Origin of the sequence: Tsukamurella sp. 1534, from assembly GCF_000312385.1 — a bacterium.
In the GTDB taxonomy this organism is placed as follows: Bacteria; Actinomycetota; Actinomycetes; order Mycobacteriales; family Mycobacteriaceae; genus Tsukamurella.
On record NZ_HE997628.1, the window covers coordinates 305,885 to 357,360 of the forward strand.

A 51,476-nucleotide genomic window follows, 5' to 3' on the forward strand; every position below is an offset into this window, starting at 1 on the left:
GCCCTGGACGCGTACCTGGATTTCGCGCACAACACCCTCGGGGATCACCTCACCGTGGTGATGGAGCCCGAGCACTGGCTGGGCGCCGATCTCACGATGTGATGTGGCGCCGCCCCCTCAAAACCGCGTCCGGCCGCTGAAGAAGTGGCCGCCGGTGCACCGGATCGCCACGTCCCACACGATGCCCAGCGGAACCCCGGGCGTGGTGACCCGGTGCGTCTGGTTCGGGCCCAGGCGGAACGGCACCGCTCCGGTGTAGGTCGCGCCGCCGGCGGGTTTGAACCGGTAGGTGCAGTCGCCCGCGTCGCGGGGGCCGGGATTGGTGACGAGTGCGGAGTTGGTGCCGAGCGACTGTTCCCATACGACGGTCAGCCGCAGCAGCCGTACAGCCGCCGGGCCGGAACGGAGGTCGTCGGGATCGAGCGGCGCGGGGCCGGCCGGCGGTAACGCCGATGAGACGCCCGCGCCGGCGAGACAGGCGACGGCGAGGGTGGGCGCGATCAACGCCGCGGCGCAGGTGCGAGAAGTGCGCAGAGTCATGAGGTCGTCCTTTCGACGAGGAGGTGGACGACATCGAGTGTTCTGCCGGTGCTCGCCCGGCACGCGAGTGGTCGACTACTCGAAAATCCTGTGACCACGGGCGATCTCATAGGTAGTCAGAGAATCTGACTGAGGTTCCTCGGATCTCGGCTGCGTGCGGCCACGCCGGAGAATGCGAAACCGGCCGCCGGGATGTCCCGACGGCCGGTCTCTGTCAATCTTGCTCAGTACTTGCCGAACGCCAGCGCCACGTTGTGGCCGCCGAACCCGAAGGAGTTGTTCAGCGCGTAGTTGATCTCGCCCTTGCGGGCCTCGCCGTGCACCACGTCGAGCTCGATCTCCGGATCCTGGTTCTCCAGGTTCAGGGTGGGCGGGATGATCCCGTCCCGGATCGAGAGCACCGTGAGCGCGGCCTCGAGGGCGCCGACGGCACCGATCGAGTGGCCGAGCGCGCCCTTGGGGGCGTAGATCGCGGCATCCGTGCCGACGACCGCATTGATGGCCTTGGCCTCCGCGGTGTCGCCGATCGGGGTCGCCGTGGCATGCGCGTTGATGTGGTCGATGTCCGAGCGGGACAGGCCCGCCGTTTCCATCGCCCGCTTCATCGCGCGCGCCGCGCCGCCGCCCTCCACGTCCGGCGACACCATGTGGTAGCCGTCGGACGTGATGCCGGCGCCGAGGAGCCGGGCGAGCGGCTTCGCGCCGCGCGCCAGTGCGTGCTCCTCGGTCTCGATCACCATCAGCGCCTGCGCCTCGCCGAACACGAAGCCGTCGCGGTCCTTATCGAACGGGCGCGACGCGGCCTGCGGATCGTCGTTGCGGGTCGACAGCGCGCGCATCATCGCGAACGACGCGATGGGCGGCGAGTCGATCCGACCCTCCACGCCACCACAGACCGCGATATCGGCGTCGCCGAGGACGATCTGCCGCCACGCGTGTGCGATGGCCTCGTTGCCGGTGGAGCACGCCGAGACCGGCGCGATCGCGCCGGCCCGGGCACCGATCTCCAGCGCCGAGACGGCGCACGCACCGTTCGGCATGGACATCTGCACCGCGAACGGCGAGACCTTGCGCACGCCGGAATCGCGGAGCGCGTCCACGGCCTGCACCATCGTCTCGCCGCCACCGAGGCCGGTGCCGACGACCGCCGCGAGGCGGGCCGGATCGACGTCGGGGCGACCGGCGTTGTCCCACAGCCGCTTGGTCATCACGTGGGCGACCTGCTCGACGTAGGACATGCGCCGCTTCGACACATGCTGCTTGCTGATGTCGCCGGCGTGGGCGCGGTCGGGGCGCTCCGGCACGTCGTCCGACGGGTCCGACAGCAGCTGGCCGCCGAACCGCACGGGCAGATCGGGGATCTGCACGCCGATGAAATCTCCCTCGAGCGGGCGAATGCCGCTCTTACCGTCGAGCAGTCCCTGCCATGTGGAGTCGGTGTCGACTCCGATCGACGTGGTCAGCTCGATGGCTGTGACGACGACGCTGGGGAACTGTCCGCCGAGCGTCGAGAAATTCCTCAGCGAAGCCACGTGCTACTGGTTCTTCTCGGCCTCGTACTTGCTCTTCAGCTCCGCGGCGAGCTCGGTGTTCTCGGCCTCGAGCTTCTGGATGTACGCGACGGCGTCGCCGACGGTCTTCAGGCCGGCGAGGTCCTCGTCCGGCACCTTGACGCCGTACTTGTCCTCGAGCTGCACAGCGATCTCAACCATCGACAGCGAGTCGATGTCCAGGTCGTCGATGAACGCCTTGTCGAGGGTCACCTCGGAAGGCTCGATACCGGTGACCTCCTCGATGATCTCGGCGATGGCGGCGACGATTTCGTCCTGGCTGGTGGCCACAGTGGGTCCCTTTCTTTGTTGTTCGACGGTGCCGGACGGCCCCGTCGTCAAGGTCGGTGTCAGTCGGAGGGTGCGATCAGCGCGCGGAGGCGAGCAGCTCGGCCAGATCGGCCGGGGCCTTGATCGCGGCCTGCGGAACGCCCTTGAGCTCGCGCTTGGCGATGCCCACCAGGGTGCCCGCGGGCGGCAGCTCCACGACCATCGAGACGTCGGCCGCGCGCATCGTGGCGGTGCACAGGTCCCAACGGACCGGGCGGGTGACCTGCGCGACGATCTGCGACAGGGCGGCCTCGCCGGAGGTGACGGCCTTACCGTCGCGGTTCGACAGCAGCGTGAGCTGCGGATCCCGAGGGGTGATGTCCTTCGCGGCGGCCGCGACGGCCTCCTGCGCGGGGGCCATGAACTCGGTGTGGAAGGCGCCGGCCACGGCGAGGGGGCGCAGGCGCGCCTTCTCCGGGGCGTTGTCGGCGAGCTTCTGCAGGTTCTCGACGGCGCCGGCGGCGACGATCTGGCCGGTGGCGTTCATGTTCGCCGGAACCAGGTCGTAGTCGGCGAGCCGCTCCAGGACCTCGGCCTCGTCGCCGCCGAGCACGGCGGTCATCGAGGTGGGGACCAGGGCGCAGGCAGCGGCCATGGCGCGGCCGCGGATCGCGGCGAGCCGCACGGCCTCGTCGGCGGTGATGACGCCCGCCACCGCGGCGGCGGCGAGCTCTCCCACGGAGTGCCCGGCGACGACGGTGTCGGCCGGCTGTGCGCCCATCTGCTCGAACGCGAGCAGTGCGGCGGCGACCACGAGGGGCTGGGTCACGGCGGTGTCGGTGATCTCGTCGGCCTCGGCGATGGTGCCGAGGCGGACCAGGTCGAGATCGGCGATCTCGGACCAAGCGCGCAGGCGGTCCACGGCAGCCGGCTGGTCGAGCCATGCCGTCAGCATGCCGGGCTTCTGGGAACCCTGTCCGGGGGCGAGCAGTGCAATCACGTGTTCTAGGAAACACCCCCGGAACCTGAAAAGAAGGTGTCGCAGCCTGAGAACCTTGTTCATCTAATTTGTGGGGTCTCCACAAATGTGCTGCTCAGCGAGGCCTGTCTGTTACCAGAGTGTTATTTGTGACTGGGCTAGTTCAGTGTGATGTCTGTGATCCGCGTCATAGCGGGCGGGGTGAAGCGGTCCGGATTGGCGGCCGCGAGACGCCCGATCGTGGCCGCCACACGCAGTACGAAGGCGTCCCGCGGGGCCTGCGGATCGCGGCCCGTGATCTCGGCGATCTTCTTCAGGCGGTACCGCACGGTGTTGGGGTGGACGAACAGGACCTCGCGCGCGCAGGTCTCGACGGCGCCGCCGGAGTCCAAGTAGGCGTCGAGGGTGTCCGACAAGGCGGAACCGGCCTCTTCGAGGGGTTTGACCAGCAGCTGGTACAGCGTGCGGCCGGCGTGCGTGTCGCCGATCAGAGCGCGCTCGGGCAGCAGTTCCCAGCTGTGCACCGGGCGCGGGGCCCCGGGCCAGCCGGCCACGGCGTTCACGCCGGCGATCGCCTCGACCGCCGAAGCGTGCGCGTCCTCCAGCGTGGGGGTCGTATGACCGATCACCACGGGACCGTCGGCGAAATGCGGCATGAGGGCGTCCGCGAACGCGTCCCCGGACATCACGGCACCACTGACGATGACCACCAATTTGGTGCCCTGCACAACGGCGAGGGCCGAGCGGCCGTGCCCGCGGGCGGTGTCGTGCACCGATCCGGCCACCGACACGTTCTGATCGGGCGGGGGATTGCCGATGATGACGGTGGCCGACGCGACCGGGTCCCAGTTCAGGGCCGCCGCTCGGGAGAGCAGGTTGGCGCCGGTGTCGCCGCGGACCACCGCGTCGACCACCAGCGCCTCCATCCGGGAGTCCCACGCGCCGCGGGCCTCCGCCGCCGACGCGTAGATCGACGCCGCGCCGAACCCGATCTCCCGGCCGTACCGCAGCACCGCCTCGGTGAGCGCGATGAGCTGGTCCTCGTTGCGGGCGAGCAGCGGCAGCCACTTCTCGAAGAACTCCATGGCCACACGGACCATCTCGACGGTCTGCAGGAGGGACACCTTGCGGGCCAGGTCCTGCGGGACCGACTGGAACGCGGCCACCGTGTACGCCACGTCGCCGCCGTGGTCGATCCACTCGGCGAAGTTCACCACCGCCGTCTGCACGACCAACTGGATGGACGCGCGCTGGCTGGCCTCGAGCTCCGCGAAGTAGGGGAGCTGTTCCTCCATGGACCGCACGGCCTCCGTGGCGACCCTGCCCGAATACTGCCGGATCCGGGTCAGGATCGCCTCGGGAAGCACGTCGCGGGGCTCGGGGCGCTTCCTGGTGAAGCCTCCCTTGCCCGGCCTCCCGGGAAGGGGGAACGAGCCCGTATCGGCGGTCATGGGTTCCTAGGCTACGCCGGGGTCCGAAACCTGCTTCGGGGCGGCGAGCACGTCGTCGATCCGGTACCGCTTCGCGGCGTCCGCGGCCACGGAGAAATCGATCGCGCCCTCGCGGGCGAGGCCCAGGAGAACGCCCACGACGATGGACTCCGCGTCCACGTTGAAGTAGCGACGAGCCGCCGGACGGGTGTCCGAGAACCCGAAACCGTCGGTGCCCAGGGTGACGTAGGTGCCCGGCACCCATGCCCGGATCAGGTCCTGCGTGCCGCGCATGAAGTCGGACGCCGCCACCGTCGGGCCCTCGGTCCCGGACAGCACCTTCGTCACGTGCGGCGTGCCCGCGGGGGCGGCCGGATCACGCAGGGCGGCCTTCTCCACGGCGATGCCGTCGCGCTGCAGCTCCACCCAGCTCGTCACCGAGAACACCGAAGCCGAGACGCCCCAGTCCTGCGCGAGCAGCTCCTGCGCGCGCAGCGCGTCGGGCATGGTGACGCCCGAGGCCAGGATGTTCGCCTTCAGGTCGTGGCCGCTCTCGGCGGGCTTGAACAGGTAGAGGCCCTTGAGCAGGCCGTCCACGTCAAGGCCCTCGGGCTCGGCCGGCTGGTGGATCGGCTCGTTGTAGACGGTGATGTAGTAGTAGATGTTCTCGGGGTTCTCCCCGTACATCCGCCGCAGGCCGTCGATCACGATGTGCGCGAGCTCGTAGCCGAACGCCGGGTCGTACGCCGCGACCGCGGGGTTGGTCGACGCGAGCACGTGGCTGTGCCCGTCCGCGTGCTGCAGGCCCTCGCCGGTGAGCGTGGTGCGGCCGGCGGTGGCGCCCAGCACGAAACCGCGGGCCATCTGGTCGGCGGCCGCCCACAGCCCGTCGCCGGTGCGCTGGAAGCCGAACATCGAGTAGAAGATGTACAGCGGGATCATCGGCTCGTCGTGCGTGGCGTACGACGTGCCCACCGCGGTGAACGACGCGGTCGACCCGGCCTCGTTGATGCCCTCGTGCAGGATGACGCCCTGCGAGTTCTCCTTGTACGCGAGCATCAGCTGCGCGTCGACCGCGGTGTACGTCTGGCCGAGGCGGTTGTAGATCTTCAGCGTGGGGAACCAGCTGTCCATGCCGAACGTGCGCGCCTCGTCGGGGATGATCGGCACGATCCGGGAACCGACCGCCGGATCACGCAGCAGCTCCTTGAAGATCCGGACCACCGCCTGCGTGGTGGCGACCTCCTGCTTGCCCGAGCCCTTGCGCATCACGTTCAGCGCCTCGATGCCGGGCGTCGCGAGGGCCTTCGCCTGCGTGCGCCGTGACGGAAGGAAGCCGCCGAGCTGCTTGCGGCGATCCAGCATGTACTGGATCTCCTTCGACTCCGGGCCGGGGTTGTAGTACGGCGGGAGGTACGGATCCTTCTCGAGCTCCGCATCCGAGATCGGGATGCGCAACTGGTCGCGGAACTGCTTGAGGTCGTCCAGCGTGAGCTTCTTCATCTGGTGCGTGGCGTTGCGGCCCTCGAAGTTGTGGCCCAGGCCGAAGCCCTTGACGGTGTGCGCCAGGATCACCGTCGGCTGGCCCTTGTGCTCCATCGCCGACTTGTAGGCCGCGTACAGCTTGCGGTAGTCGTGGCCGCCGCGGCGCAGGCCCCAGATCTGCGCATCGGTCATGTCCTGGACCAGCTCCTTGGTCCGCGGGTCGCGGCCGAAGAAGTGTTCGCGGACGAACGCGCCGTCGTTCGCCTTGAAGGTCTGGTAATCGCCGTCGGGCGTGTTGTTCATGATGTTGACGAGGGCGCCGTCGCGGTCCTTGTGCAGCAGTTCGTCCCACTCGCGGCCCCAGATCACCTTGATCACGTTCCAGCCCGCGCCGCGGAAGAACGACTCCAGCTCCTGGATGATCTTGCCGTTGCCGCGTACGGGGCCGTCGAGGCGCTGCAGGTTGCAGTTGACCACGAAGGTGAGGTTGTCCAGGCCCTCGGTGGCGGCGATCTGGATCTGGCCGCGCGATTCGGGCTCGTCCATCTCGCCGTCGCCCAGGAACGCCCAGACGTGCTGATCCGAGGTGTCCTTGATGCCGCGGTCGTTCAGGTAGTGGTTGAACCGCGCCTGGAAGATCGCGTTCATGGGGCCGAGGCCCATCGACACCGTCGGGAACTCCCAGAAGTTCGACAGCAGCCGGGGGTGCGGGTAGGAGGGGAGGCCCTTGCCCTTGTCCTCGTGCGACTGCTCCTGCCGGAAACCGTCCAGGCGCTCCGCGGGGATGCGGCCTTCGAGGAAGGCACGCGCGTAGATGCCGGGGGAGGCGTGGCCCTGGATGAAGATCTGGTCGCCGCCGCCGGGGTGGTCCTTGCCGCGGAAGAAGTGGTTGAAACCCACCTCGTACAGCGACGCCGCGCCCGCGTAGGTGGAGATGTGGCCGCCCACGCCGACGCCGGGGCGCTGCGCGCGGTGCACCATGATGGCCGCGTTCCAGCGGATGTAGGCGCGGTAGCGGCGCTCGATCTCCTCGTCGCCGGGGAACCAGGGCTCGAGATCGGTGGGGATGGTGTTCACGTAGTCCGTCGAGGTGAGCGACGGGATGGAGACGCGCTGCTCGCTCGCGCGCTCCAGCAGGCGGAGCATCAGGTACCGCGCCCGGGCCGGCCCGTGCGTGGCGATCAGATCGTCGAGCGACTCGAGCCATTCACCGGTCTCGTCCGGATCGATGTCCGGGAGATACGACGCCACTCCTTCCCGGATCACGCGGACCCGATCGGGGCGTCCGTCGGTCGACGGTGCCGGGGCGGATCCCGTTGCAGCCTCGGTGAAGGCGTTCGAGTCGGTCACTAGTGCTCCTATGGGTCGCGAGCGCGTGGTTCAGGAGTGCGGTGTGTCGCACGTCCCATCCTGCCGCAATCGGAAGTTACTCAACAGTCCGTCACCGGGAGGCGATTTCACGTCAGCACTTGCGCAACATCGCCGTACCGGGTCTGCTGTAGGGGACCAGTGCCGTAAGTTCGACACCGCGGCTGCGCCGCGAGTTCGTAACCGAACGCACATGAAGAACGACGGTGAAGCGCCGTCGTCGGCTTTGGAGGAGGCTCTCACCGGTGTCCGTGAATGGGTCCTATGCCCAGAAGATGGGCCTGCAGCCCGGCAACATCGTGCAGGAGATCGGCTGGGACGACGACACCGATGACGAACTGCGTCTGGCGATCGAGGAGATCACCGGCGCGGAGATGCTCGACGAGGACACCGATGAGGTGGTCGACGCCGTGGTGCTGTGGTGGCGCGACGACGACGGGGACCTGGTCGACACCCTGATGGACGTCATCACCCCGCTGTCGGACGACGGATACGTCTGGGTGCTCACCCCGAAGACGGGGCGTCCCGGGTACGTGCAACCGAGCGAGATCGCGGAATCGGCGCCGACGGCGGGACTCACGCAGACCTCGTCGACGAACCTCGGCGAATGGATCGGTTCCCGCCTGGTGCAGCCGAAGTCCGGCCGCGTGGGCAAGCGGTGACGCAGCCCCACACAGACGGTCCGCTGCCCGCCGGCAGCATCGCGCCCGATTTCACCCTCCGGGACCAGAACAACCGCCCGCTCACGCTGTCCTCGTACCGCGGCGAGAAGAACGTCCTGCTCGTGTTCTTCCCGCTCGCGTTCACGGGGACGTGCGAGAGCGAACTCGGCGGAATCCGGGACTCGCTCCCGGCTTTCGAGAACGACGACGCCGCCGTGGTCGCGATCTCCGTCGGGCCGCCGCCCACCCACAAGGTGTGGTCCGGTTCGCAGGGCTACCTGTTCCCGATCGTGTCCGACTTCTGGCCGCACGGAACGGTTTCGCGGGAGTACGGCGTGCTCAACGAGAAGAACGGGTACCCGAACCGCGGCACGTTCGTCGTGGACCGCGACGGCGTGATCCGGTTCTCGGAGATGAACGAGCCGGGCGTCCCGCGCGATCAGTCGCTTTGGGAAGACGCGCTGGCTGCGCTAGCCTCATCCGGTCGGCGCGTGTAGCTCAGTTGGTTAGAGTCCCGGTCTTACACACCGGTTGTCGGGGGTTCGAGTCCCTCCGCGCGCACCACCCCCGGGTCCGGGCCTGATCAGACGGCCCGCGGCGCTCCCGGACCACGCACCGGAGGCACGTTCGGGCCCACCGCGTTCGTGACGAAGAACCGGTTGTTGCCGTCGACCGTGACGCGGTAGATGAGCGGAGGGATTCCCTCGGCGCTCACCGTGCTCCTGCCGGAGCGCTTCATGACGCGCACCTCGCAGTCCACGACGTAGATCCCGTTCCGCTCGCTGACGCGCTTGGGGCCGTAGCTGGAGCCGACGGAGTCCTGGTCCGCGTGCTGCGCGATCTGCGCGGCGTACGCGCACGCCACGGACTTGGCCAGGTCCGCGTCCGTCTTCGGCGCGGCGGAGGCGAGCGCGGGGAGCGTGACCGCGAGGGCGGCGGCGCCGAAGGCGCCGAGGGCGATCCTGCGGGTGGTAGATCCGAAATCAGTCATGCCGCAGATTAACATGACCAACATGAATGTGTTCGGTATCGCAAGGCCGGATCCGCGTCAGGCGCCCGACCGGTAGGCCTCCAGCAGCCGGAGCCACACCTCGCTGACCGTCGGGTACGCCGGCACCGCGTGCCAGAGGCGCTCGATCGGTACCTCGCCGACCACCGCCGTGGTGGCGGCGTGCAGCAGCTCGGCGACGGCGGAACCCACGAAGGTGGCGCCCACGATCACGCGACGGTCCTCGTCCACCACCATTCGCGCGCGCCCCGCGTACCCGTCCGCGAACAGTGCCGCGCCGGCGACTCCGCCCAGGTCGTAATCCACGACGCGCGCCGTCATACCCGCATCGCGCGCGGCGGATTCCGTGAGGCCGACGGCGGCGACCTCCGGGTCGCTGAACACCACCTGCGGCACCGCCGCGTGATCCGCGGTCGCGACGTGCGCGCCCCACGCGCCGTCCGCGAGCGCCGCCCCGGCGGCCCGCGCCACGATCGCGTCACCCGCGGCCCGCGCCTGGTACTTGCCCTGGTGGGTGAGGAGTGCGCGATGGTTCACATCGCCCACCGCGTAGAGCCAGTCGAACCCCTCGACGCGCAGCGTGTCATCGACGGTGAGCCAGGAACCGGGCACGAGCCCCACGGAGTCGAGGCCGATATCGGCCGTCCGCGGCGACCGTCCGGTGGCGGCGAGCACTTCGTCCGCGACGACGGTGATCCCCTCCGAGGTCTGGATCTCCACTCCGGCGCCGGTGCGCGCGACCCGCGTGGGTGCGGCGCCCAGCATCAGCTCCACGCCCAGCCCGCGGAGCCCCTCGCCGACGAGCTCGCCGGCGAACGGCTCCAGCCCGCGAAGCAATCCGCTGCGCGCGATCACGGTGACCTTCGATCCGAGATCCGCGTACGCCGTGGCCATTTCGACCGCGACCACGCCCCCGCCGATCACGGCCAGCCGGCCCGGAACCGACTGCGAACCGGTGGCTTCGCGGCTGGTCCACGGGCGCGAGGCGCGCAGCCCGTCGACGTCCGGGACCGCTGCCTCGGTACCGACGGCGACGACGACCGCCTGCCGGGCGGTCAAGCTGCGCTCGGCCCCGTCGGGCGCCGTGGCTGTGACGCGCTTCGGCCCTGAGATCCGGCCGTGCCCGCGGACCACTGTGATGCCCGCGTGTTCCGCCCATGCGACCTGGGAGTCGTCCTTCCAGTCGTGTGTGAACGAGTTGCGCCGGGCGAGAACGGCTTCCACGTCGATCCGCCCGGTCACGGCCTCCGCGGCGCCCGCGACCCTGTGTGCCTCGCGGACCGCCTGCCCCGAGCGCAGCAGCGCCTTCGAGGGCATGCACGCCCAATAGGAGCATTCGCCGCCCACCAGTTCGCTCTCCACGAGTGCCGCGCTCAGGCCGCCCTGGACCGCCCTGTCCGCGACGTTCTCGCCGACCGGCCCGGCCCCGAGGACGATCACGTCGTACTCAGCATCCGCCATGTGCCACCTCCGTCGTTCACGGTACGTGCGATGCCGCCTCCCTGCGGGGGACCGGTCAGGAAGCGAGGAGCGCGGGAACCGTCCTCGGCCATAGCGTTGCCGTCATGACGCCCCCTCTCCTCGCCCCGCCCCTCGGCGGCACCGTCTGGGAGATCGCGTCCTCGGCCACGAGGGACACAGGCGCCCCGCTGCGCACCGTCGACGAGGTGGTGCAGTTCCTCGGCGTGGACGCCGCCGCCACCAGGACCCTGGACCTGACCGCTGCGGCGAAATCCCGGTCACGAACACCCGGTTCTGCGGTGGTTCGTGACCGGGCTTCGTCACCCGGTCACGTCCCGGTAGCGTCGGCCTCCGTGAAACGTTCCACTGAGCTCGCGCTCGGAGTGCTCGCCGACGAGGTGTTCGGCGACCCGCGCCGCTACCACCCCGTCGCGGGGTTCGGCACCGTCGCAACGGCTCTGGAGCGCCGGATGTACGCACCGTCGAAGACCAGGGGTGCCGCGTACACCCTGCTCCTCGTGAGCGGTGCGGCCGCCGCCGGCTACGCGCTGCGGAAGGTGCCCGGCGCCACCGCGATCGGCACCTGGGCCGTGGTCGGGGGAGCGGGTCTGCGGGGCGTGGGCGCGGACCTCGGCCGGCACCTGGGCGACGGTGACCTCGAGGCCGCGCGTGGGCTGCTGCCGTCGCTGTGCGGGCGCGACCCGGCCGTGCTGGACGCGGCCGGGCTGGCCCGCGCCGCCACCGAATCCGTCGCCGAGAACACCTCGGACGCGGCGGTGGCGCCGCTGTTCTGGGGCGCGGCGCTGGGCCTCCCCGGGCTGTTCGCGTACCGCGCCGCGAACACCCTCGACGCCATGGTCGGCTACCGCAACGAGCGGTACGCCGACTTCGGCTGGGCCTCGGCCCGGCTCGACGACGTTCTCAACGCGATCCCCGCGAGGCTCGCCGGGGTGGTCACCGTCGCGGCGGCGCCGGCGGTCGGGGGCGCACCGTCGGACGCGATCCGCGCCTGGCGGAACGATGCGGCGGAACACCCGAGCCCCAACGCGGGGGTCGCGGAGGCGACGGCCGCGGGCGCGCTCGGCCTGCGGCTGGGCGGGCGCACGCAGTACGCGCACGGCGTGGAGTCGCGGCCCGTCCTGGGTGACGGACGCGCCCCCGAGCCGGCCGATCTCGCGCGGGCGGCGCGGCTCTCGCTCGTCGTGGAACTCGGCGCGCTGGCCGTGACTATCCTCGGCGCCCGTACCGGTCGGCGAGCCTGGCGGCGCGTGCGGCCTCGGGGCTGACCTGTTCCTGCGGTGCACCGTCGGCGTCGCCCGGGCCGGCGCCCTGCGCAGCATCCCCGGCCTCGAACACCGCGCGGTCCTCGCGGCGCCGGCGCACCTCGGACCACACGAAGTAGCCGATGGCGAGCGGCGCCATGATCCCGAACGCCAGCCACTGCAGCCCGTACGAGAGGTACGGGCCGGCGTCGAGCATCGGCAGCGGCACCGGATCCAGCACTCCGGGCTGCCCCTCCGCGAGGTCCAGGTAGCCGGGCGCCAGGGACACGCCCAGCGCCGGGCCCACCGCGGCGGGGTCGATCGCGTACACCTGCAGGTAGCCGTTCTCCACGCGCGGTGCCCTGTCCGGCGACGTGGGTTCGGGGGCGCGCAACCGGGCGTCGACGGTGACCGTGCCCGACGGCGGCGGCGCGAAGTCCGGCACCACGCCGCCCGTCGGCGTGCGGACGAAACCCCGGTCCACGAGGTAGGTGGCGCCGTCGTCCGCCGCGAACGGGACGAGCACCTCGTAGGCGGGGTTCCCGTCCTGGTTCCGCAGCCGCGCGAGTACCTGCTTGTCCGTGAGGAAGCTGCCGGTCAGCGTGACCTTGCGCCACTCCGCGTCCCGTGGCACGTCGGTGCGGCCGCCGAGCAACTGCGCCGCGGGCACCGGGTCGGCGTTCACGGAATCGGCGATCTGCTGGTTGCGGTGGCTGGTGGACGTGTTCTTGCCCAGCTGCCACGGCGCGAGCACCGACCAGCAGAGCGCGGTGAACGCCAGGGCCGCGACCGCGAGGGCGATCCACCGCGGCTGGAGTGCGACCTTGAGCCAGTTAGGCATGCGCCCGCGTCCAGTCGATCAGCCCGGGCATCGCGCGCTCGACCTGCCCGAGGGTCACGCGGAACTCGTCGAGATCCCCGTAGTAGGGGTCGGGCACGCTCTCGTGGTCCGCGTCCGGATCGAAACTGCGCAGCAGCCGCAGCCTCGCGTCCGGGACGCCGCGGCGCAGCAGCGGCGCGACGTGCGAGCGGTGCAACGCCACCACGAGATCGGCCGACAGGTGATCCGCGGTGACCTCGGCGGCGCTGTGCTCGCTGGGATAGCCCGCCGCCTCGAGCACCGCCCGGGCGCGGTCGTCGGCCGGCGCGCCCTCGTGCCAGCCGTCGGTCCCGGCGCTGCTCACCCGCACCCGGTCGGCGAGGCCCGCATCGGCGATCGCGCTCTCGTAGACGATCCGGGCGATCGGCGAGCGGCAGATGTTGCCGGTGCACACGAACGTGACATGCAGCGGGGTCTTCACACCCCCATCCTGCCCGAAGCCGGACACGCGCCGGGCATACCCTGGTCCCATGCTGCTGTCCGACGTGATCGACGTGCTCGACGAGGCCTACCCGCCGCGGCTCGCGGAGGGCTGGGACAGCGTGGGCCTGGTCTGCGGCGACCCGGCCGCCGACGTCACCCGCGTTCTCGCCTGCGTCGACGTGACCGCCGCCGTGGTCGACGCCGCGATCGAGCAGGGCGCGCAGCTCGTGGTCGCGCACCACCCGCTGCTGTTGCGCGGCGTGGACACCGTGGCCGCGAACACCCCCAAGGGGGCGCTGGTGCACCGCCTCATCACGCACGGCGTCGCGCTGTTCACCGCCCACACCAACGCGGACCGGGCGCGGGGCGGCGTCAACGACGCGCTGGCCGCCGCCCTCGGGCTCACGGTGACCGGCCCCGTCGAACACCTCGCGCCCGCGCGTCCCCTGGACCGGTGGGGCGTCATGGTTCCGCCCGGGCGGGCCGACGGTGTGCTCGCCGCGCTGTTCGCGGCCGGCGCAGGGACGGTCGGGGAGTACTCGGAGTGCGCCTGGCGGGTCGACGGTGCCGGCCAGTTCCGGCCCGGTGCCGCGTCGAACCCCGCCGTGGGCGCCCGCGGCGAGCTCGAGCGGCTTCCCGAGACCCGAGTCGAGCTGGTCGCCGACCGGGCCGCCCGCGGCGCCGTCGAGCGCGCCCTGCAGGAGGCCCACCCGTACGAGGAACCCGCCTACGACGTGATCGAACTGGCGGGCGGCGACCGGGAGTGGGGCCTCGGCCGCGTCGGCGTGTTGCCCGCGCCGTTGACCCTGGCCGCGTTCACCGCTCGGGTGTCCGAGGCGCTGCGGGTGACCGCCCGCGGCGCCGGCGACCCCGACGCCGAGATCCGTACCGTGGCCGTGTGCGGGGGAGCGGGCGATTCGCTGCTCGGCACCGTCGCCCGGCTCGGCGTGGACGCCTACGTGACCGGCGACCTGCGGCACCACCCCGTCGACGAGCACCTGCGCGCCGGCGGCCCCGCCGTCGTGGACGGAACCCACTGGGGAACCGAATTCCCTTGGTGTGCAGCCGTCGCCGATCTCCTGCGGCCCCATGCCGATGTCGCGGTCTACGACCGCCCCACCGATCCGTTCGCCGTTCACGGCTGACGCGCACCCGGCGCGGGTGCCCATCAGTACACTCGGCCGAATGAACGCTGATCCGGACGCCCAGCGGTCCCTCCTCGACCTCGCCGAGACGGACGCGGAGATCGCGCGGCTCGCGCACCGCGCCACGCACCTGCCGGAGGACGCCGAGATCGCCGAGCTCGAGAAGCAGGCGACCACCGAGCGGGACGAATCGGTGCGGGTGTCGATCCTCGTGGAGGACCTCGACCGCGACATCGCGAAGCTCGAGAAGGAGGTCGAGCAGACCCGTCTCCGCGAGGCGAAGGACCGCGAGCTGCTCGCCTCGGGCCGGGTCGCGGCGAAGCAGCTCACCGAGATCGAGCACGAGTTGCGCGGCCTGGAGCGCCGCCAGTCGATCCTCGAGGACGAGGAGCTCGAGGTGATGGAGCGCCGCGAGGCGGTGGAGCTGGACCAGCAGCGCGCCGAGGCCACGGTCAACGCGACGACCGACAAGATCGACGCCGCCCGGCGCCGCCGCGACGAGGCGCTCAAGGACATCGAGGTGGCGCGTGGCCGCACCACCGGGACCCGCGAGGATCTCGTGGCGACGGTGCCCGAGGAGCTCTACGCCGAGTACGAGCGGTGCCGGAAGGCGTCCGGCACGGGCGCCGGGCTGCTGCGGGCCCGACGGTGCGGTGCATGCCGCCTCGAACTGGACCGCGGGTTCCTCGACACGGTCTCCAAGACCGCGGCCGATGTGGTGGTGCACTGCGACGAGTGCGGCGCGATCCTGGTGCGGACGAACGAGTCCGGCCTGCCGCAGGCGAAGTCCGAGGAATGAGCGCGCCCCAGCGCGGCGGCTGGACCACGTCCGAGCACGAGCCGACCCGGCTGATCCTGCTCCGGCACGGCCAGACCGCCGCCTCCGTCGCACGCCTGTACTCGGGCCGCGGGAACCCGCCGCTCACCGAGACCGGCCACGCGCAGGCGGCCGCCGCCGCGGGCCTCCTCGCGGACACCGCGATCGACGCGATCCTCAGCTCGCCGCTGGACCGGGCCCGGCAGACCGCCGAGGAGGTCGCCGCGAACCGTGGGCTCACCGTCGAGGTGGAGCCCGGCCTGATCGAGACCGACTTCGGCCAGTGGGACGGGCTCTCGTTCTCCGAGGCCCGCACCCGCGACCCCGAGCTGCACGGCCGCTGGCTCGGCGACACCTCCGTGGCCGCCCCGGGAGGCGAGAGCTTCGACGAGGTGCACGCGCGGGTCGCAGCCGTGTTGGAGCGGGTGACCGCGGAGTACCGCGGTCGCACCGTGCTGCTGGTCTCGCACGTGACGCCGATCAAAACGGCGCTCCGGATCGCCCTCGACGTGGGCCCGCAGCTGCTGTACCGGCTGCACCTGGACCTGGCGTCGATCTCGATCGCCGACTTCTACCCGGACGGCGGGGCCTCGGTGCGACGGGTGAACCACACGCCCGGGCTCTGACCCCGTCGGGGAGGGGTATCCTGTACGACGCGGACGAGCTGACCGGGCGGCCGCGGCGACGGGAACGGCCGGCTCACCGGAGCAGCCCGCGTCGAGGAAAGTCCGGACTCCACAGGGCAGGGTGGTTGTCAACGGCAACCCGGGGTGACCCGCGGGACAGTGCCACAGAGAACAGACCGCCGGGGCGTGAGTCCCGGTAAGGGTGAAACGGTGCGGTAAGAGCGCACCAGCGCGGCGGGTGACCGTCGCGGCTCGGTAAACCCCACCCGGAGCAAGGTCGAAGGCGGAACCGCGAGGTTCCGCTGCGCGCGTGATCGAGGGCTGCCCGCCCGAGCGCGCGGGTGGACCGCTCGAGGCACCCGGCGACGGTGTGTCCAGATGGATGGTCGCCACCGTCCCACGGCGACGTGGGGCGGGACAGGATCCGGCTTACAGGTCAGCTCGTCCGCCCCGGCCCCGCCGGCGCCGCGGCGCGTCAGAAGCCGGCGTCGCCGGTCACGTCGAAGTCGACCCACGCGCTGTGCCGCAGCTCGCGCAGCTCCTTGACCAGGCGACCGCTGCCGCGGCCGCGGATGCCCACCCGGAACATCACCACCTCGACCGTCCCGGTGGAGGCGACGTACAGCCCGGTGGTGCGCAGCCACGTGTGCCCGTACTTCGCGAGCAGGTCGGCCACCCGGGCCTCGTCCTCGGCTCCGGCGTACACGGTCACCACCGCACCGGATTTCAGCATCGGCATGTGCTCATCGTCGCGCGCCGCGGCCCGGGCGGTGCGGAAAAGTTCTAGAAACTCGTCAGTGGGTCCGATTACCGTTTCGGACATGACAGACACAGCAGCGGGTGACTGGGCGATCGAGGCGGTCGGCCTCGTCAAGAGGTTCGGTGACTTCACGGCCGTGGACGGCGTCAGCTTCCAGGTGCCGCGCGGCTCCGTCCTGGGCCTCCTCGGCCCCAACGGCGCCGGGAAGACGACGTGCGTCCGCATGATGACCACCCTGTCGCCGCCCACCTCCGGCACGGCGCGGGTCGCGGGTTTCGACGTGGTCGAGAACCCGGCGCAGGTCCGGCGCAGCATGGGGCTCACGGGCCAGGCCGCCACGGTGGACGAGATCCTCACGGGGCGGGAGAACCTGCGGATGATCGGCGGGCTCTACGGCATCCCGAAGAAGGTGCTGCGGGACCGCGCCGAGCAGCTGCTGGACGAGTTCTCCCTCACCGAGGCGGGGGATAAGCAGGTCAAGGCGTACTCAGGCGGCATGCGCCGGCGGCTCGACCTCGCCGTCAGCCTTCTCACCGCGCCGCCCGTGCTGTTCCTCGACGAGCCCACCACCGGACTGGACCCGCGATCCCGCACCGAGCTGTGGGACGTGTTGCGGTCCCTCGTCGCGCAGGGCACCACCCTGCTCCTCACCACCCAGTACCTCGAGGAGGCCGATCAGCTCGCGGACGACATCGTGGTGATCGACCGCGGCACGGTGATCGCGCACGGCACGCCCCTGCAGCTCAAGGAGCAGGCCGGCGCGGCGAGCCTGGTGCTCACCGTCTCCGAGTCCGCCGACATCCCCCGGGCGCGGGTGCTGCTGGCCGAACTGGGCGGGGAGGTGTTCGTGGACGAGGGCGCGCGCCGCCTCAGTACCCCCGCGGACGGGCTCTCGGACCTCAACCGCGTCGTCGCGGTATTCGCCGAGAGCAACATCTCCGTCGACGACCTGGGGCTCTCGCGCCCCAGCCTGGACGACGTCTTCCTGTCCCTGACCGGCCATCGCACGGAGAGCGAGGCCCCCGCCGCCGAGGAGGCCCCCGCATGACCGCCGCCCCCGCGCCCGCCGCCGCCGGCGCCGCGATCGAGACGCACCAGACCACCATCTGGCAGCAGGCGTGGATCATGGTCCGGCGCAGTATGATCCATACCAAGCGCATGCCGGAGATGCTCTCCGACGTGACGATCCAGCCGATCATGTTCACGCTGCTGTTCGCGTTCGTGTTCGGCGCGGCGATACCCACCCAGGGCGTCTCCTACCGCGAGTACCTGCTGCCGGGCATCCTGGGCCAGACGATGGTGTTCACCTGTTTCGTGGTGGCCGGCGGCCTCACCACGGACCTGGACAAGGGCGTCATCGACCGATTCCGGTCGCTGCCCATCAGCCGCGCGGCGGTGCTCATCGGGCGCAGCGTGGCCAGTCTGCTGCACTCGTCGATCGGCATCGTCGTCATGTGCGTCACCGGCCTCGCGATCGGGTGGCGCATCCGCACCAACCCGGTGGACGCGGTGCTGGGCTTCGCGGTCCTGCTCCTGTTCGGTTTCGCCATGATCTGGTTCGGCATCCTCGTCGGCTGCATGATGCAGTCGATCGAGGCCGTGAACGGGTTCATGTTCGCCACGATGTTCCCGATCACGTTCCTGTCCAACGCCTTCGTGCCCACCGAGGGCATGGCGCCGTGGCTGAGGGCGGTCGCCGAGTGGAACCCGGTGTCCTCGCTCGTGCAGGCCATGCGTGAACTGTGGGGCAACGGGATGCCGCTCCGGCCCGACGCGCCGTGGTCCCTGCAGCACCCGGTGCTCGCCACCGTGGTGTGGGCGGTCGCCCTCACGCTGGTGTTCGCGCCCCTCGCGCTCCGCGCCTTCAACAAGCGCACCACCGATTGAGGGTTCGGGTGTACGCGGCAGCGGGCGGCGTGTGATGTGGAAGACTCCGAGCGTGATCGGAGAACCCCTGCCCCCGCGTATCACCGAGCCCGAACGGCGGCGCGAGCTGCTCGAGAGCGGCGCCATCTACACCGCCCAGCGGTCCGTGCGCGGCGACGCGGTCAGCCCCGACCGGCGCCTCAAGTTCGACGGGGTCGCGCGGTACCTGCAGGACACGGGGCAGGACCACCTGCGCCACGTGGACTACGAGGACGTGCACCCGTACTGGGTGGTGCGGCGCACCGTCATCGAGATCGTCCAGGGCGGTGAGCAGCCCGACATCCTCACCGTGGAGCGCTGGGGTTCGAAGATGGGCTCGCGCTGGTGCAACGTGCGCATCGGCATCGACGGGCAGAAGGGCACCCGGATCGAGACCGAGGCCTTCTGGATCAACTTCAACATCGACACGCTCACCCCGTCGGCGCTGAGCGACACGTTCCTGTCCACGTTCGGGGCGGCCGCGGAGCCGGGAGTGCTGCGCTGGAAGCAGTGGCTCGATCCGAAGCCGCATCCCGATGCGGTGGAGGTGCCGTTCCTGCTGCGCGCGGCAGATCTCGACATCATCCAGCACGTCAACAACGCCGTGTACTGGACCGCGCTCGAGGAGGTGCTCGCCACCCAGCCGGACCTGCGGGAGCGGCTCCCGCTGCGGGGCATCGTGGAGCACAACTCCGCGCTGCAGATCGAGGACGAGCCGCGGCTGCTGGCGCACCGCGAGGGCGACGTGCTGTACGCCTGGCTGGTCGCGGGCGACCGCACCGCCGCCGCGATGAGCGTCGAGGCAGTCGCGGAGTAGGGGCGCACACGTGGCCGGGATCCCCATGCGTGGCGCCGTCCCGTCGTCCGATGTGGACTTCGGCGCGATCCGCACCGAGTTCGAGCTGGTCGAGGACTTCCCCGCGGCGGCGCAGGCCGAGGCGGACGCCGCCGCCGACCGCGCGGCGGACGGCCGCGAGGACCGCCGCGACATCGAGTTCGTGACGATCGATCCGCCCGGGTCCCGCGACCTCGACCAGGCGGTGCACATCGCCGCCGACGGCGACGGCTACCTGGTGCACTACGCCATCGCCGACGTCGGGGCGCTCGTCGCCCCGGGCGGCGCGCTGGAGGCGGAGTCCCTGCGCCGTGGCCAGACCGTGTACCTGCCCGACGGCTCGGTGCCGCTGCACCCCCGGTCGCTGTCCGAGGGCGTCGGATCGCTGCTGCCCGACGAGGACCGCGCCGCCGCGCTCTGGGAGATCCGGCTCGACGCGGCCGGTGAGGTCACTGCCGCGTCCGTGCGGCGCGCCGTGGTCCGCTCCCGCGCCAAGCTCGATTACGCCGGGGTGCAGGCGGATCACGACGCCGGCCGCCCCCACCCCTCGATCGCATTGCTCGCCGACGTCGGGAGGCTCCGCCAGCGATGGGGACGCGCCCACGGGGCCGTCGACCTGCGCCTACCCGCCCAGGAGGCCGTGCGGGGCGCCGACGGCTGGGAGCTGCGGATCGAGCCGCGCACCGACTTCGACGGTTACAACGCCCAGATCTCCCTGCTCACCGGAGTGTGCGCGGCGAAGATCATGCTCGACGCCGGCGTGGGCCTCCTGCGCACGCTGCCCGCCGCGCCCGACGATGCGGTGGCCGACCTCCGCCGCACCGCGTCGGCCATGGGGCAGGCGTGGCCCGACGGCGCCACAGTCGGCGAGTTCCTCGCCGCGGTCGACGTGGGTACCCCGCAGGGGCTCGCGACGATGAGCGACGCGACGCGGCTGCTCCGTGGCTCGGGATACGCCGCGTTCGGCACCTCCGCGGCGCCGGCCGCCCCGGCGGACCCCTCGCACGCCGGCGTCGGCGCGCCGTACGCGCACGTGACCGCGCCGCTGCGCCGCCTGGCCGACCGGTACGCCACCGAGGTGTGCCTCGCCGTGTGTGCGGGCACCGAGGTGCCGGCCTGGGCGCGGGACGCCCTCGACGGCGCCGCGGAGGTCATGCAGCGCACCAACGGCGTCGCGAACAAGATCGACCGGGCATGCATCGACCTCACCGAGACGGTCATCCTCGCCGATCGGGTCGGGGAGACCTTCGAGGCGATCGCCATGCGGGAGGACCAGATCCTGGTCGAGGATCCCGCGGTGATCGCGCCGTGCACGGGCGGGCCCCCGGAGGGCAGCCGCGTCACCGTGCGGCTCGAGAGCGTGGATGCGGTTTCGCGGAAGGTCGGTTTCGTGTACGAATCCGCGCTAACTTAATCCCATGAGCCGACGCCTGGTCCTCGTTTCCGCCCTCACCGCCCTCGTCGCGCCGATCCTCCCGGCCGTCGCCGCCGCGCCTGCCTCCGCCGCGCCCGAATGCGCCGATTACACCTTCATCGGCGTGGCCGGCTCGGGGGAGGGCCGTTCCGGCGGCGGCATGGGCGGCACGGTCAACGCCGCTGCGCAGGCGTTCTCGGCCCAGGCGCGTTCGGCGGGGAAGTCCGTGGCGTCGCGCCCGATCTACTACCCCGCGGCGCCGGTCCCCAGCGGCCTCGACGAGCTCGGCGGTTTCCTGGCCAGCATCAACACCGGCGCGGCCAACACCCAGGGCGACGTCGACATCGTGATCAAGGCCTGCCCGTTCACGAAGATCGTGCTGGTCGGGTATTCGCAGGGCGCGTCCGCCGTGCACCGCGCGCTGCAGCGGATGGGCGACCGCCGGCAGGTGGTGGCGGCGGGCCTCATCGCCGACCCGGACCGCATCCCCAACGACACCACGCGCTACCTCGGGAGCGCGCCGCGCACGCAGGGCATGGCGCAGGCCTCGGCCGTGGTGAGCGGCGCCAACCCGGCGCCGCTGCCCGCCCGCATAGGGGGCCGCACCGTCAGCGTGTGCAACACGGGCGACCCGGTGTGCCACTGGACCGGGGACCTGATGAAGACGGTCAGCGACTCCCACAAGAACTACTCCGGCGCGGACATCGGCGACCGCGTGGCCGCGATCGCCGGGGTCTGACGCGGGCGCGGAGCGCCCCGCCGCGTCAGCGCAGCGCGTGCAGCAGCCGCGGCAGCGTCTCGCGCGCGTCCGCGGCCCGTCGCTCCTCGATGGCGTCCAGCCGGCCCAGCCGGAACGCCACCACCGGGTCCGTGGTCTCGGCCGCGAGGCCGGCGATCGCGTCCCGGGCGATGGTCGCGTCCTGGAACTCGCCGAGCCGGGTCTGGACCCGGGAGAGCGCCTTCACCTCGGCCTTGAGGTCGCCGCGGACCACCGGGTCCACGACGGCGGAGGCGTACCGCAGCCGCTTGGCGTGCTTGCGGATCGCGTGCACATCATCGTCGGTGCAGGCGGCGTCGGAGAGCAGCGCCGAGGACTGTTTGCCGAACGATCGGATCCGCTTGTCCAGCAACGGTGCCAGGCTCTTGACGGCCGGCTGATCGGCGCGATCCCGCAGCGGGGGATCGGCGATGAACGCGTCGATCGCGTCGAGCAGCAGGAAGTACCGGTCGGAGTCCAGCGCGGCGGTCACCCGGCCCCAGCCGCGGGCCTCCGCCGCGCGCTGCCGCTCGGCCAGTGCAGCCGCCGCGCCGCCGAGCTCGCCCTCCGCGTCGAAGTCCTCGAACCGCGCGGCCAGCACCTCGGCGTCGCGGACGCCCCCGAGCACCGACGCCAGCAGCTTGAGCTCCGAGCTCAGCGCCGCCCGCGACGGACCGGAGAAGAACCCCGAGAACTCGGTGAGCACGCTGCGCAGCTGCCGGGTGGCGACCCGCATCTGGTGCACGGAATCCGCGCCGCGGGCCCGTACCCGCGGGTCCTCCCGCACCATCTTGTCGCGGTACGCGGACAGCGCCGCGACCAGGAGCTGACCCGCGGTGGCGTGGGACGCCTTCTTCGGCAGGGGCGGAGCGTTCCGCGCGGGCTCGGAGTCGATCGCCCGGGCCAGCTTGGACGCGGCGTCCGGCTGCCCGCCGCCCGCGGCGCGCAGCGCCTTGTCGACGAGGATCGCGGCCTTCCGGCCGAGCGCGGTGTCCGGGACCTCGAACTCCCACTCCCGCCAGGCCTTCTCGACGCCGTCCGGCAGCAGCGAGATCGAGTGCACGTGATCGTCGACGAACTCCCCGAGGAGCTCACCGTCGACCGCGTGCAGGTACGTGGTGTGCCGCTGATTCTCGACGATCGCGATCGGCGCCAGCTCACGGCCACGGACGATCGCCCGCACCCGCTCGGCGAGCTCCGCCGGAACCGTGTCGTCGTCGCCGAGCTCTGCCGTCACCTCCCGGCGGTCGGCACCGTCGGGCAGCTTGAGGTGCCACCCGTCGTCCTTGCCGCCGGTCCGGCGCCGCAGCGTGATCCGGTTGGCCGACAGGTCCAGCGCCTCCGTGTCGTAGTACACGGCGGTCAGGTGGAAGACGGCGTCGGTCGATGTGCGGTCCACCCCGGACACCGCCGCGAGCGGCGGCACCTCGGTGTCGGCCCCCACCTCGTACTTGGTCTCGATCTCGCGCTGCTCGGACACGCCCTCAGCCTCCTGCCGCGAACCGGTCGGTGGCCTCGATCAGCGCCGAGCGGATCCCGGGCTCGAACGCCGAGTGCCCGGCGTCGGGCACCATCACCAGCTCCGCGGTGGGCCATGCGCGGTGCAGGTCCCACGCGCTGCGCGCCGGGCAGACCACGTCGTAGCGGCCCTGCACGATCACGCCGGGGATGTCGGCGATCGTCGCGGCGTCCCGCAGCAACTGCCCCTCGTCGAGGAAGCCGCCGTTGACGAAGTAGTGGTTCTCGATCTGCGCGAACGGGATCGCGAACCGCGGGTCGTCGGCGTCGGCCGAGCTCTCCGGGGTGTTGATGAGGTGACTGGTGCTGCGCTCCCACTTGGACCAGGCCTTCGCCGCGGTGAGCGCGGTCTCCTGGTCGTCGGAGTGCAGCAGCCGGTGGTAGGCCGCGATCTTGTCGGCCGCCGGTGCCCGGTCCGCCTCGTCGAGTGGTGCCAGGTACGCCTCCCAGTTGTCCGGGTAGATGTGCGAGGCGCCCTCGTTGTAGTACCAGTCGAGCTCGCTGCGGCGCAGCAGGAAGATGCCGCGCAGCACGAGCTCCGTGACCCGCTCGGGGTGCGCCTGCGCGTACGCCAGGCCCAGGGTGGACCCCCACGACCCGCCGAACACCTGCCATCGGTCGATGCCGAGGTGTTCGCGGATCCGCTCGATGTCGGCGATGAGGTGGGCGGTGGTGTTCACGGCCAACCGGTCCGCCAGCGAATCGCCCTCGCCCGATGGGGGATCGGCGATGTGCGGCTTCGACTGCCCGCAGCCGCGCTGGTCGAACACCACGATCCGGTACACCGCCGGATCGAAGAACCGGCGGCAGTCCGGCGACGTGCCGCCGCCGGGCCCGCCGTGGATGAACACCACGGGCTTGCCGCCCGGGCGCCCGCTCTGTTCGACGTGGACGAGCTGGCCGTCGCCCACGTCCAGCAGCTCCGTGCTGTACGGCTCGATCGGGGGATAGAACTCGCGCATCAGAATCCGTGCTCCGGTCCGGGGAACTCGCCCGAGGCGACCTCCGCCACGTACTGCTGGGCTCCGGCGAGCAGATCGTCGCCGATGGTCGCGTAGCGCTTGACGAACCGCGCCACGCGTCCGCGGTTGAGGCCGGACATGTCCTGCCACACCAGGACCTGGCCGTCGCACTCGTTGCCCGCGCCGATGCCGATGGTGGGGATCGCGATCTCCTTGGTCACCTGCGCGGCCACCGCGGAGGGCACCATCTCCAGCACCACCGAGAACGCCCCCGCGGCGTCGACGGCCTTGGCGTCGGCGCGGATCCGGTCCGACGCCTCGTCGCCGCGGCCCTGGACCCGGTTGCCGCCCAGGGTGTTCACCGACTGCGGGGTGAACCCGACGTGGGCCATCACGGGGATCCCGCGGCGCTGCAGGAACTCGATGGTGGGCGCCATGTGCGCCCCACCCTCGAGCTTGACGGCCTCCGCGCCGGCCTTCATGAGCTTCGACGCCGATTCGAAGGCCTGCTCGGGGGAGGCCTCGTAACTGCCGAAGGGCATGTCCGCCACCACGAGAGCGTAGGTCGTGCCGCGGCGCACCGCGGCGACCATCGCCGCCATCACGTCCAGCTCCATGGGCAGCGTGGAGTCGAACCCGTACACGGTGTTCGCTGCGCTGTCGCCGATGAGCAGGGCGGTGACGCCGGCCTCGTCGAAGATCGAGGCGGTCATGTAGTCGTAGCTGGTGAGCATCGCCCATTTCTCGCCGCGCTCCTTGAGCTCGGCCAGGTGGTGGGTGCGTACCTTCTTCCGCGGCTTCTGCGCGGGCCCGGGTTCGGCCCCGGATCCGCCTCCGTACAACGGGGTTTCGGTCATCTGACCCTCCATTTTTCACATGTCCCAGCCGGTATCTCCGGTCCGGGCAGTCGGGTTTGGCGGCCTACGACGGGTCGTGCCACCTGTTCGTGATCGGCATCCGGCGGTCGCGGCCGAACGCCTTCGGCGTGATCTTGGGTCCCAGCGGGTACTGGCGGCGCTTGTACTCGGCGCGGTCCACGAGGCGGGCCACCTTGCGGATCAGGTCCGGCTCGTACCCGGCGGCGGAGATCTCGGCCACGCCCTGGTCCTGCTCCACGTAGCGCCGCAGGATGTCGTCGAGGATGTCGTAGTCGGGGAGGGAGTCGCTGTCCTTCTGGTCCGGCCGCAGCTCGGCCGACGGCTCCTTGGTGATCGACGATTCGGGGATCGGCGGCGTCTCGCCCCGCTCGACCGCGACCTTGTTGCGCCACCGCGCCAGGTCCCACACGAGCGACTTCTCCACGTCGCGGATCGGCGCGTAGGCGCCCACGGCGTCGCCGTAGATCGTCGAATAGCCCACGGCCAGTTCGCTCTTGTTGCCGGTGGCCAGCACCAGGTGCCCGTCGAGGTTGGACAGCGACATCAGAGTCATGCCGCGGCACCGCGCCTGGATGTTCTCCTCCGCCAGGCCGGACAGGTTCAGCTGGCCGACGAAGGACTCCACCATGGTCTCGATGGGTTCGAACCGGAAACGGATGCCCATGCGCCGCGCCTGATCGGCGGCGTCGTCCTTGGAATGGTCCGAGCTGTACTTCGAGGGCATCCCCACGCCGTACACGTTGTCGGCGCCCACCGCGTCGGCGGCGATGACGGCGACCAGCGCCGAGTCGATGCCGCCGGACATGCCGAGGGCGACGGTGCGGCCGCCCACCTTGTGCACGTAGTCCCGGGTGCCCGTGACCAGGGCCGCCCAGATCTGCGCGTTCTGATCGTCGGACTGCGGCCGGCTCGCCGGCTCCTGCGGGTGGTGCGCACTGGGGCGGGCCGGCAGAGGCACCGTCTCCACCTCCCAGCCCTCGACGGACGGTGCGGCGGCCCGGCCCAGCGACGGCACCTCCACCAGCTGCGTGGACTCGACGAACTGCGGGCCGGTGGCGGGCGCGCCCCCGGCGCCGAAGACGAACGAGTCCCCGTCGAACACCAGCTCGTCCTGCCCGCCGACCAGGTTGACGTAGATCATCGGCGCCCCGCCCTCGGCCACCCGCTCGGCTGCGATCGCGCGCCGGGTGGCGGGCTTGCCCACCTCGAACGGGCTGGCGTTGAGGCACAGCACCGCGTCCACGCCGAGCGCGCCCAGGCCGGCCACGGGACCGTCGGGCCACCACACGTCCTCGCAGATCGCGAGCCCCAGCCGCACCCCGTCGACGTCGAGGACCACCAGCCGGTCGCCCGGGGTGAACCACCGCTTCTCGTCGAACACGCCGTAGTTGGGCAGGAAGTGCTTGTCGTACCGGGCCACCAGCTCGCCGCGGTGCAGCACGCCCGCGGCGTTGCGCGCGCCGCCGGTGGGGTTCGTGCTGGTCTCGGGGGCGTCGGGATCGCGGTCCAGGAAGCCCACCACCACGATGAGATCGCCGCAGCCGGCGGCGTCGAGCGCGCGCGCCAGCTCGTGCACCGCCTCGCGGGAGTCGACGGCGAAGGACCGGCGCAGCAGCAGGTCCTCCACGGGGTATCCGGTGAGGGCCATCTCGCCGAACACGGCGACCTGCGCACCGCGCTCGGCGGCGTCCCGCGCGGCGGCGGTGATCCGGCTGACATTGGCCTCGAGGTCACCCACCACGGGGTTGATCTGGCATGCCGCGACACGGAGGGGCGTCATGCATCAACCCTAGCGTTCCCGGGTGGTACCGGGCCGCCCAGCGTCCCGGGGGCGGACGGTGCCGCATGGCAGGATCGGAGCCATGAAGGCCACCAAGTCGCTCACCACGGCGATCGCGCTGCTCGCCGTCGTCAGCCTCGCCGGGTGCGGCACCCGGATCGGCGGGGACCCGGAGCCGTCGGAGGCCCCGTCGAGCGCCGCGACCGGTACCGCGGGCCCGAGCGCCGGGACGCCCGGCGGAGGCGGCGGTGCGGTGCCCGGCTTGGAGAAGTACTACGGGCAGAAGGTCTCGTGGGGCTCCTGCGACGAGATGACCGCCGCCGACGACATCGACCCGGACGCGTACGACCGCACCAAGCTCGAATGCGGGCGCGTCACCGTGCCCGTCGACTACAACGATCCGGGCGAGGGCGAGACGAAGCTCGCGGTGGCGCGCACCAAGGCGACGGGGAAGCGGCAGGGTTCGCTGCTGATGAACCCCGGCGGCCCGGGCGGATCCGGCGTCCAGCAGGTCGCGGCGAAGACCACCGAGCTCGGGAATCTCGCGGTGGCCCAGAGCTTCGACCTGGTGGGCTGGGACCCGCGCGGCGTGGGCGCCTCGTCGCCGGCGGTGAAGTGCTACAGCGACCAGCAGCGCGACGAGAACCGCAAGTCCACCCTGGCCAACGACAACTCGCCCGAGGGCATCGTCAAGCAGGAGGACTTCAACCGCGACCTCGCGAACCTGTGCGAGGAGAAGATGGGCAAGACCTTCCTCGAGCACGTGGGTACCGCCGACACCGTGCGCGACCTCGACGTGCTGCGCGCGGTGCTCGGCGACGAGAAGCTGACCTACCTCGGCTACAGCTACGGCACGTTCATCGGCGCGATCTACGCCGAGACGTTCCCCGAGCGGGTGCGGGCGATGGTGCTGGACGGCGCGGTCGACCCGGCCGAGGATCCGATCGCCTCGTCGGTGCAGCAGATGGCCGGCTTCCAGACCGTGTTCGAGGACTTCGCTAAGGACTGCGCGAGCCGGCCGGACTGCGCGCTCGGCCAGGACCCGGCGCAGGCGACGGCCCGGTACCACCAGCTCGTGCGCCCGCTCATCGACAAGCCGGTGCGCGGGCAGGGCGGCCGGATGCTCAGTTACAGCGACGCCACCACCGGCACCATCCAGGCGATGTACGCCAAGCAGCTCTGGGATCCGTTGCGGCGCGGGCTCGCCAACCTGGCGCGCGGCGACGGCGCGCTCATGCAGCGCCTGGCGGACGTGTATCTCAACCGCGACGAGCGGGGCCGCTACTCACCGATGATGGACGCCAACACCGCCATCAACTGCGTCGACAGCCCCGCCGTCACGGACCCGGCGGAGGTCGCGCGCAAGGACACCGAGATCCGCAAGGCCGCACCGTTCCTCGACGACGGGCGGGGAACCGGCCGCGCGGCGAAGGACGCCTGCTCCTTCTGGCCGGCGGCCCCCACGCTCAAGCCGCACGAGGTGAACGCCGTCGGCGCCCCGAAGACCGTCGTCGTCTCCACGACGCACGATCCGGCGACCCCGTACGAGAACGGCGTGAACCTGGCCAAGCAGCTGAACGCGTCGCTGATCTCGTTCGAGGGCAGCCAGCACACGGTGTCGCTGGAGGGCAATCCCTGCGTCGACGACGCGGTGACCGCCTACCTCAGGGACCTGACACCGCCCGCCGAGGGCCTGCGCTGCACGTAGGCGTCAGCTCGCGGCGAGCACCGTGATCGTGAAGATCAGGCTGTCGCCCTCCTTGATCCCCGCCGCGGGCTGCCCGTTCGGGTAGCCGTCCGCGGCGGTGACGGCCGCGATCACGGTTGCGCCCACCTTCTGCCCGGAGAGCGCCTTCCGGAATCCGGTCACCACGTCGGCGAGGGAGAACTCGACCGATTCGCCGCGCGCGAAGGCGTCGTCGAACACCTCCCCGGTGCGGCCGTTGACCCCCTGGTAGCAGACGGTGGCCACGGAGGCGTCGGTGAGCGTGGCGCCCGTGCCCTCGCGGGTGGTGGTCGCCGAGGTCTTGTCCACCCGGTAGGGCCCCTCGACGGTGACCCGGGGCGCGGTGCGGTCCGTGGGCGGCACGACGGACGCGCGGCCGGTGACCCCTTCGAGCCGCAACGCCGGTTCGGCGTCCTGCGGCGGTGCCGCCGTGGGGCACCCGGTGACCTGATCCGCGGAGCGGCTGGTGCTCGGGGCAGCGGATTCTGTGCCGCTGCCGCAGGCGCCGACGGCACCGAACGCGAGCGCTGCAACCGCGAACCGTGGGAAACGTCCCTTCACGACTGGGACACTACCCGGGGGGACTGTCGAAAAGTCCGGAAGTACCTCGCATATGTAACACGCCGTTAACACCTCCTCGCTTAGGGTCGACCCCATGGACCGGCAGCAGGAGTTCGTGCTTCGCACCATCGAGGAACGGGACATCCGCTTCGTGCGGTTGTGGTTCACCGACGTGCTCGGGTTCCTCAAGTCGGTGGCGATCGCCCCGGCCGAGCTGGAGGGCGCCTTCGCCGAGGGGATCGGCTTCGACGGATCGTCGATCGAGGGCTTCTCCCGCGTCTCCGAGGCGGACACCGTCGCCAAGCCGGACCCGTCCACCTTCCAGGTGCTGCCGTGGGTCGGCAACGACGGCGAGATGCACTCCGTCCGCATGTTCTGCGACATCGCGATGCCCGACGGTACGCCGTCCTGGGGCGACAGCCGGCACGTGCTGCGGCGCCAGCTGAACCGCGCGGCCGATCTGGGGTTCTCCTGCTACGTGCACCCGGAGATCGAGTTCTACCTGCTCAAGCGCGAACCCGACGCGCAGGGCAACCCGATCCCCGCGGACACGGGCGGCTACTTCGACCAGGCCGTGCACGAATCGGCACCGAACTTCCGCCGCAACGCGATCGAGGCGCTCGAGGCGATGGGGATCTCGGTGGAGTTCAGCCACCACGAGGCCGGCCCCGGCCAGCAGGAGATCGACCTGCGGTACGCCGATGCGCTCTCCATGGCGGACAACGTGATGACCTTCCGCTACCTCGTCAAGGAGGTGGCGATGGCCGGCGGCGTCAAGGCGTCGTTCATGCCGAAGCCGTTCAGCACCCACCCCGGCTCCGGGATGCACACGCACATGAGCCTGTTCGAGGGCGATTCCAACGCCTTCAACGACCCGGACGACGAACTGCAGCTCTCGTCCACCGGCAAGGCGTTCATCGCCGGAATCCTGCACCACGCACCGGAGATCTCCGCCGTCACCAATCAGTGGGTGAACTCCTACAAGCGCCTGGTGACCGGCGACGAGGCGCCCACCGCCGCCACCTGGGGCGCCGCCAACCGGTCCGCGATGGTGCGCGTGCCCCTGTACACCCCGAACAAGGCCTCCAGTCGCCGCATCGAGGTGCGCTCGCCCGATTCGGCCTGCAACCCGTACCTCGCCTTCGCGGTGCTGTGCGCGGCCGGCCTGGAGGGCGTCAAGCAGGGCTACGAGCTGCCCGAGGCGGCCGAGGACGACGTGCGCCAGATGACCGCGCGCGAGCGCCGGTCGATGGGCTTCCGGGACCTGCCGAGCGGCCTGGACGACGCGCTGGTGCTGATGGAGAAGAGCGAGTTGGTCGCGGAGACCCTGGGGGAGCACGTCTTCGAGTACTTCCTGCGGAACAAGTGGGCGGAGTGGCACGACTACCGCGCGGTGGTCACGCCCTTCGAACTCGACCGCTACCTCTCGCTGTAAGGGGCGCGCGGTGCCGCCGACTTCCCGCGAGGTCCGCCGCCCCGGCGCCGGCCGGCTCGGCCTTCTCGCGGAGGGTGCAGAGGCCGACCTGGAGACCCTGGGATGGACCGACGCCGAATCCACCGATCAGCTCTGGGCGCTGTCCCGTGCCGCGGACCCGGACTGGACGCTCCGTGCCCTGATCCGGCTGCGTGAGAGCGAGGGGGAGGCCTGGCCGGAGATCGACGGGCTGCTCCGCGACGACGTCACCTTCCGCGGCCGGCTGCTGGGCCTGCTCGGCGCGTCCGACGCGCTGGGCGACCACCTGATCAGCACGCCGGGCACCTGGCGCCTGCTCGCGGACACCGCACCGCTGAAGTCCCGCGACGACCTCATCGCCGCCATGCTGGACGCGGTGGACGCCGTGAAGGTCCCGGGCCGCGCCGACGACGACCTGCTCTACCGCGCCGCCGTGACCGGTCCGCAGGCCGTGGCGCTGCTGCGCGACCGCTACCGCGACCTGATGACGGTGCTGGCCGCGCGGGACCTCGCCGAGCTCGTGGAGAACGAGCCGACCCTGCCGTTCCCGATCGTGGGGTCCCACCTCGCCGATCTCGCCGACGCCGCGCTCACCGCCGCACTCGCCGTGGCCGTGGCGACCGTGTTCCCCGACGCCGATCCCGAGGGCCGCCTCGCCGTCGTCGCGATGGGCAAATGCGGTGCGCGGGAACTGAACTACGTCTCCGACGTGGACATCGTGTTCGTCGCCGAACCCGCGGACGGCGCGAGCGCGCGCCTCGCCGGGGAGATGATGCGCATCGGCTCCGCGGCCTTCTTCGACGTGGATGCGGCCCTGCGGCCCGAGGGGAAGAACGGCAGCCTGACCCGCACTCTGGAATCCCATGTGGCGTACTACAAGCGGTGGGCCAAGACGTGGGAGTTCCAGGCGCTGCTCAAGGCCCGCCCGCAGACCGGCGACATGGCGCTGGGGTACGAATACCTCGCCGCCGTGAACCCCATGGTGTGGGAGGCCACCGAGCGCGAGGACTTCGTCCAGGACGTGCAGCAGATGCGGCGCCGCGTCGAGGAGAACATCGCGCCGGACCTGCGCGAGCGCGAGCTCAAGCTGGGCCGCGGCGGCCTGCGCGACGTGGAGTTCGCCGTCCAGCTACTGCAGTTGGTGCACGGCCGCACCGACGAGACTCTGCGTGAGCGCAGCACCGTGGAGGCGCTCGCCGCCCTCACCGCGGGCGGCTACGTGGGCCGCGAGGACGGCGCGAACTTCACCGCGTCCTACGAGTTCCTGCGCCTGTTGGAGCACCGGCTCCAGCTGCGCCGCATGGAGCGTACGCACCTGCTGCCGCCGCCCGACCACGAGGAGGCGTGGCGCTGGCTGGCCCGCGCCGCGCACGTTCGCCCGGACGGCGACCGGGACGCGGCGGGCGTGCTGCGCGGCGAGCTCAAACGCCAGTCGGCGCGGGTCCGCCGGCTGCACACGAAGCTGTTCTACCGCCCGCTGCTGGATTCGATCGCCCAGCTCGACGCCGATGCGGTGAGCCTCTCGGACGACGCGATCGTCTCGCGGCTGAGCGCGCTGGGATTCCGGCAGGCGCAGCACGCCCTCGCCCACCTCAAGGCGATGGCCGACTCCTCCCGGCGCGGCCGGATCCAGACCATCCTGCTTCCCACTCTGCTCGAATGGCTCAGCGAGACACCCAATCCCGACGCCGGCCTGCTGAACTACCGCAAGCTCTCCGAGGACCTGCGGGACGTGGAGTGGTACCTGCGCGTGCTGCGCGACGAATCGGTGGTGGCCGAGCGGCTGATGACCGTGCTCGGCTCCTCGACCTTCGTGGCGGAGCTGTTGGGCCGCTCGCCCGAGGTGATCAGGATGTACTCGGACGGGGCGACGGGGCCGAAGCTCACCGAGACCTCGCCGCGCGAGGTGTACAACGGGATGCTCGCCGCGGTCAGCCGGTCGCACCACCGGGACCGCGCCATCGCGGTGGCGCGGGCCATGCGGCGCAGTGAGATCGCCCGCGTCGCGTCCGCCGACATCCTGGGCATGCTGACAGTGCCCGAGGTGTGCGCCGCGCTCTCCTCGGTGTGGGGGGCCGCGCTCGACGCGGCGCTGGTGTCCGAGATCGCCACGACGATAGCCGAGCGCGAATCGAGCCGGCGTGAGGTTCGGCCGGGCGCGCCCGCCAGGATCGCCGTCATCGGCATGGGCAGGCTCGGCGGCCACGAGATCGGCTACGGCTCCGATGCCGACGTGCTGTTCGTGTGCGACCCCGTCGAGGGCGCCGACGAGGCCGACGCGGTCCGCTGGGCGAACCAGGTGGCCGATGCCGTCCGCACGCGGCTCGGCGCACCGTCGGTGGATCCCGGCCTCGAAGTGGACACCGGACTGCGGCCGGAGGGACGCAACGGGCCCGTCGTGCGCACGCTGGCCGCCTACCGCGCGTACTACCAGCAGTGGGCGCAGCCGTGGGAGGTCCAGGCCCTGCTGCGTGCCACGCACGTCGCGGGCGACGACGACCTGGCGCTGGAGTTCCTGGTCATGGCCGACGAGATCAGGTATCCGGCGGGCGGCGTGCCCCCGTCCACCGTGAACGAGTTGCGGCGCATCAAGGCGCGCGTGGACTCCGAGCGGCTGCCCCGCGGCGCGGACCCGGCCACGCACACCAAGCTGGGCCGCGGCGGCCTCTCCGACGTCGAGTGGACCGTGCAGCTGGAGCAGCTGCGCTACGCGGGAGACGTTCCGTCCCTGCGGAACACGTCCACGCTGGAGTCGCTCGACACGATCCGCGCGGAGGAGCTGCTGCCGGAGAGCGACGTGCAGCTGCTGCGCGACGCCTGGCTGACCGCGACCCGCGCCCGCAACGCCCTGTTCCTGGTGCGCGGCAAGCCCGTCGACCAGCTTCCCGGCCCGGGCGCCGTGCTGGCCAACGTGGCGTACGTGGCGGGCTGGCGCGAGGACGCGCTGGAGTACCTCGAGGACTACCTGCGCACGACGCGACGCGCGCGGGCCGTGGTGGACCGGGTGTTCTGGGGCGAGTAGCGCTTCGCCAGGCAGAATGTCGGCATGAGGATGTTCATTCGGCTGGCGGCGAGCCTCGCCGGCACCGCGGCCCTGCTCATCGCCGTCGGTGCCCTCGCGCTGCACTTCTGGCCCGGCACGCAGAAGGTCACCATCGCGGCGGCCGCGGTCTCCCCGGTGCTGTTCGTGGCCGCCGTCGCGCTCGCGGCGGTGTGCCTGCTGACCGCGCGGGCGTGGCTGCGGCTGGTGCTCGTGATCGCCGTCGCGGCAGCAGGTGCCTGGGTGCAGTCGCCGCTGTGGCGGGCGGACGGCGCGCCCACCGGCCCCGCGCTCACCGTTCTGTCCACCAACCTCCAGGTGGGCCGCGCGGACGTCGCGGCCCTCGCCCGGCTGGTGCGCGACGAGCGCGTCGACGTGCTCGCCGTCCAGGAGATCACGCCCGAGGCGGCGCGGGGTGTCGAGTCGTCCACGATCGCCGCGGACCTGCCGTACCGGATCGTGCGCCCCGAGGCGATGGCGTCCGGCACCGCCCTGTACAGCCGGTACCCGCTCTCCAGCACGGCGGAGATCCCCGGGTTCGCGATGCGTTCGCTCACCGCCGTTGCGGCAGTGCCCGGGCGCGGCGACGTGCAGCTGTTCGCGCTGCATCCGGTGCCGCCCACCGACGCCGGCTGGGCCGACGAGCTGCGCCGCGTCGAGACCCTGCTGCACGGGGTGCCTGAGCCGAAACCCGTGATCGCCCTGGGGGATTACAACGCCACCTACGACCACACCCCGTTCCGGCGGCTGCTCGCCGACGGGTACCGCGACGCCGGCGACCTCGCGGGTGCGGGCTGGCTGCCCACCTACCCCACAGACAAGTCCTACCCGGCGATGGTGGGCATCGACCACGTCCTGCTGCGGGGGCTCGGCGCGGCGGACGTGACGCGCCACGACCTGCCCGGCGCCGACCACAAGGCGCTGCTGGCGAAGGTGGGTTAGGGCAGGGGCCGCGCGGTCCACTCCAGCGTGTAGCGGAACGGGAGGCGGCGGCGCACCGTCGAACCCGGGAGGATCCGGCCGGCGGCCTCCGCGATCTGGTCCACGGTGTGCTCGGGATCGCGCACCGGGAACGGTGGCTCGGCCCGCGGAACCGACGTGGGGATCGGATGCCGCAGGAACCCCATGACGGGGTTCGCGAGCGCGGAGCCGGTGAGCCACACCGCGTCGGCGACCGAGCCCTCGCGGGCGAGCCCGACCACCAGCAGGCGCCCGCCCGGCGCGAGGAGCGCGCGGCACCGCTCCAGGGCGGGCGCGAGCTCGAGGTGGTGCAGCGTGGCGATCATGGTGATCAGGTCGTACGGGCCGTCGGCGGCGTCGAACCCGTCGATCACCCGGACGCGCCGCTCGCCGCGCTCCTCGGTCGCGGCCCGCATGCCCTCGTCGCGGTCCGCGGCGTCGACCGCGTCGAACCGCTGCGCGAGACGGGACGCGAGGAGCCCTTCGCCGCAGCCGACGTCGAGTGCCCGCGCCCGGCGCTCGGGGAGGTTGCCCAGGATCCAGCCGTGGAAGTGGTCGTTGTGGCTGAACGGGTGCCGCGCGTTGAACCAGCCCAGCGCGCGGATCGGCAGCTGCAGCGCCGGATGGGTCCGCAGGTCCACCACGGGCGCCTACTTCTTCACGGCGAGGATCTTGATCGCGAAGATCAGCGTGTCACCCGGCTCGATGCCCGCGGACGGCTGGCCCGTGGGGTAGCCGTCGGCGGGCGCGATCGCCACACCCACCGAGGAGCCCACCTTCTGCCCGGCGATGGCCTTCTTGAAGCCCGGGATCACTCCGTCCAGCGGGAACTCCGTCGGCTTGCCGCGGTTGTAGGTGCTGTCGAAGGGGTCGCCGCCCGTGCGGCCGTTGACGCCGAGGTAGCAGACGGAGACCGTCGCGTTCTCGGGCACGACCTCGCCCTCCGCCTCGCCGTCCGAGGGGAACGCCTTGACCTGCGTCTCCTGGACGGAGAACGGGGGCTTCACCCGGACCACGGGTGCCGCCGAATCGGTGGGGCCGGTGACCTCGATCGAGCCCTGCCCGCCCTCCAGCGTCCAGTCCGGCGCGGTGGACGTGCCGGGCGAGCCGGTGGGGCACGACGCGGCGGTGTTCGACGCCGAATCGCACGCCGTGAGGGCGGAGGCGGCGAGGGTGGTCGCGACGACGGCGGTGACGAGGCGGGACGCATGCATGGGTTCGAACGTACCCGCCCGCGGGGCACGTACGCTGGACCCGGTGGGTGAACGCGACTGGATCGGGCGGCTGCTGCGCGCGGCGGCCGCGGATCGCTGGGCTCGGCGCGGCATCGATCTCGGCGAGCGCGTGCTGGTCCGGATGGAACCGCCGCCGGAACCCGAGCCCCAGCCGGCCCCCGAGGAACCCGAGCCCGAACCCGAGCTGCTGTATCTGGTGAGTCTTGCGGGACATCCGAATTACGGCGACGAACTGGTCCTGCGGACGTGGCTGCGGCACCTCGCGCGGGTGCGGCCGGAGGCGAGCGTCGTGGTGGACGTGGCGCACCTCGGCGAAGCGGGGCTCCTGTTCGCCGGCGATCACCCGCACGCCGTGTTCGTCGACACGCTGTGGCGCCTGGCGCGATTCGCCGCCGACGAGCCCGATGAGCTGGGCGGCCGCACCCCGCAGGACTGGGTGGCGCTGGCCGCGACCGAGCTCGGTGTCGCACCCGGCCTCGCGGAGGGGGTCGACCACCTGCGCCGCGCAGACAGCGTGCACATCCTGGGCGGCGGATTCGTCAACGCCCTGTGGCCGCAATGGCTTCCGGTGGTCTCCGCGGTCGCCGAGGTGAGCCGCCGCACCGGCGCCCGCGCCTCCGCCTCGGGCCTCGGGCTCCTGCCGTTGCCGGACGGCGGCGACCTCGCCCGGCTGCGGTCGGACGCGCGCGGTTTCGCGGTGTTCGACGTCCGCGACGACGCGTCCTTCGCGGCGCTCGACGGTGTTCCCGGCAGGTCCTTCACCGGCGACGACGTGTGGCTCGGGACCGATCCGGAGCCGGACACCGCTCCGGCCGGGGAGGACGCGGGTGCGGGCGGCGGTGTGGCCCTGTGCATCCAATCGGACCTGTCCGAGGACTTCGCGTGGGACGGGGCCACCGGTACCGAAGCACTCGCCGCGTTCCTCGTGGCCACGCTCGACGCGTGGGACGTCCCGGGGGACCAGGTGACCGTGGTCGAGGGCATCCCGGGGTTCGACTACACCGTCCCGAAACTCATGGGGGACAGGCTCGACGGTGCGCGGTTCGTCCCGTTCCTCGACGTGTGGCGCGAGGGGCTGCCCGTCGGGGACGGGCTCACGTGGATCAGCACCCGCTTCCATCCGCACCTCGTGGCCGCCGCGGCCGGCGACAGCGGCGTGGCCGTGGTGCCCAAGCCCGACTACTACGGGATCAAGCACGGCTCCCTCGTCGCCGCCGGCTCGCGGTGGACGATGGTCGACGGGGCGGCCGCGGTTCCCGCCCGCCCCGGCGCCGGGGGCTTCCCGGACGCGGACCGTCGGGCGGCCGTCGCCCGGAAGAACGCCCTGGCGGAACGGCTCTATCCCCGCCGCTGACCGCGCCTGACCGCCGGTGACCGGCGTACGGTCGGGGAGTGAGCAGCCTGATCCTCCTGAACGGCGCCCCGGGCACGGGGAAGTCGACCATCGCCTCCGCGCTCGCGGGTGAGGTGCCGATGATGCTGGCGCTCGACATCGACGTCCTGAAACACGCACTGGGACACTGGCCGGAGGATCCCGTCGCGGCGGGGCTGCGCGCGCGGTCGGTCGCATTGGCGGTGCTCGGCGAGCACCTGGACGCCGGTTTCGACGTGGTGCTCGGGCAGTACCTGGCGCGCGCGGAGTTCATCGAGGAACTGGAGCGCGCGGCGGCACGGCACGGTGCGCGGTTCGTCGAGTTCCTGCTCGACCTGGACGCGGAGTCGTTGGCCACCCGGCTCAGCGACCGCGCCGCCGCGCCCGACCGGCCGGAACACGCGGTCAACAACCGACTCGTCGGGCCCGCGGACGCCGCCGACCTGGAGCGGTCGATGGGCGCGGTCCGCGCGGAGCGGATCGGGGCGATCCGGCTGGACGCCCGCCGCCCCGTCCGCGACACCGTCGCCGCGATCCGGTCCGCGGCCGGCCTGTGAACGGGCCAGGAACGCTTCGAGCCCGCACCGGGATCGGTGCGGGCTCGAAGCGTCAGACTGCGCGGATCACACGTCGTAGTAGAGCTGGGATCGCTACCTGCGGGTTTGTTTCGCGCTGGCATTGCTGGGCCCATCTAGTTTCGACTGGTCAGAGCATTGGTGCTGTTGCGTAACGAGAGGCGGCGCCGGAGCTCCTGGGGACTGGCTGCGGACTGAGCTCTTGGGGCGCGTCGAATCCGACATGATGCGAGGTTCACGGCACTACGCTCTCTCCATGGAGCAGGACGAATGCCCTAGACCGTGGATGCCCACCGACGCCGTGGACGCATTACGACGGCCATTCGATAGCCGCTGTTGGTGGTGTGGGTCTACAGATCTCAGTGCGGAACACAGGTTCAAGCGATCTGACCTCTCCAAGCTCGACGCCTCAAAGGGAGGGCTGGACTGGATAGACAGCGGTACCGGGGTGTTGCAGCGAATTAGGGGCCCGCAGGATAAACGAATAAAGTTTGAACCGAATCTCTGCAAACGATGCAACAATGCGAGATCTCAACCTTCCGATCGTGCCTGGGATTTAATGTTCGACTACATCGCGCAGAACTGGTATAGGGGATTGCGGAGGTCGCGGACCATAGACTTCGCAAACATTCTGGGCGACGCTGAAGAGCCCCGGCGTGTTGCTCAATATTTGGTGAAAAATATGGCGTGCACGATTGTCAGTTCGGGTTTCGCGGTGCCCCCAGGAATCATCTCGTTCCTTGACGACGACCCCGTCGATCGGCGGGAGATACAGTCGGTATTTTTTCGGTGCCGCTCCTGCTGGGAGCAAGAACGGAACGTTTCGAAGTCCGAGATCAGCAGCTTGGCTAGAGCTTCGCTCTACGCAGAGCTTGATCGAGAAACGATGGAACCTAACGTGTTTGCAACAGAGTTTCAGGTTGGAGCATTCGGATTCATGATCAGGTGGGATGGGGTAAACGAGTCTCCGCCCGCATTCTTCGAGGTCGATCGAGCGACTATTCACGACAGGCGGTCGCTGCCCGACCAGCACCTGCACTGCTGTGTTCGTGACCGATTTATGATAGTTACTGATGTTCGCGGAAAGTAGGAACAGCCCTAGGACACCAAGTTGCGCGAACTCGATGGATGCGAATCTGCGGGTGAGATGTCGAAGGGTGGGGCCGCACCAATTTGGGCGACCCCACCCCTCGAAGAAAGCGCTCTACGTGAGCTGGGTGGTGAGTTCGAGCGCCTTGGCCTTCACGTCGACCGCGGATACCCGTTTGGCGGCCGGGTTGATCCCTTCGGTGTCGTCCCCGGCGGTCGGATGGTCAGGATCCGGGAACGCGACCGCGTGAATGGCCGCGAGAACGTCGTCGACGATGGCCCCGGCCTCGTCGGCGAGGTCCGCGACCGCATCAGCGAGCTGAGACAGCGCCTCGGGGTCGATTTCCGCCGATTCGGGCTCCGGGACCGGTGCGCCGGCCTGCATGGACGCCATTCAGCGGTCGAATTCGGCGAGCGCGGCTTTCTGAGCGGCCCGGAACTCGGGTGTGATGGGGGGTCCCGCGGTCGCGGGCGATGCGGGGAGTCATTCGAGGCTCCTTCGAATGTTGGATGTCACGCGGGCTTCGCGGTTGCTCGGTACCGCGACGACACCGACGTTGAGCAGTTCCCGCCACGCCCTTCCGGCCTGCTCGAGGGTGTTGTCATGCCGGACAGCCACGGACACCGTGTTGATGTGGCCCTCCTGCATCAAGCTACGGACCCGTTGGGCCTCGGGTGTCGACGCGAACCGAGCGCTGATGCGGAGAGTGCCATCGGGAGGCGATCCACGGCGTCGCGGATCCGATGGTGCCAGCCTTCGTGTATCGGAGACGGTCGCGTTGCGGACGCGCGAGGACGTGGACTTCATCCGGGGCGTCGTGCACCCGCGTGAGCAGTGGACCGCCCATGACGAACGCGCGCCGCTTATGACCGAGGGGACGGACGCTCTGGTGCCGATTCCGAACGAGATGGCCCTACAGCTCGCGGCGTCGGTGAAGCGGTGGCCGGGGGAGACGGTCGTGGCGGACGGCCGCACAGGTGCGCGCGTCGGCCCGTGGCGCATCGAGGCGGCGATCCGCGAGGCGCGGGCGAAGATCGAAGGCCTGCCCGACACGTTCGTGTTCCACGATCTCAGGCACTATTTCGCGTCGGCGTTGATCGCCGGGGGAGCGGACAACAAGACCGTGCAGGCGCGGATGCGGCACGCGAAGGCCAGCACCACGCTCGACGTGTACGGGCACATGTTCCCGGATGCAGACGAGTCGACCCGCGCCGTGATCGCTGGGATCTTCGTGGCGCGGGCCGACTCGCTGGAAGCTACTGCGGACTGACTGCGGACTGAGATTCAGAATCCGCAGGTCAGCGGCATAGCAGACTCACACGTCGTAGTAGAGCTGGAACTCGTAGGGGTGCGGCCGCAGGTTGACCGGCTCGATCTCGTTCTCGCGCTTGTACGAGATCCACTCCTCGACCAGGTCCTCGGTGAACACGCCACCGGCGGTGAGGTATTCGTGGTCCTCCTCGAGGCGGTCGATCACGGCCGGCAGCGAGGTGGGTGCCTGCGGGATGCCCTTGGCCTCCTCGGGCGGCAGCTCGTAGAGGTCCTTGTCGACCGGGGCGTGCGGCTCGATCTTGTTCTTGATGCCGTCCAGGCCGGCCATCATCATGGCGGCGAAGGCCAGGTACGGGTTGCCCGAGCTGTCGGGGCAACGGAACTCGATGCGCTTGGCCTTCGGGTTGTTGCCCGTGATCGGGATGCGCACGCAGGCCGAGCGGTTGCGCTGGCTGTACACCAGGTTGATCGGGGCCTCGTAGCCCGGCACCAGGCGCTTGTACGAGTTGATCGTCGGGTTGGTGAACGCGAGCAGCGACGGGGCGTGGTGCAGGATGCCGCCGATGTAGTAGCGCGCGATGTCCGACAGGCCGCCGTAGCCGGCCTCGTCGTAGAACAGCGGCTTGCCGTCCTTCCACAGCGACTGGTGGGCGTGCATGCCCGAGCCGTTGTCACCGAACAGCGGCTTCGGCATGAACGTGACGGTCTTGCCCTCCTGCCACGCGGTGTTCTTCACGATGTACTTGAACAGCTGGACGTCGTCCGCGGCGTGCAGCAGCGTGTCGAACTTGTAGTTGATCTCGGCCTGGCCGCCGGTGCCCACCTCGTGGTGGCCGCGCTCCAGGGTGAAGCCGGCGTTCTGCAGGTTGGTCGAGATCTTGTCGCGCAGGTCCACGTAGTGGTCGTACGGCGCGACGGGGAAGTAGCCGCCCTTGTTGCGGACCTTGTAGCCGAGGTTCGGCGAGCCGTCCTCCTCGACCGCACGGCCGGTGTTCCACGAGCCCGAGATGGAGTCGACCTCGTAGAACGAGCCGTTGACGTTGGAGTCGTAGCTCACCGAGTCGAAGATGTAGAACTCGGCCTCGGCGCCGAAGAAGCAGGTGTCGGCGATGCCGGTGCTGGCCAGGTACTCCTCGGCCTTGCGCGCGATGTTGCGCGGGTCGCGGCTGTAGGCCTCCCGCGTGAACGGGTCGTGCACGAAGAACGAGATGTTCATCGTCTTCGCGGCGCGGAACGGGTCGATGCGCGCGGTGGTGACGTCGGGGAGCAGCATCATGTCGGACTCGTCGATCGACTGGAAGCCGCGGATCGAAGACCCGTCGAAGGCCAGGCCGTCCTCGAAGACGCTGTCGTCGAACGCCGAGGCGGGGATGCTGAAGTGCTGCATCGTGCCGGGCAGATCGCAGAAGCGGATGTCGACGTACTCGACGTTCTCCTTCTTGAGGTAGTCGAGTAGTTCCTCTTTGGTAGTGAACACCTTGTAATGGCTCCTTCGTCGTCCGGTGGTGGATCGCGGTGGTCGTACCTCCGCCACCCTTCACCGAGGTTACGAGCATTGAACCTATGGATGCGGTGTTGCCCGTGAACTAACGGAATGTTTCATCGGTGTTACACATCGATCGGAGGGGCCGCGAGGCGCCCACGTACCCTGAAGCCATGGGTCGAGAAACGGGATCATGGCTGTCCGGCGCCTCCGCGGCGCTGCCCGAGGGGGCGCACGGCGACTACCGCGGGCAGGGGCTGGGGCTTCCGCAGGACGGCCCCGGATCGGTCGCGTCCACCGGGCGCCGCGTGCTGGGGCTGTTCCTCGACTGGGTCCCGTCCGCGCTCATCGCGCTCGCGATCACGGGGTCGAGCAACGATCAGGGGACGCTGACCGTGGGGATCTGGTTCCTGGTGGGCGTGCTCTCGGTGACGCTGTTCGGCTTCACGCCGGGGCAGTACTTCGCCGGCATGCGGGTGTCCCGCATCGAGAACCCGGACATGCGTGTGGGATTCGTGCGCGCGCTCGCCCGGAACCTGCTCATCCTGTTCCTCGTGCCGCCGCTGATCCAGGACGTGGACGGCCGCGGAATGCAGGATCGGGCCACCGGAACCGTGCTGGTGCGGTCCCGGTAGCCCGACTGTGCCGGGCGCGGCGGGAGGTTAGTTCGAGCCGGTCTTGCGGCGGACGGTGCGCTGCACGCTGCGCATCTTGGCGCCCTGCGGCATCGGCCCGCGGGGCATCTGCGCGCCGCCGCCGCGGCTGGACAGCGCGGCGAGGCGCCCCTCCAGCTCGTCGATCTTCTTGTTGTTGATGTTCGAGGGCAGCTTGTTGAGGGTGCGCTGCAGCTTGCGCAGCGGGATCTGCCCCTCCTCGGTGCCGACGACGAACTCGTAGATCGGGGTCTGGCCCACGAGCCGCGAGGTCTTCTTCTTCTCCTGTGCGAGCAGCGACCGGACCCGGCTCTCGTTGCCCTCGGCCACCAGGATGATGCCCGGCCGGCCGATCACGCGGTGCACCGCGTCGGCGTGGGTGGTGGTGGCGATGCCCTGCTTCACGCGCCACGTGCCGCGCATGTTGTCCAGGGCCCAGCCGGCGGCGCCCGCCTGGCCCTCGTTCTTGGTGTAGACGTTGCGCTCGAGCCGGCGGGTGAACACGATGAACGCGCCCAGCAGGCCGATCAGGACGCCCAGGATCAGGAACAGCCACCAGTTGCCGAACGCGGCGCCGATGCCGACCGAGACCGCGACGGCGACCACGAAGACCGCGATCATGATCGGCAGGAGGGCCTTGTCCTCCTTGCGCTGCATCTGGAACGCCTGCCACATCTGCTTGCGGCGCTCCTTGGAAGCGGCCCGGCGGGCCTTCTTCGCCTCCGCCTTGGCCGCCTTCAGCTTGTCCTTGGCTGCGTTGTCCTGTGCCATGGTTCCCAGTTTACGGAGTGGCTACTTCGCTGCTGCCATACGGCTCAGAACCGACGTGGCCTCCTGCGCCGCGTCGCCCTCCGCGGTGAGGTGCGACATGGCCTCGGGGATGGGCCGGCCGTGGTGCGCCATCGCCTTGGCGTAGAGCTTTCCGGCGCGGTACGACGAGCGCACCAGGGGCCCGGCCATGACGCCGGCGAAGCCCATCTCCTCGGCCGCGGTCGTGTGCTCGACGAACTCCTCGGGCTTGACCCACCGCTCCACGGGGTGGTGTCGAGGGGACGGCCGCAGGTACTGGGTGATGGTGATGATGTCGCAGCCCGCGTCGTGCAGGTCGCGCATCGCCTCGGTGACCTCCTCGGGGGTCTCGCCCATGCCGAGGATGAGGTTCGACTTGGTGACCAGGCCGAAGTCGCGGGCCTGGCGGATCACGTCGAGCGAGCGCTCGTAGCGGAACGCGGGGCGGATCCGCTTGAAGATGCGGGGCACCGTCTCCAGGTTGTGCGCGAGCACCTCCGGGCGGGACTCGAACACCTCGGCCAGCAGCTCGGGCTTGGCGTGGAAGTCGGGGATGAGGTTCTCGACGCCGGTGTTCGGGTTCAGTGCATGGATCTGGCGCACCGTCTCGGCGTACAACCACACGCCCTCGTCGGGCAGGTCGTCGCGGGCCACGCCCGTGATGGTCGAGTAGCGCAGGCCCATCGCCTGCACCGACTCGGCGACGCGGCGCGGCTCGTCCCGGTCCAGCTCCGCCGGCTTGCCCGTGTCGATCTGGCAGAAGTCGCACCGCCGGGTGCATTGCTCTCCGCCGATGAGGAAGGTGGCCTCGCGGTCCTCCCAGCACTCGTAGATGTTGGGGCAGCCCGCCTCTTCGCACACCGTGTGCAGACCTTCACGCTTGACCAGGCCCTTGAGTTCGGTGAATTCGGGGCCCATCTTCGCGCGCGTGCGGATCCAGTTCGGCTTGCGCTCGATCGGGGTCTGTGCGTTACGGACCTCGAGGCGGAGTAGCTTGCGGGGGTTCTCCGGGGTACTCACCCGATCCATGCTACGCCGGGTCCGGCGGCCCGCCGGTGGCGCGGGTCACGCCCTGTCGCCCGCGATTGTTCGATCATCTAATCTGACTCGGACAGGAGGTGCGGCGATGGTGCAGGGGAGGACCCCGTGGGGCGCTTTCGTCGTCCTCTACCTGGTCTTCTTCCTCATGGGCGCCGAGATGAACCTCGTCGCCCCGCTGCTCCCCGACATCGCCCGCGCCTTCGGATCGTCGACCGGGGCCGCGGGCAACGTCGTGACCGCCTACGTGCTCTGCTACGCCGTCACCGGACCGCTCTTCGGGCGGATCTCCGACCGCCTTCCGCGCCGCTACGCGATCGCCGCGGGAATGGCCGTCTTCGCCGCGGCCGACGTCCTCAGCTACGCCGCTCCGTCGCTCGGCCTCCTCATCGCGGCCCGGGCCGTGTCGGGGCTCGGCGCGGCCCTGGGCGCACCGTCGATCTGGGCGTACCTCGCCGAACACGCCGCCCCGGCGCAACGGGGGCGCGCGGTGTCGCTGGGCGCGGCCGCCTACGCCGGCGGCCAGGTGCTGGGCGTACCGATGGGGGCGCTCCTCGCCACCGTGCTGGGGTGGCGCGCGCCGTACCTACTGATCGGCGTGCCGATGCTGGTGGTCGCCGCGGTCATGGCGCGACGCCTGCCGTCCGCCGGCCACTCGGCGGGCGCCGCGGAACCGGGCGGGTTGTTCGCGCCGTGGCGGGACCGGCGGATCGCCCTCGCGTTCACGTCCTCGCTGCTTCTCCAAGCGGGGCGGCTCGGCGCCTACACCTACGTGGGAGTCCTTCTCTCGCAACGGTTCGGCTACGGGCTCACCGCGCTCGGGCTGGTCGGCCTGGTCGTCGGGATCGGGTCGATGATCGGGTCGGTGGGAACGGGCGTGGTCGTCGACCGGCTGGCGCGCCGCGGCGCCCACCCGGCCTGGGTGCCCGCGGGGGCCGCGCTCGTCGTCGCCGGCGGTGTGGCGGTGGCGACCACGGCCACGGTCCCCGCGGTCGCCGTCGCGGCGATCGCGGTGTGGTGCGCGGGCGGCGGCGCGTTCTTCTCCGCGCAGCAGACGTACCTCTCGTCCGTGGACCCCGACCACCGCGCAGCCGTGCTGGGCTGGAACAACGCCTGCACGAACGCCGGTATCGCGGCGGGCACCTCGGTGCTCGGCGCGATCGCCGTGGGCGGCCCCTGGTTCGCCGCCGCGGCCACCGGCTTCGCGCTGGCCGCGGCGCTCCTGTGCATCGTCTCGGTGCGATTCGGTGCGGCGCCCGCCGGGGAGGTCAGGGCCTCGACGGCCACCACACCCGATCGCCCAGCGCGGTGATCGCGGCCGGGACGAACACGGTGCGCACCACCGCGATGTCGATCAACAGCCCGATGCCGATCGTGGACCCGATCTGCAGGAGGTTGATCACGCTGCCGCTCATGAGCGCGAACATGGTGATCGCGAAAACCAGTCCGGCCGTGGTGATCACGCTGCCCGTGGAGCCGAACGCGCGGAGCACGCCGCGCACCGTCGAATCCCCGGCGGCCTCCTCCCGGATCCGGTCCGCGAACAGCATGCTGTAGTCCGCGCCCACCGCCACGAGGGCCATGAACGAGATCGGCAGCACCGACCAGTCGACGGGGATGCCCAGACCGTGCTGCCACAGCAGCACCGACGCGCCCGCGGCCGCGCCGAAGGAGAGCACCACCGTGGCCACCATCAGCAGCGGCGCGACGACCGAGCGCAGCAGCACCAGCAGCACGAGGAACACGCCGATCACGGCGACGAGGCCGAACAGCAGGAAGTCGCGCAGCACCTGATCGCGCATCTGCGCCGAGATCGACGCCAGGCCGAACCCGTCGACCGACGCGTCCTGCAGCACGGTGCCGTGCGCCGCCGCCCTGGCGGCCTCGGGGATGGACGCCGCCGTGTTGAGGGCCTCGTCCGAGTAGGGATTGATGCCCCACACCACCAGCATCCGGGCCGACCGTCCGTCGGGCGACATGAGCACCCGCGCACCGTCGACGAACCGGTCCGACTGCAGTCCCTGGGCGGGCAGGTAGAAGCCCCGCCCGGGGCCCTCGGAGGTCCCGGCCGAGAGGCCCGTCAGGTAGTCGGTGGCCGTGCCGAGGCCGTCCTGCAGCCGCCCCGTCATCTCCACGACCTGGTCGGTGCCCGACTTGACCTGCCCCAGGCCCGTGCTGAGCTGCGACAGCCCGCCGGAGAGCTCCTCGACGCCGGCGTTGAGCTGGGCGAGCTGCGCCTTCACCTGCGCCGGGCTGAGCCCGCCGAGCCCGGCGAGGAGGCCCTGCAGGCGGGCGAGGGCGTCGTCCGCCTGCGCCAGGGCGGTCGCCGCCCGGTCGGTGGTGCCGGGCGGCAACGGGGCCGCCGCGGTCGCGGCCCGCACGGCCGACGAGGCGCCGCCGCCCGTCGTGCGATCCAGGGTCGCGAAGGCCTCGCGCGCGGCGCGGCAGTTCGGGTCGGCGGAACAGGTGGGGGAGACCGGCCCCACGAGGGGCCCGAACACCGTCGTGATGCCCGACGTGGCCGCGGACTGCTGCCGCTGCGCCGTGCGGACCGCGTCCGCCGCCGCGGTGAGCGTCGTGACGGCGCTCCGGAGCAGGGCCGTCGCGCGATCCACGTCGACGGTGCCGCCGCTCGCGGTCGCGAGGGCGTTCTGCGCGGAGGTGAGCGCGTCGAGGACGCCCGACGCGAGGCCCGTGACCCGCTGCGTTCCCGCGACCAGTTCCGGGACGCGGCGCGAGGCGTCCGCGGCCCCCGCGTTCAGCTGGTCCACGCCCGAGGCGAGGGCCTTCAGCTGCGGAGAGGCGTCCTTGAGCTGCCGGCCGGCGTCCCCGAGCCCGTCCGCCACGATCCCGGCCTGATAGCCGACGGCCGATTCGGGTACGGGCTCGCCGTTCGGACGGGTGATGGACCGGATGTACGCCACCTGCGGCAGGTTCGACACCCCGATGGCGATCGATTCGAGCGCCGCGAGGTCGTGCGTGTTGCGCATGTCGTGGTCGGAGCGGATGAGCAGGAACTCGGGCACGGCCTCGTTGACGCCCCAGTGTTCCTGCACCGTCTCGTAGCCGTTGCGGGAATCGGTGGCCCGCAGCTGCATCCGGTTCTCGTCGAACCCGATCACCATGCTCGGGAGGACGGCCGACGCGGCCAGCAGCACCACGAGGGCGGCCGCCGAGAGCGGGACGGCGCGGCGCATCACCTTCGCGCCGGTGCGGCGCCAGCGCTTCTCCGTGCCCGGCCGCGGTTCCACCCAACCGCGGGCGCCGAGGTAGCGCAGCAGCGCCGGAGGGAGTGTGAGGGCGATGAGGCAGGTGACGATGATCGAGATGGTGGTCGGCAGGCCGGCGGTGACGAAGATGCCCACCTTGCAGAAGATCATGGCGCCGCTGGCCACGGCGATGGTGAGCGCCGACGCCACGATGATCCGGCCCACCCGGGTCGACGCGGCGACCGCGGCCTCCCCGGACGGCAGGCCCGCCCGCCGGGCCTCGTGGAAGCCGGCCACCGCGAAGATCGCGTAGTCCGTGGCGGCGCCCAGGACCATCGCCGTCATGATCGCGATGGAGAAGTTGGAGACCGGGATGATCTCGTGTTCGCCGAGCAGGGAGACGATCGGCCGCGCCACGGCGAGCGAGAGGCCGATGGTGAGCAGCGGCACCACGGCCGCGCCCACCGACCGGTACGTGACCAGGAGCAGCGCCATGATCAGGACCACCGACACCGCCGTGATCACCAGCAGAGAGGCGTCGATCGCCGTGAACAGGTCGGACAGCGTGGGCGCGGTGCCGGTGAACTCGGCGGTGACGCCCGGCGGCGCCGGGATGGAGCGGACCGTCTCCCGGATCGCTTCCGTGCTGGATTGCGCTCGCGTGGAGCCGATGTCGCCGACCTCGGCCACCAGGAGGTTGATCGCCTTCTTGTCCGGGCTCAGCCCCACCTCGCGCGCCGCGGGCCGGCCGAAGGTGTCGATCACGTACGCGACGTGCTCCTGGTCCGCCTGCAGGGCGGTGGTGATCCGCCGGTAGTAGTCCTCCTCGGCCGGGCCGATCTCGTGGCCGGCGGAGACGATCACGTTCCCCTGCGCGGTGGACGACGGGGTGCCGAACTCCTCGGCCATCGCCCGCAGCCCGTCGACGCCGGGGAGGTCGCCGGGGATGAACGGCGCGGAGTGCTTGTGCACCGTGGTCTCGAGCTGGGGCACTGCGACGTTGAGCACGCCGGCCAGCGCCACCCAGAACAACAGCACCCACGCCGCGTGGCGCACGCACCACCGTCCCCATCTCGTCGCGATACCGGGCGTCGCCTGGTGGTCCGTCATGGTGCCTTCCGTTGGTCCTTCGAATATCGGACCCACAGATATGGAAAGCCCCGGGATCACCCGAGCAATGGTCCAAATTTCGAACTAGGCTGGTTCGGAGAGGACGCTATCCAATCCTGCGGTGCTGTAGAAAGGGGTCCGAACGGTGACGTTCGACGGAATCGCGAGGGGGAGTGACGTGGATCACAGTCCACTGGACGACGACGCCGAGACGGGCGACCCGCTCCCCGGCCGGCCGGTCCGCGGATCGGAGACGGGCCGCCCGATGATGGCCGCCCTCGACCTGCTCGGGCGGCGGTGGGCGCTGCGGATCGTGTGGGAGCTGCGGTTCGGCAAATCGCGGTTCTCGGACCTGCGCAAGACGATCGAGGGCATCTCGTCGAGCACGCTGTCGCAGCGGCTCTCCGAGCTGTTGGCCGCGCGGGTCGTCACGCAGACGGCGGAGGGTGCCTACCGGCTCACGAATCAGGGCCGCGCGCTACTGCTGGCTCTCGGCCCGCTCGAACTGTGGGCGCACACCTGGGCGCGGGCAGTGGGGGAGGACAGGACCTCCGGTCAGGCCTGATCGGCTGCGGCGTGCAGGTTCTCGTCCACCACGGGCAGATCCCCGTCGAGTGCGCGGCGCACCGCGTCGACCACGGCGCCGCGGACCTCGCCCACCGTCACGTCCCGGCCCAGCTCGGAGCTCAGGGTCGTGACGCCGGCGTCCGGGATGCCGCACGGGATGATCGCGTCGAACCCGCCGAGGGTGTTGTCGCAGTTGAGGGCGAAGCCGTGCAGCGTCACGCCGCGCGCCACGCGGATGCCGATCGCGGCCACCTTCCGTTCGGGCCGCGCACCGTCGGCCGGGAACCAGACGCCCGAGCGCCCCTCGACGCGCCCCACCCGCAGGCCCAGTCCCGTGCACACCTCGATCAGCGCCTGCTCGATGCGGCGCACGTAGTCCACCACGTCGACGGGCGAGGCCAGCTTGACGATCGGATACCCGACCAGCTGCCCCGGCCCGTGCCAGGTGATCTTGCCGCCGCGGTCCACGTCCACCACGGCGCTGCCGTCCGTGGGCAGGTCCTCCGGCTGCGTGCGCTTGCCCGCGGTGAACGTGGGCGGGTGCTCGAGGAGCAGGAGCCGGTCGCCGATCTCCTCCTCGGCGCGCTGCTGCGCGAGGTCGTGCTGGAGGTCGAACGCCTCGGTGTAGCCGACGGTGCCGAGGTCCTCGACGACGATCGGCGCGGTGGCGGCGCGGGCGGAACGTGCGGGCATGGATCCGACGCTACGCCTCGTCGGCGAGCGCCACGGCGAGAGCCGCCGGAAGCGCGGTGTGGGCGAACCGGAATCCGCTGTCGTGCAGCACCCGCGGCACCGCGCGCTGCGAGGTGAGGACGCCCGCGTCCGCGATCTCGCCGAGCGCCGCGCGCAGCGCGAACCGCGGCACCACCCAGCGAGCGGGGCGGCTGAGCTCGCGCCCCAGCGCCTCGCTGAACGCCTGCTGCCGCACCGGCGTCGGCCCGGTGACGTTGATCGGGCCTGACAGGGTGCCGTCGAGCGCACCGTCGAGCACGTGGCAGACGGCCCGCACCGCGTCGTCGCGCACGATCCAGGGCAGCCACTGATGACCACTGCCGAGGCGGCCGCCGAGGCCGAGGAGGTACACCCGGCGCAGCGCGGGCAGGAGACCCCCGGCCGCCGAGAGGACGTGCCCGAAGCGCAACTGCGCCACGGTCGCCCCGGCCGCGTGCGCCGGGGCCGCGGCCGCCTCCCATTCGGTGCACAGGCTCGCCAGGAAGTCCGAACCGGGCGGGGTGCCGCCGGGGCCGTCGACGCACTCGGTCTCGCCCGCGTCGCCGTACACGCCGACGGCGCTGGCACTGAGGAGGACCGGGACGCCGGACTCGGCGACCGCGTCCGCGAGGGCGGCCACCGGCTCGATGCGCGAGTCGCGCAGCTCCTGCTTCACGGCGCCCGTCCAGCGGCGCCCCGCGATGGGCGCGCCGTTGAGCGCGATCACCGCGTCGAAACCCGTGAGATCCGGCGCGGGCCCCGCGGGGTCCCACGCCATCGCGCCGATCCGCTCCACGGATTCCGGCCGCAGGAGCGGAACGACGGTGTCGCCCCGCCGGGTCAGCGCGGCGGCCAGCGCGGTGCCGACCAGACCGGAGGACCCGGCGAGGGCGATCCGTCGTTGCATGGGCTACAGGCCGAGGTCGGCCTCGAACGCGCCCTCCTCGAGGCGGTGCTTCACCGTGGTGAGGAACCGGCCCGCGTCGGCACCGTCGATCAGGCGGTGGTCGTACGTGAGCGGCAGGAAGGCCATCGGGTGGATGCCGATCGACTCGGTGCCCGCGGCGTCCTTCACCACGACCGGGCGCTTGACGATCGCGCCGGTGCCCAGCATCGCCGCCTGCGGCGGGACCAGGATCGGGGTGTCGAAGAGCGCGCCCTCGCTGCCGATGTTGGTGATGGTGAACGTGCCGCCGGACAGCTCGTCGGGCTTGAGTCCGCTGTTGCGCGTCCGGTCCGCGAGGTCCACGATCGCGCGGGCCAGGCCGGCCAGCGAGAGGTCGTCGGCGTTCTTGATCACGGGCGAGAGCAGGCCCTGCGGGGTGTCGACGGCGATGCCCAGGTTCACCACGCCGTGGTAGGTGATCTCCTTGAAGTCGTCGCTGATCGACGCGTTGACGTTCGGGTGCACCTTGAGCGCCTCGATGACCGCCTTCGCGATGAAGGGCAGGTACGTGAGGTTGACGCCCTCGTTCGCCTTGAACGCGGCCTTGGCCTGCGCGCGCAGCGCGACGATCTTGCTGAAGTCGACCTCGAAGACCTGCGTCAGCTGGGCGGCGCCCTGCAGGGACTCGCGGGTCACCTTCGCGGTGATCTGCCGGATCCGGTTCGTCTTCTGGGTGGTGCCGCGCAGCGCCGCCAGTTCGGGGTTGACGCCCTTCGGGGCCGACGGTGCCGCTGCCGCGGGAGCGGCGGCGGGTGCCGCCGCGGCGGGGGCGGCGGCCGGAGCCTTGGCGGCCTCGGCCGCGGCCAGCACGTCCTGCTTGCGGATGCGGCCACCGACGCCGGTGCCCTTCACCGCGTTCAGGTCGACGTTGTTCTCCGCGGCGAGCTTGCGCACGAGCGGCGTGACGTACGGAGTGGAGTCCGAGGACTCCGCGGCGGGAGCGGCCGGTGCCGCGGCGGCCGGCGCGGGC

Annotated in this window: 48 protein-coding genes, 1 tRNA gene and 1 other RNA gene (1 of these 50 cut by a window edge); 24 read left to right on the plus strand and 26 right to left on the minus strand. The window is 71.2% G+C overall.

The genetic code is table 11. The features are described from left to right. Positions 1–102: the 3' portion of a pyridoxamine 5'-phosphate oxidase family protein gene (locus BN39_RS19570; protein ID WP_019204145.1), read on the plus strand. 318 nt of this gene lie to the left of the window's left edge; 102 of the gene's 420 nt are visible here — the last part of the coding sequence; its start codon lies off the left edge, out of view; the stop codon is at positions 100–102. 15 nt (positions 103–117) lie between these two features. Here BN39_RS19570 and BN39_RS19575 read toward each other — a convergent pair whose 3' ends face one another. The 6 genes from BN39_RS19575 to aceE form a co-directional block, all read right to left on the minus strand. Continuing rightward, positions 118–540: a hypothetical protein gene (locus BN39_RS19575; RefSeq protein WP_019204146.1), complete on the minus strand. Its 423-nt coding sequence runs from the start codon at positions 538–540 to the stop codon at positions 118–120. A gap of 224 nt (positions 541–764) precedes the next feature. After that, on the minus strand, positions 765–2,072 hold the full coding sequence (locus tag BN39_RS19580) for a KasA/KasB family beta-ketoacyl-ACP synthase (RefSeq protein WP_019204147.1): 1,308 nt from the start codon (positions 2,070–2,072) through the stop codon (positions 765–767). A gap of 3 nt (positions 2,073–2,075) precedes the next feature. Next, the gene (gene acpM, locus BN39_RS19585) at positions 2,076–2,381 is read right to left on the minus strand and encodes a meromycolate extension acyl carrier protein AcpM (protein ID WP_019204148.1); all 306 of its coding nucleotides are present in this window, start codon (positions 2,379–2,381) and stop codon (positions 2,076–2,078) included. Positions 2,382–2,457: 76 nt separating this feature from the next. Further along, positions 2,458–3,360: an ACP S-malonyltransferase gene (locus tag BN39_RS19590; RefSeq protein WP_081586201.1), complete on the minus strand. Its 903-nt coding sequence runs from the start codon at positions 3,358–3,360 to the stop codon at positions 2,458–2,460. A 137-nt stretch (positions 3,361–3,497) separates the two neighbouring features. After that, positions 3,498–4,790: a CdaR family transcriptional regulator gene (locus BN39_RS19595; protein WP_040768739.1), complete on the minus strand. Its 1,293-nt coding sequence runs from the start codon at positions 4,788–4,790 to the stop codon at positions 3,498–3,500. A 6-nt stretch (positions 4,791–4,796) separates the two neighbouring features. Then, on the minus strand, positions 4,797–7,520 hold the full coding sequence (aceE, locus tag BN39_RS19600) for a pyruvate dehydrogenase (acetyl-transferring), homodimeric type (RefSeq protein WP_305808086.1): 2,724 nt from the start codon (positions 7,518–7,520) through the stop codon (positions 4,797–4,799). Positions 7,521–7,897: 377 nt separating this feature from the next. On the opposite strand from aceE, the gene BN39_RS19605 reads away from it, so the two are divergent. The 3 genes from BN39_RS19605 (at position 7,898) to BN39_RS19610 (ending at position 8,848) form a co-directional block, all read left to right on the plus strand. Further along, complete coding sequence (locus BN39_RS19605) at positions 7,898–8,284, plus strand: DUF3052 domain-containing protein (RefSeq protein ID WP_051159081.1); 387 nt, start codon at positions 7,898–7,900, stop codon at positions 8,282–8,284. Continuing rightward, a complete protein-coding gene (locus tag BN39_RS22880; protein WP_081586203.1) occupies positions 8,281–8,781 on the plus strand; it encodes a peroxiredoxin in 501 nt (166 codons plus the stop codon). Before BN39_RS19605 ends, BN39_RS22880 begins: the two co-directional genes overlap by 4 nt. Then, positions 8,772–8,848 (plus strand) — tRNA-Val (locus BN39_RS19610). Before BN39_RS22880 ends, BN39_RS19610 begins: the two co-directional genes overlap by 10 nt. A gap of 19 nt (positions 8,849–8,867) precedes the next feature. Here BN39_RS19610 and BN39_RS19615 read toward each other — a convergent pair. Both BN39_RS19615 and BN39_RS19620 read right to left on the minus strand, forming a co-directional pair. Further along, positions 8,868–9,275 carry a hypothetical protein gene (locus BN39_RS19615; RefSeq protein WP_019204152.1) on the minus strand — a complete coding sequence of 136 codons (408 nt, stop codon included), beginning with the start codon at positions 9,273–9,275 and terminating at the stop codon, positions 8,868–8,870. A 57-nt stretch (positions 9,276–9,332) separates the two neighbouring features. Beyond that, the gene (locus BN39_RS19620) at positions 9,333–10,754 is read right to left on the minus strand and encodes an NAD(P)/FAD-dependent oxidoreductase (protein ID WP_019204153.1); all 1,422 of its coding nucleotides are present in this window, start codon (positions 10,752–10,754) and stop codon (positions 9,333–9,335) included. A gap of 353 nt (positions 10,755–11,107) precedes the next feature. Here BN39_RS19620 and BN39_RS19625 point away from each other — a divergent pair, with 353 nt between their 5' ends. After that, positions 11,108–12,040 carry a cobalamin biosynthesis protein gene (locus BN39_RS19625; protein ID WP_040768908.1) on the plus strand — a complete coding sequence of 311 codons (933 nt, stop codon included), beginning with the start codon at positions 11,108–11,110 and terminating at the stop codon, positions 12,038–12,040. Here BN39_RS19625 and BN39_RS19630 read toward each other — a convergent pair. Continuing rightward, entirely contained in the window at positions 11,982–12,857 is an 876-nt protein-coding gene (locus BN39_RS19630; protein WP_019204155.1) for an SURF1 family protein, read from the minus strand. The genes BN39_RS19625 and BN39_RS19630 overlap by 59 nt on opposite strands. Further along, complete coding sequence (locus BN39_RS19635) at positions 12,850–13,317, minus strand: low molecular weight protein-tyrosine-phosphatase (RefSeq protein ID WP_019204156.1); 468 nt, start codon at positions 13,315–13,317, stop codon at positions 12,850–12,852. The genes BN39_RS19630 and BN39_RS19635 overlap by 8 nt, the downstream gene beginning before the upstream one ends. A 49-nt stretch (positions 13,318–13,366) precedes the next feature. On the opposite strand from BN39_RS19635, the gene BN39_RS19640 reads away from it, so the two are divergent. From BN39_RS19640 to rnpB, 4 genes are all read left to right on the plus strand, one after another. Further along, positions 13,367–14,464 carry a Nif3-like dinuclear metal center hexameric protein gene (locus BN39_RS19640; protein ID WP_019204157.1) on the plus strand — a complete coding sequence of 366 codons (1,098 nt, stop codon included), beginning with the start codon at positions 13,367–13,369 and terminating at the stop codon, positions 14,462–14,464. A gap of 40 nt (positions 14,465–14,504) precedes the next feature. Next, positions 14,505–15,263 (plus strand): zinc ribbon domain-containing protein, encoded by a 759-nt coding sequence (locus BN39_RS19645; protein ID WP_019204158.1) that lies wholly within the window; start codon positions 14,505–14,507, stop codon positions 15,261–15,263. After that, positions 15,260–15,907 (plus strand): histidine phosphatase family protein, encoded by a 648-nt coding sequence (locus BN39_RS19650; RefSeq protein WP_019204159.1) that lies wholly within the window; start codon positions 15,260–15,262, stop codon positions 15,905–15,907. Before BN39_RS19645 ends, BN39_RS19650 begins: the two co-directional genes overlap by 4 nt. A 34-nt stretch (positions 15,908–15,941) precedes the next feature. After that, positions 15,942–16,355, plus strand: an RNA gene (rnpB, locus tag BN39_RS22510) — RNase P RNA component class A. 27 nt (positions 16,356–16,382) lie between these two features. Here rnpB and BN39_RS19655 read toward each other — a convergent pair. Further along, positions 16,383–16,646 (minus strand): hypothetical protein, encoded by a 264-nt coding sequence (locus tag BN39_RS19655; RefSeq protein WP_019204160.1) that lies wholly within the window; start codon positions 16,644–16,646, stop codon positions 16,383–16,385. Between the two features lie 82 nt (positions 16,647–16,728). Here BN39_RS19655 and BN39_RS19660 point away from each other — a divergent pair, with 82 nt between their 5' ends. Genes BN39_RS19660 through BN39_RS19680 form a run of 5 tightly spaced genes read left to right on the plus strand, consistent with a single transcriptional unit; the run spans position 16,729 to position 21,560 of the window. Further along, positions 16,729–17,715 (plus strand): daunorubicin resistance protein DrrA family ABC transporter ATP-binding protein, encoded by a 987-nt coding sequence (locus BN39_RS19660; RefSeq protein WP_019204161.1) that lies wholly within the window; start codon positions 16,729–16,731, stop codon positions 17,713–17,715. Continuing rightward, positions 17,712–18,554 (plus strand): ABC transporter permease, encoded by an 843-nt coding sequence (locus tag BN39_RS19665; protein ID WP_019204162.1) that lies wholly within the window; start codon positions 17,712–17,714, stop codon positions 18,552–18,554. The genes BN39_RS19660 and BN39_RS19665 overlap by 4 nt, the downstream gene beginning before the upstream one ends. 52 nt (positions 18,555–18,606) lie before the next feature. Next, on the plus strand, positions 18,607–19,389 hold the full coding sequence (locus BN39_RS19670; protein WP_237741736.1) for an acyl-[acyl-carrier-protein] thioesterase: 783 nt from the start codon (positions 18,607–18,609) through the stop codon (positions 19,387–19,389). Positions 19,390–19,414: 25 nt separating this feature from the next. Then, entirely contained in the window at positions 19,415–20,821 is a 1,407-nt protein-coding gene (locus BN39_RS19675) for an RNB domain-containing ribonuclease (RefSeq protein WP_040768910.1), read from the plus strand. A gap of 4 nt (positions 20,822–20,825) precedes the next feature. Continuing rightward, positions 20,826–21,560, plus strand: a complete 735-nt coding sequence (locus BN39_RS19680) for a cutinase family protein (protein WP_019204165.1) — start codon at positions 20,826–20,828, stop codon at positions 21,558–21,560. Between the two features lie 25 nt (positions 21,561–21,585). Here the strand turns inward: BN39_RS19680 and BN39_RS19685 are convergent, their stop codons facing one another. The 4 genes from BN39_RS19685 to BN39_RS19700 all read right to left on the minus strand — a co-directional run bounded on the left by BN39_RS19685 (position 21,586) and on the right by BN39_RS19700 (position 26,716). Then, on the minus strand, positions 21,586–23,058 hold the full coding sequence (locus BN39_RS19685) for a CYTH and CHAD domain-containing protein (protein WP_019204166.1): 1,473 nt from the start codon (positions 23,056–23,058) through the stop codon (positions 21,586–21,588). 4 nt (positions 23,059–23,062) lie between these two features. Beyond that, positions 23,063–24,058, minus strand: a complete 996-nt coding sequence (gene pip / locus BN39_RS19690) for a prolyl aminopeptidase (RefSeq protein WP_019204167.1) — start codon at positions 24,056–24,058, stop codon at positions 23,063–23,065. Further along, positions 24,058–24,915, minus strand: coding sequence for a 3-methyl-2-oxobutanoate hydroxymethyltransferase (panB, locus tag BN39_RS19695; protein ID WP_019204168.1), 858 nt, complete (start codon positions 24,913–24,915; stop codon positions 24,058–24,060). Before panB ends, pip begins: the two co-directional genes overlap by 1 nt. A gap of 64 nt (positions 24,916–24,979) precedes the next feature. Then, positions 24,980–26,716 carry an NAD+ synthase gene (locus BN39_RS19700; protein ID WP_019204169.1) on the minus strand — a complete coding sequence of 579 codons (1,737 nt, stop codon included), beginning with the start codon at positions 26,714–26,716 and terminating at the stop codon, positions 24,980–24,982. 82 nt (positions 26,717–26,798) lie between these two features. Here BN39_RS19700 and BN39_RS19705 point away from each other — a divergent pair, with 82 nt between their 5' ends. Beyond that, positions 26,799–28,424: an alpha/beta hydrolase gene (locus BN39_RS19705; protein WP_019204170.1), complete on the plus strand. Its 1,626-nt coding sequence runs from the start codon at positions 26,799–26,801 to the stop codon at positions 28,422–28,424. 3 nt (positions 28,425–28,427) lie between these two features. On the opposite strand, the gene BN39_RS19710 is transcribed toward BN39_RS19705, so the two are convergent. Beyond that, positions 28,428–29,003: an FKBP-type peptidyl-prolyl cis-trans isomerase gene (locus BN39_RS19710; RefSeq protein WP_019204171.1), complete on the minus strand. Its 576-nt coding sequence runs from the start codon at positions 29,001–29,003 to the stop codon at positions 28,428–28,430. 94 nt (positions 29,004–29,097) lie between these two features. On the opposite strand from BN39_RS19710, the gene glnA (BN39_RS19715) reads away from it, so the two are divergent. The 3 genes from glnA (BN39_RS19715) to BN39_RS19725 are packed head-to-tail and all read left to right on the plus strand — an operon-like array spanning position 29,098 to position 34,438. Further along, positions 29,098–30,438 carry a type I glutamate--ammonia ligase gene (gene glnA, locus BN39_RS19715; RefSeq protein ID WP_019204172.1) on the plus strand — a complete coding sequence of 447 codons (1,341 nt, stop codon included), beginning with the start codon at positions 29,098–29,100 and terminating at the stop codon, positions 30,436–30,438. A gap of 10 nt (positions 30,439–30,448) precedes the next feature. Beyond that, entirely contained in the window at positions 30,449–33,478 is a 3,030-nt protein-coding gene (locus BN39_RS19720) for a bifunctional [glutamine synthetase] adenylyltransferase/[glutamine synthetase]-adenylyl-L-tyrosine phosphorylase (protein ID WP_019204173.1), read from the plus strand. 24 nt (positions 33,479–33,502) lie between these two features. Then, the gene (locus BN39_RS19725) at positions 33,503–34,438 is read left to right on the plus strand and encodes an endonuclease/exonuclease/phosphatase family protein (protein ID WP_040768742.1); all 936 of its coding nucleotides are present in this window, start codon (positions 33,503–33,505) and stop codon (positions 34,436–34,438) included. Here BN39_RS19725 and BN39_RS19730 read toward each other — a convergent pair. Together BN39_RS19730 and BN39_RS19735 are read right to left on the minus strand one after the other, a co-directional pair. Further along, entirely contained in the window at positions 34,435–35,097 is a 663-nt protein-coding gene (locus BN39_RS19730) for a bifunctional 2-polyprenyl-6-hydroxyphenol methylase/3-demethylubiquinol 3-O-methyltransferase UbiG (protein ID WP_081586234.1), read from the minus strand. The genes BN39_RS19725 and BN39_RS19730 overlap by 4 nt on opposite strands. A gap of 9 nt (positions 35,098–35,106) precedes the next feature. Then, positions 35,107–35,670: an FKBP-type peptidyl-prolyl cis-trans isomerase gene (locus BN39_RS19735; protein ID WP_019204176.1), complete on the minus strand. Its 564-nt coding sequence runs from the start codon at positions 35,668–35,670 to the stop codon at positions 35,107–35,109. A gap of 43 nt (positions 35,671–35,713) precedes the next feature. Between BN39_RS19735 and BN39_RS19740 the strand changes: the two genes are divergently transcribed. Beyond that, a complete protein-coding gene (locus tag BN39_RS19740) occupies positions 35,714–37,045 on the plus strand; it encodes a polysaccharide pyruvyl transferase family protein (protein ID WP_237741737.1) in 1,332 nt (443 codons plus the stop codon). Positions 37,046–37,083: 38 nt separating this feature from the next. Further along, the gene (locus tag BN39_RS19745) at positions 37,084–37,620 is read left to right on the plus strand and encodes an AAA family ATPase (RefSeq protein ID WP_019204178.1); all 537 of its coding nucleotides are present in this window, start codon (positions 37,084–37,086) and stop codon (positions 37,618–37,620) included. A 1,222-nt stretch (positions 37,621–38,842) separates the two neighbouring features. Here the strand turns inward: BN39_RS19745 and BN39_RS19750 are convergent. Continuing rightward, positions 38,843–39,112: a hypothetical protein gene (locus tag BN39_RS19750; protein WP_148281543.1), complete on the minus strand. Its 270-nt coding sequence runs from the start codon at positions 39,110–39,112 to the stop codon at positions 38,843–38,845. Between the two features lie 313 nt (positions 39,113–39,425). Here BN39_RS19750 and BN39_RS23935 point away from each other — a divergent pair, with 313 nt between their 5' ends. Next, positions 39,426–39,998 carry a tyrosine-type recombinase/integrase gene (locus BN39_RS23935; RefSeq protein ID WP_256378529.1) on the plus strand — a complete coding sequence of 191 codons (573 nt, stop codon included), beginning with the start codon at positions 39,426–39,428 and terminating at the stop codon, positions 39,996–39,998. Positions 39,999–40,043: 45 nt separating this feature from the next. Here the strand turns inward: BN39_RS23935 and glnA (BN39_RS19760) are convergent, their stop codons facing one another. After that, complete coding sequence (gene glnA, locus BN39_RS19760; protein ID WP_019204181.1) at positions 40,044–41,477, minus strand: type I glutamate--ammonia ligase; 1,434 nt, start codon at positions 41,475–41,477, stop codon at positions 40,044–40,046. A gap of 179 nt (positions 41,478–41,656) precedes the next feature. On the opposite strand from glnA (BN39_RS19760), the gene BN39_RS19765 reads away from it, so the two are divergent. Further along, positions 41,657–42,118 carry an RDD family protein gene (locus tag BN39_RS19765; protein WP_019204182.1) on the plus strand — a complete coding sequence of 154 codons (462 nt, stop codon included), beginning with the start codon at positions 41,657–41,659 and terminating at the stop codon, positions 42,116–42,118. A 27-nt stretch (positions 42,119–42,145) separates the two neighbouring features. On the opposite strand, the gene BN39_RS19770 is transcribed toward BN39_RS19765, so the two are convergent. Both BN39_RS19770 and lipA read right to left on the minus strand, forming a co-directional pair. Further along, the gene (locus BN39_RS19770) at positions 42,146–42,907 is read right to left on the minus strand and encodes a DUF4191 domain-containing protein (RefSeq protein WP_019204183.1); all 762 of its coding nucleotides are present in this window, start codon (positions 42,905–42,907) and stop codon (positions 42,146–42,148) included. A 21-nt stretch (positions 42,908–42,928) separates the two neighbouring features. Further along, positions 42,929–43,954: a lipoyl synthase gene (gene lipA / locus BN39_RS19775; protein ID WP_040768744.1), complete on the minus strand. Its 1,026-nt coding sequence runs from the start codon at positions 43,952–43,954 to the stop codon at positions 42,929–42,931. Between the two features lie 97 nt (positions 43,955–44,051). Here lipA and BN39_RS19780 point away from each other — a divergent pair, with 97 nt between their 5' ends. Next, positions 44,052–45,275 (plus strand): MFS transporter, encoded by a 1,224-nt coding sequence (locus BN39_RS19780; protein ID WP_019204185.1) that lies wholly within the window; start codon positions 44,052–44,054, stop codon positions 45,273–45,275. Here BN39_RS19780 and BN39_RS19785 read toward each other — a convergent pair. Continuing rightward, positions 45,232–48,282: an MMPL family transporter gene (locus BN39_RS19785; protein ID WP_051159083.1), complete on the minus strand. Its 3,051-nt coding sequence runs from the start codon at positions 48,280–48,282 to the stop codon at positions 45,232–45,234. The two genes, BN39_RS19780 and BN39_RS19785, sit on opposite strands and share 44 nt — an antisense overlap. A 178-nt stretch (positions 48,283–48,460) precedes the next feature. Between BN39_RS19785 and BN39_RS19790 the strand changes: the two genes are divergently transcribed. Beyond that, complete coding sequence (locus BN39_RS19790) at positions 48,461–48,847, plus strand: helix-turn-helix domain-containing protein (RefSeq protein ID WP_019204187.1); 387 nt, start codon at positions 48,461–48,463, stop codon at positions 48,845–48,847. Here BN39_RS19790 and lipB read toward each other — a convergent pair. The 3 genes from lipB to sucB form a co-directional block, all read right to left on the minus strand. Continuing rightward, on the minus strand, positions 48,838–49,542 hold the full coding sequence (gene lipB, locus BN39_RS19795) for a lipoyl(octanoyl) transferase LipB (protein ID WP_019204188.1): 705 nt from the start codon (positions 49,540–49,542) through the stop codon (positions 48,838–48,840). The two genes, BN39_RS19790 and lipB, sit on opposite strands and share 10 nt — an antisense overlap. Positions 49,543–49,552: 10 nt before the next feature. Further along, on the minus strand, positions 49,553–50,467 hold the full coding sequence (locus BN39_RS19800) for a TIGR01777 family oxidoreductase (protein ID WP_019204189.1): 915 nt from the start codon (positions 50,465–50,467) through the stop codon (positions 49,553–49,555). 3 nt (positions 50,468–50,470) lie between these two features. Next, on the minus strand, positions 50,471–51,476 hold a 1,006-nt coding region (gene sucB, locus BN39_RS19805), incomplete at its 5' end, for a 2-oxoglutarate dehydrogenase, E2 component, dihydrolipoamide succinyltransferase (protein ID WP_019204190.1).

Coding starts and splice junctions, on each gene's coding strand:
- BN39_RS19735 (WP_019204176.1), bottom strand. CDS start 35,670: ATGCATGCGTCCCGCCTCGTCACCGCCGTCGTCGCGACCACCCTCGCC.
- BN39_RS19575 (WP_019204146.1), bottom strand. CDS start 540: ATGACTCTGCGCACTTCTCGCACCTGCGCCGCGGCGTTGATCGCGCCC.
- BN39_RS19615 (WP_019204152.1), bottom strand. CDS start 9,275: ATGACTGATTTCGGATCTACCACCCGCAGGATCGCCCTCGGCGCCTTC.
- BN39_RS19675 (WP_040768910.1), top strand. CDS start 19,415: ATGCGTGGCGCCGTCCCGTCGTCCGATGTGGACTTCGGCGCGATCCGC.
- BN39_RS19595 (WP_040768739.1), bottom strand. CDS start 4,790: ATGACCGCCGATACGGGCTCGTTCCCCCTTCCCGGGAGGCCGGGCAAG.
- BN39_RS19725 (WP_040768742.1), top strand. CDS start 33,503: ATGAGGATGTTCATTCGGCTGGCGGCGAGCCTCGCCGGCACCGCGGCC.
- BN39_RS19665 (WP_019204162.1), top strand. CDS start 17,712: ATGACCGCCGCCCCCGCGCCCGCCGCCGCCGGCGCCGCGATCGAGACG.
- BN39_RS23935 (WP_256378529.1), top strand. CDS start 39,426: ATGCGGAGAGTGCCATCGGGAGGCGATCCACGGCGTCGCGGATCCGAT.
- BN39_RS19660 (WP_019204161.1), top strand. CDS start 16,729: ATGACAGACACAGCAGCGGGTGACTGGGCGATCGAGGCGGTCGGCCTC.
- lipB (WP_019204188.1), bottom strand. CDS start 49,542: ATGCCCGCACGTTCCGCCCGCGCCGCCACCGCGCCGATCGTCGTCGAG.
- BN39_RS19765 (WP_019204182.1), top strand. CDS start 41,657: ATGGGTCGAGAAACGGGATCATGGCTGTCCGGCGCCTCCGCGGCGCTG.
- BN39_RS19655 (WP_019204160.1), bottom strand. CDS start 16,646: ATGCCGATGCTGAAATCCGGTGCGGTGGTGACCGTGTACGCCGGAGCC.
- lipA (WP_040768744.1), bottom strand. CDS start 43,954: ATGGATCGGGTGAGTACCCCGGAGAACCCCCGCAAGCTACTCCGCCTC.
- BN39_RS19780 (WP_019204185.1), top strand. CDS start 44,052: ATGGTGCAGGGGAGGACCCCGTGGGGCGCTTTCGTCGTCCTCTACCTG.
- BN39_RS19770 (WP_019204183.1), bottom strand. CDS start 42,907: ATGGCACAGGACAACGCAGCCAAGGACAAGCTGAAGGCGGCCAAGGCG.
- panB (WP_019204168.1), bottom strand. CDS start 24,915: ATGACCGAAACCCCGTTGTACGGAGGCGGATCCGGGGCCGAACCCGGG.
- pip (WP_019204167.1), bottom strand. CDS start 24,058: ATGCGCGAGTTCTATCCCCCGATCGAGCCGTACAGCACGGAGCTGCTG.
- BN39_RS19650 (WP_019204159.1), top strand. CDS start 15,260: ATGAGCGCGCCCCAGCGCGGCGGCTGGACCACGTCCGAGCACGAGCCG.
- BN39_RS19605 (WP_051159081.1), top strand. CDS start 7,898: ATGGGCCTGCAGCCCGGCAACATCGTGCAGGAGATCGGCTGGGACGAC.
- BN39_RS19680 (WP_019204165.1), top strand. CDS start 20,826: ATGAGCCGACGCCTGGTCCTCGTTTCCGCCCTCACCGCCCTCGTCGCG.
- BN39_RS19630 (WP_019204155.1), bottom strand. CDS start 12,857: ATGCCTAACTGGCTCAAGGTCGCACTCCAGCCGCGGTGGATCGCCCTC.
- BN39_RS19620 (WP_019204153.1), bottom strand. CDS start 10,754: ATGGCGGATGCTGAGTACGACGTGATCGTCCTCGGGGCCGGGCCGGTC.
- glnA (WP_019204172.1), top strand. CDS start 29,098: ATGGACCGGCAGCAGGAGTTCGTGCTTCGCACCATCGAGGAACGGGAC.
- BN39_RS19640 (WP_019204157.1), top strand. CDS start 13,367: ATGCTGCTGTCCGACGTGATCGACGTGCTCGACGAGGCCTACCCGCCG.
- BN39_RS19705 (WP_019204170.1), top strand. CDS start 26,799: ATGAAGGCCACCAAGTCGCTCACCACGGCGATCGCGCTGCTCGCCGTC.
- BN39_RS19700 (WP_019204169.1), bottom strand. CDS start 26,716: ATGACGCCCCTCCGTGTCGCGGCATGCCAGATCAACCCCGTGGTGGGT.
- BN39_RS19800 (WP_019204189.1), bottom strand. CDS start 50,467: ATGCAACGACGGATCGCCCTCGCCGGGTCCTCCGGTCTGGTCGGCACC.
- BN39_RS19645 (WP_019204158.1), top strand. CDS start 14,505: ATGAACGCTGATCCGGACGCCCAGCGGTCCCTCCTCGACCTCGCCGAG.
- BN39_RS19785 (WP_051159083.1), bottom strand. CDS start 48,282: ATGACGGACCACCAGGCGACGCCCGGTATCGCGACGAGATGGGGACGG.
- BN39_RS19750 (WP_148281543.1), bottom strand. CDS start 39,112: ATGCAGGCCGGCGCACCGGTCCCGGAGCCCGAATCGGCGGAAATCGAC.